The 56895-nt window shown below is 71.8% G+C and carries 52 protein-coding genes and 2 pseudogenes (2 of these 54 only partly in view); 36 read left to right on the top strand and 18 right to left on the bottom strand.

Translation table 11 applies throughout. The features are described from left to right. The 6 genes and pseudogenes from ABZ904_RS01325 to ABZ904_RS01300 all read left to right on the top strand — a co-directional run. On the top strand, positions 1-2715 hold the 3' portion of the coding sequence (locus tag ABZ904_RS01325; protein ID WP_361003089.1) for a DEAD/DEAH box helicase. Its footprint begins 93 nt before the window's first position; 2715 of the gene's 2808 nt are visible here — the last part of the coding sequence; the start codon falls outside the window, past its left edge; its stop codon occupies positions 2713-2715. A gap of 593 nt (positions 2716-3308) precedes the next feature. Further along, positions 3309-4922, top strand: coding sequence for an ATP-binding protein (locus ABZ904_RS01320; protein WP_361003091.1), 1614 nt, complete (start codon positions 3309-3311; stop codon positions 4920-4922). Next, on the top strand, positions 4919-5326 hold the full coding sequence (locus tag ABZ904_RS01315) for a roadblock/LC7 domain-containing protein (protein WP_361003094.1): 408 nt from the start codon (positions 4919-4921) through the stop codon (positions 5324-5326). Before ABZ904_RS01320 ends, ABZ904_RS01315 begins: the two co-directional genes overlap by 4 nt. Then, the gene (locus tag ABZ904_RS01310) at positions 5323-5757 is read left to right on the top strand and encodes a DUF742 domain-containing protein (protein WP_361003096.1); all 435 of its coding nucleotides are present in this window, start codon (positions 5323-5325) and stop codon (positions 5755-5757) included. Before ABZ904_RS01315 ends, ABZ904_RS01310 begins: the two co-directional genes overlap by 4 nt. Beyond that, positions 5738-6357, top strand: a pseudogene (locus ABZ904_RS01305) (ATP/GTP-binding protein). The gene ABZ904_RS01310 and the pseudogene ABZ904_RS01305 overlap by 20 nt, the downstream one beginning before the upstream one ends. A gap of 79 nt (positions 6358-6436) precedes the next feature. Beyond that, the gene (locus ABZ904_RS01300; RefSeq protein WP_359389696.1) at positions 6437-7954 is read left to right on the top strand and encodes a cytochrome P450; all 1518 of its coding nucleotides are present in this window, start codon (positions 6437-6439) and stop codon (positions 7952-7954) included. 4 nt (positions 7955-7958) lie between these two features. Here ABZ904_RS01300 and ABZ904_RS01295 read toward each other — a convergent pair whose 3' ends face one another. Next, positions 7959-8900 carry a pseudouridine synthase gene (locus tag ABZ904_RS01295; protein WP_359389699.1) on the bottom strand — a complete coding sequence of 314 codons (942 nt, stop codon included), beginning with the start codon at positions 8898-8900 and terminating at the stop codon, positions 7959-7961. A gap of 292 nt (positions 8901-9192) precedes the next feature. Between ABZ904_RS01295 and ABZ904_RS01290 the strand changes: the two genes are divergently transcribed. From ABZ904_RS01290 to ABZ904_RS01280, 3 genes are all read left to right on the top strand, one after another. Beyond that, complete coding sequence (locus tag ABZ904_RS01290) at positions 9193-9843, top strand: PadR family transcriptional regulator (protein ID WP_359389702.1); 651 nt, start codon at positions 9193-9195, stop codon at positions 9841-9843. A 221-nt stretch (positions 9844-10064) separates the two neighbouring features. Next, positions 10065-11078, top strand: a complete 1014-nt coding sequence (locus ABZ904_RS01285; RefSeq protein ID WP_361003101.1) for an ATP-binding cassette domain-containing protein — start codon at positions 10065-10067, stop codon at positions 11076-11078. Continuing rightward, the gene (locus tag ABZ904_RS01280; RefSeq protein WP_359389708.1) at positions 11075-11851 is read left to right on the top strand and encodes an ABC transporter permease; all 777 of its coding nucleotides are present in this window, start codon (positions 11075-11077) and stop codon (positions 11849-11851) included. Before ABZ904_RS01285 ends, ABZ904_RS01280 begins: the two co-directional genes overlap by 4 nt. A gap of 59 nt (positions 11852-11910) precedes the next feature. On the opposite strand, the gene ABZ904_RS01275 is transcribed toward ABZ904_RS01280, so the two are convergent. Both ABZ904_RS01275 and ABZ904_RS01270 read right to left on the bottom strand, forming a co-directional pair. Further along, entirely contained in the window at positions 11911-12756 is an 846-nt protein-coding gene (locus tag ABZ904_RS01275; protein WP_359389711.1) for a siderophore-interacting protein, read from the bottom strand. A 101-nt stretch (positions 12757-12857) separates the two neighbouring features. Then, positions 12858-13787, bottom strand: a complete 930-nt coding sequence (locus ABZ904_RS01270) for a 5'-3' exonuclease (protein ID WP_359390228.1) — start codon at positions 13785-13787, stop codon at positions 12858-12860. Positions 13788-13971: 184 nt separating this feature from the next. On the opposite strand from ABZ904_RS01270, the gene ABZ904_RS01265 reads away from it, so the two are divergent. The 4 genes from ABZ904_RS01265 (at position 13972) to ABZ904_RS01250 (ending at position 19660) form a co-directional block, all read left to right on the top strand. After that, positions 13972-15057, top strand: a complete 1086-nt coding sequence (locus tag ABZ904_RS01265; RefSeq protein ID WP_361003106.1) for a betaine/proline/choline family ABC transporter ATP-binding protein — start codon at positions 13972-13974, stop codon at positions 15055-15057. After that, entirely contained in the window at positions 15050-17665 is a 2616-nt protein-coding gene (locus ABZ904_RS01260; RefSeq protein ID WP_359389717.1) for an ABC transporter permease/substrate binding protein, read from the top strand. Before ABZ904_RS01265 ends, ABZ904_RS01260 begins: the two co-directional genes overlap by 8 nt. 515 nt (positions 17666-18180) lie before the next feature. After that, the gene (locus ABZ904_RS01255) at positions 18181-18756 is read left to right on the top strand and encodes an XRE family transcriptional regulator (protein WP_359389720.1); all 576 of its coding nucleotides are present in this window, start codon (positions 18181-18183) and stop codon (positions 18754-18756) included. Positions 18757-18940: 184 nt separating this feature from the next. Next, the gene (locus tag ABZ904_RS01250) at positions 18941-19660 is read left to right on the top strand and encodes a helical backbone metal receptor (protein ID WP_360991784.1); all 720 of its coding nucleotides are present in this window, start codon (positions 18941-18943) and stop codon (positions 19658-19660) included. Here the strand turns inward: ABZ904_RS01250 and ABZ904_RS01245 are convergent. Beyond that, positions 19626-20747, bottom strand: a complete 1122-nt coding sequence (locus ABZ904_RS01245) for a TDT family transporter (RefSeq protein ID WP_359389722.1) — start codon at positions 20745-20747, stop codon at positions 19626-19628. The genes ABZ904_RS01250 and ABZ904_RS01245 overlap by 35 nt on opposite strands. A 71-nt stretch (positions 20748-20818) precedes the next feature. Between ABZ904_RS01245 and ABZ904_RS01240 the strand changes: the two genes are divergently transcribed. Next, positions 20819-21799, top strand: coding sequence for a LysR family transcriptional regulator (locus ABZ904_RS01240; protein WP_359389724.1), 981 nt, complete (start codon positions 20819-20821; stop codon positions 21797-21799). On the opposite strand, the gene ABZ904_RS01235 is transcribed toward ABZ904_RS01240, so the two are convergent. Together ABZ904_RS01235 and ABZ904_RS01230 are read right to left on the bottom strand one after the other, a co-directional pair. After that, the gene (locus ABZ904_RS01235) at positions 21755-22444 is read right to left on the bottom strand and encodes a gamma-glutamyl-gamma-aminobutyrate hydrolase family protein (RefSeq protein WP_359389727.1); all 690 of its coding nucleotides are present in this window, start codon (positions 22442-22444) and stop codon (positions 21755-21757) included. The two genes, ABZ904_RS01240 and ABZ904_RS01235, sit on opposite strands and share 45 nt — an antisense overlap. Positions 22445-22528: 84 nt before the next feature. Continuing rightward, positions 22529-23275: an FCD domain-containing protein gene (locus ABZ904_RS01230; RefSeq protein ID WP_359389729.1), complete on the bottom strand. Its 747-nt coding sequence runs from the start codon at positions 23273-23275 to the stop codon at positions 22529-22531. Between the two features lie 75 nt (positions 23276-23350). On the opposite strand from ABZ904_RS01230, the gene ABZ904_RS01225 reads away from it, so the two are divergent. From ABZ904_RS01225 to ABZ904_RS01205, 5 genes and pseudogenes are all read left to right on the top strand, one after another. Next, complete coding sequence (locus tag ABZ904_RS01225) at positions 23351-24721, top strand: glutamine synthetase family protein (protein WP_359389731.1); 1371 nt, start codon at positions 23351-23353, stop codon at positions 24719-24721. Positions 24722-24732: 11 nt separating this feature from the next. Then, a complete protein-coding gene (locus ABZ904_RS01220; protein WP_360991791.1) occupies positions 24733-26112 on the top strand; it encodes an aldehyde dehydrogenase family protein in 1380 nt (459 codons plus the stop codon). Then, the gene (locus ABZ904_RS01215; RefSeq protein ID WP_359389737.1) at positions 26109-26900 is read left to right on the top strand and encodes a 3-oxoacyl-ACP reductase; all 792 of its coding nucleotides are present in this window, start codon (positions 26109-26111) and stop codon (positions 26898-26900) included. The genes ABZ904_RS01220 and ABZ904_RS01215 overlap by 4 nt, the downstream gene beginning before the upstream one ends. Before the next feature lie 26 nt (positions 26901-26926). Continuing rightward, a pseudogene (locus tag ABZ904_RS01210) lies at positions 26927-28181 on the top strand (haloacid dehalogenase-like hydrolase). A gap of 46 nt (positions 28182-28227) precedes the next feature. After that, positions 28228-29142, top strand: coding sequence for a DUF2510 domain-containing protein (locus tag ABZ904_RS01205; protein ID WP_359389740.1), 915 nt, complete (start codon positions 28228-28230; stop codon positions 29140-29142). 34 nt (positions 29143-29176) lie between these two features. Here ABZ904_RS01205 and ABZ904_RS01200 read toward each other — a convergent pair whose 3' ends face one another. Beyond that, entirely contained in the window at positions 29177-30379 is a 1203-nt protein-coding gene (locus tag ABZ904_RS01200) for an amino acid deaminase/aldolase (protein WP_361820437.1), read from the bottom strand. A 291-nt stretch (positions 30380-30670) separates the two neighbouring features. On the opposite strand from ABZ904_RS01200, the gene ABZ904_RS01195 reads away from it, so the two are divergent. Together ABZ904_RS01195 and mycP are read left to right on the top strand one after the other, a co-directional pair. Then, positions 30671-32272: a hypothetical protein gene (locus ABZ904_RS01195; RefSeq protein ID WP_361820434.1), complete on the top strand. Its 1602-nt coding sequence runs from the start codon at positions 30671-30673 to the stop codon at positions 32270-32272. Then, positions 32269-33447 carry a type VII secretion-associated serine protease mycosin gene (gene mycP / locus ABZ904_RS01190; protein ID WP_361820432.1) on the top strand — a complete coding sequence of 393 codons (1179 nt, stop codon included), beginning with the start codon at positions 32269-32271 and terminating at the stop codon, positions 33445-33447. The genes ABZ904_RS01195 and mycP overlap by 4 nt, the downstream gene beginning before the upstream one ends. A 22-nt stretch (positions 33448-33469) precedes the next feature. Here mycP and ABZ904_RS01185 read toward each other — a convergent pair whose 3' ends face one another. Next, the gene (locus tag ABZ904_RS01185; RefSeq protein ID WP_359389751.1) at positions 33470-34417 is read right to left on the bottom strand and encodes a serine hydrolase; all 948 of its coding nucleotides are present in this window, start codon (positions 34415-34417) and stop codon (positions 33470-33472) included. A gap of 150 nt (positions 34418-34567) precedes the next feature. Between ABZ904_RS01185 and ABZ904_RS01180 the strand changes: the two genes are divergently transcribed. Continuing rightward, the gene (locus tag ABZ904_RS01180; protein WP_359390234.1) at positions 34568-35299 is read left to right on the top strand and encodes an SseB family protein; all 732 of its coding nucleotides are present in this window, start codon (positions 34568-34570) and stop codon (positions 35297-35299) included. Positions 35300-35362: 63 nt separating this feature from the next. On the opposite strand, the gene ABZ904_RS01175 is transcribed toward ABZ904_RS01180, so the two are convergent. Next, positions 35363-35755 (bottom strand): DUF1844 domain-containing protein, encoded by a 393-nt coding sequence (locus ABZ904_RS01175; protein WP_359389753.1) that lies wholly within the window; start codon positions 35753-35755, stop codon positions 35363-35365. 429 nt (positions 35756-36184) lie between these two features. Between ABZ904_RS01175 and infC the strand changes: the two genes are divergently transcribed. The 9 genes from infC (at position 36185) to ABZ904_RS01130 (ending at position 46685) form a co-directional block, all read left to right on the top strand. Further along, a complete protein-coding gene (gene infC / locus ABZ904_RS01170) occupies positions 36185-36832 on the top strand; it encodes a translation initiation factor IF-3 (RefSeq protein WP_359390237.1) in 648 nt (215 codons plus the stop codon). Positions 36833-36940: 108 nt separating this feature from the next. Continuing rightward, positions 36941-37135: a 50S ribosomal protein L35 gene (gene rpmI / locus ABZ904_RS01165; protein WP_003947156.1), complete on the top strand. Its 195-nt coding sequence runs from the start codon at positions 36941-36943 to the stop codon at positions 37133-37135. Positions 37136-37245: 110 nt separating this feature from the next. Further along, complete coding sequence (gene rplT / locus ABZ904_RS01160) at positions 37246-37632, top strand: 50S ribosomal protein L20 (protein ID WP_361820427.1); 387 nt, start codon at positions 37246-37248, stop codon at positions 37630-37632. A gap of 147 nt (positions 37633-37779) precedes the next feature. After that, positions 37780-38640 (top strand): RNA methyltransferase, encoded by an 861-nt coding sequence (locus ABZ904_RS01155; protein ID WP_359389759.1) that lies wholly within the window; start codon positions 37780-37782, stop codon positions 38638-38640. 51 nt (positions 38641-38691) lie between these two features. Then, entirely contained in the window at positions 38692-39843 is a 1152-nt protein-coding gene (locus tag ABZ904_RS01150) for an ATP-binding protein (protein ID WP_361820424.1), read from the top strand. Positions 39844-40063: 220 nt separating this feature from the next. Further along, positions 40064-41188, top strand: a complete 1125-nt coding sequence (pheS, locus tag ABZ904_RS01145; RefSeq protein WP_359389766.1) for a phenylalanine--tRNA ligase subunit alpha — start codon at positions 40064-40066, stop codon at positions 41186-41188. Continuing rightward, positions 41188-43698, top strand: coding sequence for a phenylalanine--tRNA ligase subunit beta (gene pheT / locus ABZ904_RS01140; RefSeq protein ID WP_359389770.1), 2511 nt, complete (start codon positions 41188-41190; stop codon positions 43696-43698). The genes pheS and pheT overlap by 1 nt, the downstream gene beginning before the upstream one ends. Positions 43699-44648: 950 nt before the next feature. Next, positions 44649-45989, top strand: a complete 1341-nt coding sequence (locus tag ABZ904_RS01135; RefSeq protein ID WP_359389773.1) for a transcriptional regulator — start codon at positions 44649-44651, stop codon at positions 45987-45989. Positions 45990-46139: 150 nt separating this feature from the next. After that, a complete protein-coding gene (locus tag ABZ904_RS01130; RefSeq protein ID WP_359389776.1) occupies positions 46140-46685 on the top strand; it encodes an NUDIX hydrolase in 546 nt (181 codons plus the stop codon). A 22-nt stretch (positions 46686-46707) separates the two neighbouring features. Here the strand turns inward: ABZ904_RS01130 and ABZ904_RS01125 are convergent, their stop codons facing one another. Continuing rightward, the gene (locus tag ABZ904_RS01125; RefSeq protein WP_361820419.1) at positions 46708-46965 is read right to left on the bottom strand and encodes a hypothetical protein; all 258 of its coding nucleotides are present in this window, start codon (positions 46963-46965) and stop codon (positions 46708-46710) included. 220 nt (positions 46966-47185) lie between these two features. Continuing rightward, positions 47186-48046 carry a 3-hydroxybutyryl-CoA dehydrogenase gene (locus tag ABZ904_RS01120; RefSeq protein ID WP_359389783.1) on the bottom strand — a complete coding sequence of 287 codons (861 nt, stop codon included), beginning with the start codon at positions 48044-48046 and terminating at the stop codon, positions 47186-47188. Positions 48047-48219: 173 nt separating this feature from the next. Here ABZ904_RS01120 and ABZ904_RS01115 point away from each other — a divergent pair, with 173 nt between their 5' ends. Further along, positions 48220-49437, top strand: a complete 1218-nt coding sequence (locus tag ABZ904_RS01115) for a family 10 glycosylhydrolase (RefSeq protein ID WP_361820416.1) — start codon at positions 48220-48222, stop codon at positions 49435-49437. 11 nt (positions 49438-49448) lie between these two features. On the opposite strand, the gene ABZ904_RS01110 is transcribed toward ABZ904_RS01115, so the two are convergent. Continuing rightward, entirely contained in the window at positions 49449-49655 is a 207-nt protein-coding gene (locus ABZ904_RS01110) for a DUF1918 domain-containing protein (protein WP_359389789.1), read from the bottom strand. A gap of 86 nt (positions 49656-49741) precedes the next feature. After that, the gene (locus ABZ904_RS01105; protein WP_361820413.1) at positions 49742-50716 is read right to left on the bottom strand and encodes a DMT family transporter; all 975 of its coding nucleotides are present in this window, start codon (positions 50714-50716) and stop codon (positions 49742-49744) included. On the opposite strand from ABZ904_RS01105, the gene ABZ904_RS01100 reads away from it, so the two are divergent. Both ABZ904_RS01100 and ABZ904_RS01095 read left to right on the top strand, forming a co-directional pair. Continuing rightward, positions 50715-52202 (top strand): PLP-dependent aminotransferase family protein, encoded by a 1488-nt coding sequence (locus ABZ904_RS01100; RefSeq protein WP_359389795.1) that lies wholly within the window; start codon positions 50715-50717, stop codon positions 52200-52202. The genes ABZ904_RS01105 and ABZ904_RS01100 overlap by 2 nt on opposite strands. A gap of 119 nt (positions 52203-52321) precedes the next feature. After that, positions 52322-52909 carry a histidine phosphatase family protein gene (locus ABZ904_RS01095; RefSeq protein ID WP_359389798.1) on the top strand — a complete coding sequence of 196 codons (588 nt, stop codon included), beginning with the start codon at positions 52322-52324 and terminating at the stop codon, positions 52907-52909. Here ABZ904_RS01095 and ABZ904_RS01090 read toward each other — a convergent pair. The 4 genes from ABZ904_RS01090 to ABZ904_RS01075 form a co-directional block, all read right to left on the bottom strand. Beyond that, complete coding sequence (locus tag ABZ904_RS01090) at positions 52892-53362, bottom strand: DUF6314 family protein (protein WP_360991825.1); 471 nt, start codon at positions 53360-53362, stop codon at positions 52892-52894. The genes ABZ904_RS01095 and ABZ904_RS01090 overlap by 18 nt on opposite strands. 74 nt (positions 53363-53436) lie before the next feature. After that, a complete protein-coding gene (locus ABZ904_RS01085) occupies positions 53437-53874 on the bottom strand; it encodes a carboxymuconolactone decarboxylase family protein (protein WP_361820409.1) in 438 nt (145 codons plus the stop codon). Then, the gene (locus ABZ904_RS01080) at positions 53871-54296 is read right to left on the bottom strand and encodes a MerR family transcriptional regulator (protein ID WP_359389807.1); all 426 of its coding nucleotides are present in this window, start codon (positions 54294-54296) and stop codon (positions 53871-53873) included. The genes ABZ904_RS01085 and ABZ904_RS01080 overlap by 4 nt, the downstream gene beginning before the upstream one ends. 50 nt (positions 54297-54346) lie before the next feature. Beyond that, complete coding sequence (locus ABZ904_RS01075; protein ID WP_361820406.1) at positions 54347-55579, bottom strand: cysteine desulfurase; 1233 nt, start codon at positions 55577-55579, stop codon at positions 54347-54349. An 89-nt stretch (positions 55580-55668) separates the two neighbouring features. On the opposite strand from ABZ904_RS01075, the gene ABZ904_RS01070 reads away from it, so the two are divergent. After that, positions 55669-56256: an ABATE domain-containing protein gene (locus ABZ904_RS01070; RefSeq protein WP_360991835.1), complete on the top strand. Its 588-nt coding sequence runs from the start codon at positions 55669-55671 to the stop codon at positions 56254-56256. A 25-nt stretch (positions 56257-56281) separates the two neighbouring features. On the opposite strand, the gene ABZ904_RS01065 is transcribed toward ABZ904_RS01070, so the two are convergent. Continuing rightward, positions 56282-56533, bottom strand: coding sequence for a hypothetical protein (locus ABZ904_RS01065; RefSeq protein WP_359389816.1), 252 nt, complete (start codon positions 56531-56533; stop codon positions 56282-56284). Between the two features lie 91 nt (positions 56534-56624). Between ABZ904_RS01065 and ABZ904_RS01060 the strand changes: the two genes are divergently transcribed. Continuing rightward, positions 56625-56895, top strand: the 5' portion of a protein-coding gene (locus ABZ904_RS01060; RefSeq protein ID WP_361820401.1) for an alpha/beta fold hydrolase. 623 nt of this gene lie beyond the right edge of the window; only the first 271 of its 894 coding nucleotides appear in the window; its start codon is at positions 56625-56627; its stop codon lies off the right edge, out of view.

The raw sequence follows: 56895 nt of genomic DNA, 5'->3' as shown, positions 1-56895 counted from the left end.
TACGACTTCGGCCTCGACCCCTTCCAGATCGAGGCCTGCGAGGCGCTCGAGGCGGGGAAGGGCGTACTGGTGGCCGCGCCCACCGGCTCCGGCAAGACGATCGTGGGCGAGTTCGCCGTCCACCTCGCCCTGCGGCAGAGCAAGAAATGCTTCTACACGACACCCATCAAGGCGCTGTCGAACCAGAAGTACTCGGACCTGTGCCGCCGCTACGGCGCGGACAAGGTCGGCCTCCTCACCGGCGACAACAGCGTCAACTCGGACGCCCCGATCGTCGTGATGACCACCGAGGTCCTGCGGAACATGCTCTACGCGGGTTCGCAGAGCCTCCTCGGCCTCGGCTACGTGGTCATGGACGAGGTGCACTACCTCTCCGACCGCTTCCGCGGCGCCGTGTGGGAGGAGGTCATCATCCATCTGCCCGAGTCGGTGACGCTGGTGTCACTGTCGGCGACCGTGTCGAACGCCGAGGAGTTCGGCGACTGGCTCGACACCGTCCGCGGCGACACCGAGGTGATCGTCTCCGAGCACCGGCCCGTGCCGCTGTTCCAGCACGTGCTGGCCGGGCGCCGGATGTACGACCTGTTCGAGGAGGGTGAGGGCCACCGGAAGGCCGTCAACCCCGACCTGACCCGTCTGGCCCGGATGGAGGCGAGCCGCCCCTCCTACACGGACCGCCGGCGCGGTCGCGCCATGCGCGAGGCCGACCGCGAGCGGGAGCGCAGACAGCGCGCCCGGGTGTGGACGCCCAGCAGACCGGAGGTCATCGAACGGCTCGACGCCGAAAGCCTGCTGCCCGCCATCACGTTCATCTTCAGCAGAGCCGCCTGCGAGGCCGCCGTCGAGCAGTGCCTGTACGCCGGGCTGCGGCTCAACAGTGAGGAGGAGCGCGAGCAGGTGCGCGCCCTCGTCGAGGAGCGCACCGCCTCGATCCCGCCCGAGGACCTGCACGTCCTCGGCTACTACGAGTGGCTGGAAGGCCTCGAGCGCGGTATCGCCGCCCACCACGCGGGCATGCTGCCGACGTTCAAGGAGGTGGTCGAGGAACTCTTCGTACGCGGCCTGGTCAAGGCCGTGTTCGCCACCGAGACCCTGGCGCTCGGCATCAACATGCCCGCCCGCTCGGTGGTGCTGGAGAAGCTCGTCAAGTGGAACGGCGAGCAGCACGCGGACATCACGCCCGGCGAGTACACCCAGCTGACCGGCCGCGCCGGCCGCCGCGGCATCGATGTCGAGGGCCACGCGGTCGTGTTGTGGCAGCGCGGGATGAGCCCCGAGCACCTCGCGGGCCTCGCGGGCACGCGTACCTATCCGCTGCGCTCCAGCTTCCGGCCGTCGTACAACATGGCCGTCAACCTGGTCGAGCAGTTCGGCCGCCACCGCTCGCGCGAACTCCTCGAGACGTCCTTCGCGCAGTTCCAGGCCGACAAGTCGGTCGTCGGGATCTCGCGCCAGGTCCAGCGCAACGAAGAGGGGCTCGAGGGCTACAAGGAGTCCATGACCTGCCACCTCGGCGACTTCGAGGAATACGCCCGGCTGCGCCGCGAACTGAAGGACCGTGAGACGGAGCTGGCCCGGCAGGGCGTCGTACAGCGCCGCGCAGAGGCGGCGGTCGCCCTGGAGAAGCTCAAGCCCGGCGACGTCATCCACGTCCCCACCGGCAAGTACGCGGGCCTCGCCCTGGTGCTCGACCCGGGGCTGCCGGCCGGCCGTTCCAACGGCCATCGCGGCTTCGAGCACCAGGACGGCCCGCGCCCCCTGGTGCTGACCGCCGAGCGGCAGGTGAAACGGCTCGCGTCCATGGACTTCCCGGTGCCGGTCGAGCCGCTGGAGCGGATGCGCATCCCGAAGTCGTTCAACCCCCGCTCACCGCAGTCCCGTCGGGACCTCGCCTCCGCGCTGCGCACCAAGGCCGGCCACATCCCGGCGGAGCGGCACCGCAAGAAGCGGTCCGCGGCCGCCGACGACCGTGAGATCGCCCGGCTGCGCACGGCCCTGCGCGCCCACCCCTGCCATGGGTGCAACGACCGTGAGGACCACGCCCGTTGGGCCGAGCGCTACCACCGCCTGTCGCGCGACACCTCGCAGCTGGAGCGCCGTATCGAGGGCCGGACGAACACCATCGCCCGCACCTTCGACCGCATCGTCGCCCTGCTCACGGAGCTGGACTACCTGCGCGCCAACGAGGTGACCGCGAACGGAAAGCGCCTCGCGCGGCTGTACGGCGAACTGGACCTGCTGGCCAGTGAATGTCTGCGCGAGGGTGTCTGGGAGGGGCTCGCCCCGCCTGAACTGGCCGCGTGCGTCTCGGCGTTGGTGTACGAGGCCCGGGTGGGTGACGACGCGATGGCGCCGAAGCTGCCGTCGGGCAAGGCCAAGGCCGCGCTCGGCGAGATGGTGCGCATCTGGGGCCGGCTCGACGGCCTCGAGGAGGAGTTCCGGATCAACCAGACCGAGGGCGTCGGCCAGCGCGAGCCGGACCTCGGTTTCGCCTGGGCCGCCTACATGTGGGCGAGCGGCAAGAGCCTCGACGAGGTGCTGCGCGAGGCCGAGATGCCGGCCGGCGACTTCGTGCGCTGGTGCAAGCAGGTCATCGACGTCCTCGGCCAGATCTCGGCCGCCGCGCCCGTGGAGGGCTCGACCGTGGCGAAGAACGCGCGCAAGGCGGTCGACGCGTTGCTGCGCGGTGTGGTGGCGTACTCCTCGGTGGGGTGACGGTCGCCCGCGCCTGAGATTTCGGAGCGGCAGGCGGCTCTGCGGCTTGCGGACCGTGTTCGGTCGATCGCGCCCACGCGGCGGAGCCGCCTGCAGCTCCAGGGCCCCTCAGGGGCGCCGGCCCGCGCGGCGGTTCAGACAGGCCCGCCAGCCCCCGTACCGCGTGATGTTCCTCGGCGTCCGCGAGGGTGCTCGGCTCGCACAGGAAGCCGGCGACGGCGGACGCCGCACTGCGCGTCGCCGGGGCTTGACACTCCCTCACCTCACCCCTGCGAAGCGGGCGTTCGTTCGGCGAGCGCCCTGACTCGCATACCAGTACGCCGTGACGTTGCGTGTTCAAATAATGCCGCAGCGTGCAAATAGGCTGAGATTACTCCCGCCCCTGAGGGCATTTCAGGTGCTTGCTGAATATGACACGGCGATGATCCGGCCGGACTAAGCTCGCCCGCGACGCACCGAGTTGAGGTGAAATCACACGTCTGTTGATAAATACACCGAGAATTCCGTTTCATCCCCCACATCTGACCCGGAATATACCCCCGCTTTCCCGCTGCAATCCTCCCGAACCAGCCGATTCATCTCAGAGGGCATACATGGTGAGTGTCCCATCGCCTCCCGGTGGCCGTGAACTTCCCTACGTGCGCGAGTTGTTGGTGCCGGCCATACTGACGGCGGCGGCGACGGGGGCCGCCGCCGCGGTGGTCGCGGATCAGGCCCGGGCCCCGGTCGGCTGGTGCGGAGCCGTCGCCACGGTCCTGGTGACGGCCGTCGCGGCACTGGCGGCACGCCGCGGTTGCACCGTCCGCGCCCTGCGTGCCGACTTCGCGCAGCGCACCGCCTACCTGGAACAGCGCATCGCCTCCCAGGACGACGACATCGAGTACTTCCGCAGCGAGATCCTGCCCCGGGCCCTCGACGCCCTGCGCGGCGGCGTCTCTCCCGCCGAGGTGATCCGCACGGTCGTCGACCGCAGTCCGCAGTTCCGCGGCCTTCCCCAGCCGCAGCGGCAGCTTCTGCGGACCCTGCTCCAGATCGTCGACCGCGAGATCGCGCTGCGCGACTCCTCGCAGCGCGCCTTCGTCAACATCGCCCGCCGCGTCCAGGCCATCGTCCATCAGCAGGCCAAGGAACTCAGGGAGATGGAGGAGGACCACGGCCGCAGCCCCGAGGTCTTCGACGACCTGCTGCGCATCGACCACGGCACCGCGCTGATCGGCCGCCTCGCCGACTCCATCGCCGTCCTCGGCGGCGGCCGTCCCGGGCGCCAGTGGCCCCAGCCCGTCCCGCTGTACAGCGTGCTGCGCGGCGCGATGTGCCGCATCCTGGAGTACCGCCGCATCGAGCTGCACTCCATCGCCAAGGTCAACATCAAGGGCATCTCGGTCGAGCCGATCATCCACGCCGCCGCCGAACTCCTCGACAACGCGACGCGCTACTCGCCGCCCCAGACCAAGGTGTACGTCACCGCCACCGAGGTGCAGACCGGCATCGCCGTGGAGATCGAGGACGGCGGCATCAGCCTCAGCGAGGAGAGCCGCGCCAGGGTCGAACGCAAGCTCGCCGAGGCACAGGCCGGTGTCGACGTGCAGGAGCTCGGCGAGGCCCCGCGCCTCGGGCTCGCCGTCGTCGGGCGCCTGTCGTCGATGTTCAACATGCATGTCTCGCTGCGGCAGTCCGCCTACGGCGGCGTCCGCGCCATCGTCGTGATCCCCAACGACATGCTCACCACCGACCCCGCGCCGGGGTTCGCCCACGGCATCGGCGCCACCTCGGTGCCGACCCTGGACAACGACGGAGTCGAGGGCCCCGAACGCAAGGCCAAGAAGCGCCGCCCCACCACCGGGCCCCGGATCCCGGAGCAGATCGCCATGGAGGACGACGTCCCGGTGGTCACCGAGTGGACCGCGGGCGGGCTGCCGCAGCGTCGCAGCCGGGTCAAGATCCCGCTGAGCCGGCGGATCGCTGAGGCCGCCGCGGCCGAGGCGGCGGCCAAGGCCGCGGAGGCCGCGACGCACTCCCCGTGGACGCCGGAGCCGGAACCGGAGAAGGAGGAGCCGCCACCCGGGCTGTGGGTCGAGGCGTTCATGAACGGGCTCAAGGCCGACCCGGACCCCAACGCCTTCTCCGCCGGGCCTCCGGCCGACGATCCGCACTTCACCGACGACGAACCGGCAGCCGCCCAGGCCGACGAGGGGGACTTCAAGTGATCCAGCAGCGAGGCAACTTCGACTGGTTGCTGAAGGAACTCGCCGACGGCGTACCGGGTGTGCACCAGGTCGTGGTGCTCTCCGCCGACGGACTGCGCATCGCCCGCTACGGCGGCGACCCCGACGCGGCCGACCGGGTCGCCGCGGCCTGCGCCGGGCTGCAGAGCCTGGCCGGAGCCGTCGCCGCCGAGATCCCGGACAGCGACGGCCGGATGCGCATGGTCATCATCGAGATCGACGGCGGCTACTTCTACATGATGGCGGCCGGCCCCGACGCGTACCTGGCCGTGCTCGCCGACACCGTCGCGGAGGCCGGGCTGATGAGCAACCGGATGCGCGACCTGGTCCTGCGCATCGGCTCCCACCTCACAAGTCCGCCACGCCGCAACGGGCAGGCCGTATGACTCCTCCGCAACGCCGTCGGCGTCACCCCGAACAGCAGCCTCCGCCGGAGCCCGGCACACCTGATACGCCCGACACAGCGGGCACCGGGGAGGAGGGCGAGGCGAAGAACCCCGAGCGGTTGTACATCCTCACCGGCGCGACCGACGGGGGCGAGCGGGCCCCCATCGACCTGGTCACCCTGATCGTGGCGAGCGCCGACCCACCGCCCACGGCCACGCCGGAGCACTCGGCGCTGCTCCGGCTCTGCCGGGCACCCCTGTCCGTGGCCGAGATCTCGGCCTACCTCAGCCTGCCGTTCAGCGTGGTGACCGTGTTGCTCACCGACCTGCTGGCGGCCGAACTGGTCCAGGCACGCGCCCCCGTCGTCCGGCAGGTGACGCCCGACCGTTCCCTCCTCGAAGCGGTGATGCATGGACTGCAAAGGCTCTGACACCATCCCGGGTCCACGGGCCGAGGACCACCTGCCGCACACCACGCAGGCCGCAGTCAAGATCGTGATAGTGGGCGGCTTCGGAGTGGGCAAGACGACCATGGTCGGTTCGGTCAGCGAGATCAGGCCGCTGACGACCGAGGAGACCATGACCCAGGCGGGCGTCGGGGTCGACGACAACTTCGGCTCCGACAGCAAGACGGCCACCACCGTGGCCATGGACTTCGGCCGGATCAGCATCACCGAGCAACTGGTGCGGTACCTGTCGGCACCCCGGGCCAGGAACGCTTCTGGTTCCTGTGGAACGGCCTGTTCGAGGGCGCCCTCGGCGCGGTCGTCCTGCTCGACACCCGCCGCCTGGAGGTGAGCTTCGACGTCATCGGCCGCCTCGAGGAGCGCGGCGTGCCCTTTGTGATCGCCGTCAACTCCTTCCCCGACGCCCCGCGTTACCCCATGGAGGAGCTCCGGGCGGCACTCGACCTGCCCGACGAGATCCCGTTCGTGGAGTGCGATGCCCGGCGCCGGGCCTTCAGCCGCGAGGTACTGATGACGCTGATGCGCTTCCTGCACGCCCTGGCCGTGACCCGCGCACCCGTCTGACCCGCACACGCACGCGCCGTACCCGTCCCCGTCCCCAGCCCCCGACACCGGACCCGACCTCAGACTCGGAGCGATCACCGTGACGCCTGAATCCCACTCCCTGACCGGCCGGGACCTCACCAGTACAGATGACGCCGGACCCGTCCCGCCGCCCGGCTGCCCGGCCCACGGCCGCGGCCCCGGCGGAGCGCACCGGCTGTTCGGCTCCGAGGCGGGGGACCTGGGAGCCCTCTACGAGAAGATGCGCGCCGAACACGGTGCGGTGGCGCCCGCGCTGCTCCACGACGACGTGCCGATCTGGGTGGTGCTCGGACACAGCGAGAACCTGCACATGGTGCGTTCCCCCGTGCACTTCACCCGGGACAGCCGGGTCTGGGCACCGCTGCTGTCCGGCCACATCAAGCCCGACCACCCACTGACACCGCACTTCGCCTGGCAGCCCATCTGCTCGTACGCCGAGGGAGACGAGCACCTGCGGCTGCGCGGCGCCGTCACCGGCGCCATCTCGACCATCGACTACCGGGGGCTGCGCCGCTACATCAACCGCGCCACCCAGGCCCTCGTCAACCGGTTCTGCGAGGAGGGCCGCGCCGACCTGGTCGGCCAGTTCGCCGACCATCTGCCGATGGCGGTGATGTGCGAGGTCCTCGGTATGCCCGACGAGTACGGCGACCACATCGTGCATGCCGCCCGCGACATGCTCAAGGGCACCGAGACCGCGATCGCCAGCAACCAGTACATCGTGGACGCCCTCACCCGGCTCACCGCCGCGCGCCGGGCCCAGTCCGAGGACGATTTCACCAGCCATCTGATCAACCACCCGGCAGGGCTCACCGACGACGAGATCAGGGAGCATCTGCGGCTGGTCCTGATCGCGTCCTACGAGGCCACCGCCAACCTCCTTGCCAATGTGTTGCGGGTGGTGCTCACCGATCCGCGGTTCAGGGCCCAGCTCAACGGCGGGCAGATGACGGTGCCCGAGGCGGTTGAGCAGTCCCTGTGGGACGAGCCGCCGTTCAGCACCATCCTCGGCTACTTCGCCAAGCAGGACACCGAACTGGGCGGCCGGCGCATCCGCAAGGGCGATGGACTGCTGCTGGGCATCGCGCCCGGCAACGTCGACCCCCGGGTACGGCCCGACCTCGCCGCCGGCATGCAGGGCAACCGCTCCCACCTCGCCTTCGGTGGCGGCCCGCACGAGTGCCCGGGTCAGGACGTCGGCCGTGCCATCGCCGACACCGGCGTCGACGCGCTGCTGATGCGGCTGCCGGACATCCGGCTGGACTGCGACGAGGACCAACTGCGCTGGACCGGGTCCATCGCCTCGCGCCACCTGGTGGAGCTCCCGGTGCGGTTCGAGCCGAGGCCGCCCCAGGAGGAGACACAGCGGCCCGCCATGCACGCGGTGCCGCACCAGCGCCCCGGCTGGCTGATCACGACTCCCGGACCCGAGACCACCGGGCCGGCGCTCGAGCCGGCGGCCGCTCCGCCGGTGTCGCCCCACCCCGCCGCCGGGCCGTCCCCGGCGGACCCGGCCGGCGAGCGTAGCCGCCCCGGACTGTGGCAGCGGGTGCTGCGCTGGTGGCGGGGCGACTGAGCCGCTATCGGGCCCACTCGTCGTACGCCGACCAGGCCTGGAGGATCCGCCCGCTGACGAAGCGGTGCTCGCGCCCCGTGACCGGATCGGTGAACTCCAGCGACCGCGCCAGGAGTTGGAGCGGGTGCCGGAAGTCACCGTCCGGTCGCGGGTCGGCGACCAGCGGATAGAGGGGATCGCCGAGGATCGGCAGTCCCAGCGCGTTCATGTGCACCCGCAGCTGGTGGGTCTGGCCGGTGCGGGGGAGCAGCCGGTAGCGCCCGCGCCCGCCGTGGTGCTCCAGCAGTTCGATCCGGCTGACCGCGTTGGGCTCGCCCGTGACCTCCCGGGCCGCCATGACCCCGCGCTCCTTGACGATCCGGCTGCGGACGGTCAGCGGCAGCGCGACCTCGGGCCGGTAGGGGGCGACGGCCTCGTACTCCTTGAGGACCCGCCGGTCGCGGAACAGCGTCTGGTAGCTGCCGCGCTCCTGCGGCCGCACCGTGAACAGAACCAGCCCGGCGGTGAGCCGGTCGAGCCGGTGGGCGGCCGACAGGGCCGGTATGCCGAGATCGCGGCGCAGCCGGGCGAGGGCGGTCTCGGCGACATGGCTGCCGCGCGGGGTGGTGGCGAGGAAGTGCGGCTTGTCGCCGACGACGATGTGCTCGTCGCGGTAGACCACCTCGACCGGCTCGGGCACCCGCACCTCGTCGGGCAGCGCACGGTGGAACCACACGTACATGCCCGGTACGTACACCGCGTCGGGCGGGACGGCACGGCCGTCCGCCCCGACGATCCGGCCCGCGTCGAGCATGCCGTCGATGACCCCGTCCCCGGCCGCGAGCCGGGCCACGAGATGGTCCCGCACGGTGGCCCACTCGCCGTCGAACGGGAGCCGCACCCGTACGGGATCGACCCCGTCGCGCTGGGGGAGGGGAGAGGGCGGGATCCGGGCCTTACGTCGCATCACCGCCAAGCGTACGAGGTACCGCGGTGGCCTGGCCGATCAGGCGGATGGGTCCCGGGCGGCTGGCTCCGCTGCCAGAGCCCGGCGGATGGAAGGCGATCGGCATTCCGGTGCCGGCCGTCTTCGGGGACTCTCGGCGACCAGTCCTGCGGAGCCACCGCAGGGCCGCCACCAGCTCTGCACCGAAGGTCTTGCGTACCGCGAACGCGATACATCGTGTGTATTGACTCCCGGATCCCGGTCGCGATATGTTCGTGCACGGATATTCGCGGACGGATCGAGGTGAACCTCCGTGGCGACGAAACGCCGAAAGCTGGCCAACCCGCTGGCACTCGCGGTCATGGTGCTGCTCACCGAGAAACCCATGCACCCGTACGAGATCGCCCAGACTCTGCGCCGCCGTGGCAAGGACACCAGCCTGAAGATCAACTACGGGTCGCTCTACACCGTCGTCCAGAATCTGGAGAAACACGGTTTCGTCGAGGTCGCCGGTGTGCAGCGCCACGGCAACCGGCCCGAACGCACGCTCTACGGCATCACGGACGCCGGCCGGGAAGAGGCCACCGAGTGGCTCTCGGATCTGCTGGCCGTCCCCGCGCAGGAGTTCCCCATCTTCGAGGCGGCGCTCTCGCTCATGGGAGTGCTCCACCCCGACGAAGTGGCCCGTCTCCTCAGGGAGCGGCTGGACACCCTCGAGGTGCAGGCCGCGAGCGCGCGCGGTGGCCTGGAGAAGCTCTACGAGACGCTTCCCCGGCTCTTCCTCGTCGAGACCGAGTACAAACTCCACATGATCGAGGCGGAGGCCGCGTGGGTGCGCGGCTTCCTCGCGGAGATCAGGTCGGGCACGCTGCCCGGCGTCAAGGAGTGGCGGACCTTCAGTGAGACGGGGGAGGTCCCCGAGGAGTTTGCGCAACTGGACGGCGGCGAACGCGAAAGTCCGTAGCCGCCACAAGGAAAGGACCCCGGCAGGGCTGTTGCAGCAGTCCCGCCAGGGTCTCGAACCCCGAGCTGAATCCGCCGTGAGGCACATCCAGGCGATCGAGGTGCGGCACACCCAGGATAGCCCGGTGCTCTTCACACGGATCAGCCGTCATCCGCTGATCCCGGCGGCGTGCCCTCCGCGCATGCGGACCCGCCGCCCGCTGTCCAAGGAGAGCAGTCGTCATGACCACCCGTGCGCCCGCAGTCGAGGCGCGCCAGCTGATCAAGACCTATTCCGGCGATATCACCGCGCTGAACGGCATGGACATCACCGTCGAGCCGGGCACCGTCTTCGGGCTCCTCGGCCCGAACGGCGCCGGGAAGTCCACCACCGTCAAGATCCTCACCACTCTGGCCCGCCCCGACTCGGGCTCGGCCACCGTCGCAGGCCACGACGTGCTGCGCCACCCCGACCGGGTACGCCGCGCGATCGGCGTGGTCGCGCAGAACTCCGGTGCCGACCCGGTCGCCACCGGCCGCGAGAACCTCCAACTCCAGGGCAGGCTCTACGGCTTGAAGGGCCGGGCGGGCAACGCGCGGGTGGACGAGCTGCTCGAGCGCTTCACGCTCACCGATGCCGCCGGCCGCCAGGTCAAGGGCTACTCCGGTGGTATGCGACGCCGTCTCGACGTCGCGCTCGGACTCGTGCACCGGCCGGAAGTGCTCTTCCTCGACGAGCCCACCACCGGACTGGACCCGGAGGCCCGTACCGCCATGTGGGAGGAGATCGCCCGGCTCGCCGGCGAGGAGGGCCTCACCATCCTGCTCACCACGCACTATCTGGAAGAGGCCGACCGGCTCGCCGAGCGCATCGCGATCGTCGACCGCGGCCGGGTCGTCGTGGAGGGCACCCCCGACTCGCTCAAGGGCGAACTGCGCGGCGACGCCGTCCACCTGGAACTGCGCGAAGCCGTCGGCGATGCCGGACGCACGCTGCTCAGGGGCGCCCTGGTCGGGCTGCCCGGTGTGCACGAGGTGCACCTGGACGGGCGCCGAGCCAGCGTACGCGCCGACGACGGTGCGGCGGCGGTGCCCGCGCTGCTGGCGGCGCTCGAGCGCGCCGGGGTCGGTGTCGCCGCGGCGACCGTGGCCCGCCCCTCGCTCGACGACGTGTACCTGCGTTACGCGGGCCGGCGTTTCTCCGAGGCCGAAGCCGAGGACGCCGGTGTCCTCGCCCTTGCCGGAGGTGCGCGATGAGCACAGCCGTCTCGCAGACCTGGTACATGACCCGGCGTCAGCTCATGGTGTTCGCACGGCAGCCCGCGTACGCCGTCATCACCCTGATCCAGCCGGTGATCTGGCTGTTCCTGTTCGGCAACCTCTTCAAGAAGGTCGTGGAGCTCGGCGGCTTCGGCACCACCTCCTACCTGGACTACCTGGTGCCGGGCGTGGTCGTGATGAGCGCGCTCAGCTCCAACATGTGGGCGGGCATGGGCACGCTGGAGGAGATCCAGCGGGGCACGCTCAACCGCTTCTTGACCACACCGGTCAGCCGTGCGGCGTTGATGAACGGCAACGTCGTCAACAACGGCCTGATCACCGCCCTGCAATCGGTGATCATCGTGCTGCTCGGACTGCTGGGCGGGGCCGACTACCCGGGCGGTGCCGGCGGGGTCGCGATCCTCGTGCTCGCCTCCGTGCTGCTGGGCACGGTCTTCGGGGCGCTGTCCAACGCGCTGGGCATGCTGGTGCAGGAGCGGGAGTCGATCATCGGGATCAACACCTTCCTGCTGCTCCCGCTCACCTTCCTGTCCTCGGCGTTCATGGCGCCGTCCCAGATGCCCTCTTGGATGCGGCACATCGCCGACTTCAACCCGCTCAACTGGGCGATGGTCGCCGGCCGTTCGGCGATGTCCCAGCACCCCGACTGGGGCGCGGTGAGCAGCCGGGGCGGGGCGCTGCTGGCGCTCGCGGTCTTCGCGGTGTGGCTGTCGATCCGGACGTTCCGGTCCTACCAGCGTTCGGTGTAGGGGTCCGGGGCAGGACCAAGGGGGCGGCACCCCGCGGGTGCCGCCCCCTTGCCGATGCCTCACGCGGCCGGTGCCGCGCCCTCCTGCTCCGCCTCGATCCGCGCGTTCCACTCCCGCTTCGACGCCTGCCAGCCGTCCTCGTTGTGGCCGAGCCGCCAGTACCCGGAGATCGACAGGTCCTCGCGTGCGATGTGGTGCTCCACCCGCAGCAGCCGGCGCAGCTCCTTCACGAAACTGGCCTCACCGTGCACGAAGGCGTGCATGCGGCCCTCGGGGAACTCCAGCGCGCGGACCGCTTCCAGAAGCGCCTTGCCCACCGGCCGGTCCCCGCGGTGCAGCCAGACCACCTCCACATCGGAGTCGATCTTCTGCTCCTCCTCGGGGCCAGAGACCTCCACGAAGGCGTACGCCTCCACCCCCTCCGGCATCGCCTCCAGGGCGGCGGCGATCGCGGGCAGCGCGCTCTCGTCCCCGGCGAGCAGATGCCAGTCGGCGCCGGCGTCCGGGGCGTAGGCGCCGCCGGGGCCCATGAAGCGCACGGTCTGCCCCGGCTGGACGCGCAACGCCCAGGGCCCGGCGAGGCCCTCGTCGCCGTGGATGACGAAGTCCAGCGTCAGCTCGCGGTGTTCGGGATCCCAGGCGCGCACGGTGTAGGTGCGGACCACCGGCCACTGGTCGCGCGGGACCTCCTCGCGGATGCGCTGCATGTCGAAGGGTTCCGGGTAGGTGACGCCCTCGGCCGGGAAGAGCAGCTTCACATAGTGGTCGGTGCAGGTGCCCACCGTGAAATCGGCCAGGCCGTCTCCGCCGAGCACCACCCGCTGCATGTGCGGGGTCAGTCGCTCCGTGCGGACGACCTGCGCGGAGTGGGTTCTGCGGCCCCCGCCTGCCGGGCGCTCTGCCATGACGGCCTCCCAGTTCCCTCGCTTAGGTTTACCTAAGCTAGCACCTCGATCCAGTAGACACCTCTCCCAGGAAGGCTTGCTCACACCCCTTGCCGGAACCGTCACATGCCGAGCGTGGTGAGCAGGCGCTGCAGGGAGCCGCCCAGGCCCCAGCGGGCCGCGAGTGCGTCCACTGCGGCCGGGTCGCGCGGGGCACGGGGCAGGGCCGGGTCCACCTCGGGCAGCGGCACGTCGCCGGCGACGTGGACCACCTCGGGCGCCACGGCGACATACGGACGGGCCTCGTCCAGCCGCTTGCGCTGCGCCGGGGTGAGCCGGGACGCCGGGTCGTCGACCGCGGCCATGATCCCGGCCAGGTCCCCGAACTCGGTGAGCAGTTTCGCGGCGGTCTTCTCGCCGATGCCCGGCACCCCCGGAAGCCCGTCGCTCGGGTCGCCGCGCAGCAGTGCCAGATCCGCGTAACCGGGTCCGTCGACACCGTACTTCGCCCGCAGGAACGCCTCGTCGGTGAGCTGGAGCGTCCCGACGCCCTTGAGCGGATACAGCACGCGTACCCCGCGGGCGTCGTCGACCAGCTGGTACAGGTCGCGGTCGCCGGTGACGATGTCCACCGGGCCCTTCGCGCGGGCCGTGTACGTGCCGATCACGTCGTCCGCCTCGTACCCCGCCACACCCACGCGCGCGATGCCCAGCGCGTCCAGGACGTCCTCGATCACCGGCACCTGCGGGGACAGCGTGTCCGGCACCTCCTCCTCGTCCGGGCCCGCCGCGTGTTCCTCGGCCACGCGGTGCGCCTTGTAGGACGGGATCAGCTCGACCCGCCAGTGCGGGCGCCAGTCCGCGTCCATACAGGCGACCAGGTCGTCCGGACGATGGTCGCGGACCAGGCGGTCGATGAATTCGAGCAGCCCGCGCACGGCGTTCACAGGCGTGCCGTCCGGGGCCTTCACGGATTCCGGGACGCCGAAGTAGGCGCGGAAGTAGAGCGAGGCGGTGTCGAGGAGCATCAGGCGTCGGGTCACCTTGCGCATCATGCCGTACGGCACTGACGGCATACTGCCGCGCCGAGCGCTACGTGGCACCCGTTAACGTCCTGTGAAGAGAAACACCTCTGCGTTTGCCCTGGACAGCCGGGGGCAGGCGCGGCTCGGAGCGATGCCGATTGCAGATTCAACGTTTGCAGCGGCTCGCAGGCTTCGAGACGAGAGGTACGCAGTGGCAGCCACGCTTGAGGCCGAGCACCTGTACAAGGTGTTCGGGAGACGACCGGACGAGGCGGTGGAACGGCTCCGGCAGGGAGCCGGCCGCGAGGAACTGCGCGCAGACGGCACCACCGCCGCCGTGATCGACGCTTCCTTCACCGTGGCGCCCGGGCAGATTTTCGTCGTCATGGGCCTGTCCGGATCGGGCAAGTCCACGCTGCTGCGCATGCTCAACGGACTCCTCGAGCCCACCGGCGGACACGTGCGCTTCGACGGCCAGGACCTGACCGCTCTCGGCCCACGCGAGCTGCGCGAGGTCCGCTCACGGAAGATCAGCATGGTCTTCCAGCATTTCGCGCTCTTCCCGCACCGCAGCGTCCGCGAGAACGCCGCCTACGGCCTGGAAGTGCAGGGCGTGCCCCGCGCCGAGCGCGTCAAGCGTGCCGACGAGGCGCTCGCCCTGTGTGGCCTGGCCGGCTGGGAGAAGTCGTGGCCCGACGAGCTGTCCGGCGGTATGCAGCAGCGTGTGGGCCTCGCCCGCGCCCTCGCCACGGACGCCGATCTGCTGCTGATGGACGAGTCCTTCAGCGCGCTCGACCCGCTGATCCGCCGTGACATGCAGGACCAGCTCCTCCAGCTGCAGAAGACCCTGAAGAAGACCATCGTCTTCATCACGCACGACCTCAACGAGGCCATGCGCCTCGGCGACCGCATCGCCGTGATGCGGGACGGCCGGATCGTACAGATCGGCACCGCCGAGGACATCCTGGTGCACCCGGCCGACGACTACGTCGCCTCCTTCACCCAGGACGTCGACCGCTCCAGGGTGCTCACCGCGGGCGCCGTCATGGACACGTCCGTGCGGGGCGACGAGGCGGACTGCGACTGCGCGACCGCGACACCCGCCACGCCGTTCGTGGAGCTGTGCGCGATCAGCGCCGGCGTCAGCCACCCGGTCGCAGTGCTGGACGAGGAGCGCCGGCTTGTGGGCGTCGTGCCCCGGCAGCGCCTCGTCGGTTTCCTCGGCGACCGGGCGGAGGGGCCCGAGCCCTGCGACTGCCCGCAGGACAAGGGCGGGAAGGTGACCGCTCGTGCCTAGGATCCCGTTCGGCGACTGGGTCAACTCCGCCGTCGACTGGCTGCTGCACCACATGGGGTGGCTGTTCGACTTCTGCAAGATCGTGTTCCAGGGCACCTTCGAGGGCATCGACACCGTCCTGCAGGCTCCCGAGCCGCTGCTGCTCGCGGGCATCCTCGCCGTGATCGCGTTCTGGCTGCGCGGCACGTCCGCCGGCCTCCTCACCTTCGTGGGATTCGCCTTCATCGACTCCCTGGAGCTGTGGCAGGACGCGATGGTGACCCTGTCGCTCGTTCTGGTGGCGACCCTCATCGCGCTCGTGATCTCCGTGCCCGTGGGCATCTGGGCGGCTCGCTCCGCACGGATCAGCGGACTTGTGCGGCCGGTGCTCGACTTCATGCAGACGCTGCCGGCGATGATCTACCTCATCCCGGCGATCCTGTTCTTCGGCACCGGCGCGCCCGCCGGCATCGTGGCCACGCTGATCTTCGCTCTCGCACCCGGTGTCCGCATGACCGAGCTCGGCATTCGCCAGGTCGACAAGGAGCTGGTGGAGGCCGCCGACGCCTTCGGCACCACCCCGCGCAACACGCTGCTGCGCGTCCAGCTGCCGCTCGCCCTGCCCACGGTCATGGCCGGCGTCAACCAGGTGATCATGCTGGGCCTGTCCATGGCGGCCATCGCGGGCATGGTCGGCACGGGCGGCCTCGGCGGCGACGTGAACGAGGCGATCGGTCAGCTCAACGTGGGTCTCGGCGCCGAGGCCGGGGTCGCCATCGTCATCCTGGCGATCTACCTGGACCGGATGACCAGTGCTCTCGGCACCCAGGTCTCCCCGCTGGGCCGACGCGCGATCGCCCGGCTGCGCGCCGCGCGGGGTCTGAAGATCTGGTCGTACCGCCCCCGGCCCGCCGTGGCCGTGATCGGTGTGGTCGTGCTCGCGCTGGCCGCCGGTGGCATGGGTGTCTTCGGCGGCGCGGACAAGTCCGCCACCGCCGCCGACGCACAGAACGTCGGACAGGGCAAGAAGATCACCATCGGCTACATACCGTGGGACGAAGGCGTCGCCTCCACCTTCCTGTGGAAGGAGATCCTGGAGCAGCGCGGGTACCAGGTCGACGTCAAGCAGTTCGACGCCGGACCGCTGTACACCTCGCTGGCCCAGGGCGACGTCGACTTCGAGACCGACTCCTGGCTGCCGACGACGCACGCGCAGTACTGGAAGAAGTACGGCAGCCGGATCGACGACGTGGGCTCCTGGTACGGGCCGACGTCGCTGGAGCTGACCGTGCCCTCGTACATGAAGGGCATCGACTCGCTGGCGGACCTCAAGGGGAAGGCCGCCACGTTCGGCGGGCAGATCACCGGCATCGAGTCCAGCGCGGGCGAGATGGGCCTGCTCAAGAGCACGGTCCTGAAGAAGTACGGCCTCGACAAGGAGTACAAGGTCGTGGACGGCTCCACGCCCGCGATGCTCGCGCAGCTCAAGCGCGCGTACGCCAAGAAGGAGCCCATCGTCGTCACGCTCTGGTCGCCGCACTGGGCGTACAACGACTACGACCTGAAGAAGCTGAAGGACCCGATGGGCGCCTGGGGCAGCGGCGATTCGGTGCACACGCTCTCCCGCAAGGGATTCGCGCAGGACAACCCCGTCGTCGGGACCTGGCTGAAGAACTTCAAGATGGACGAGAAGCAGCTCACCGGCCTTGAGGCGGAGATCAACAAGGTCGGCCAGGGCAGGCAGCAGGACGCCGTGCGCAGCTGGCTGAAGAAGTACCCCGGGCTCGTGGACAAGCTCGCCCCCGTCCAGAACTCCGCCGCCGGCAGCCCGGCCGAGGCGAAGCGCGCTCTGAACGTCGCCTGGTTCCCCTGGGACGAGGACGTGGCCGTGACCTACCTGTGGAAGAACGTCCTGGAGCGGCGCGGCTACAAGCTGAACCTCAAGCAGATGGACGTCGGCCCGGTCTACACCGGTCTGGCGGGCGGCGACCTCGACCTCAACTTCGACGCGTGGCTCCCGTACGCGCAGCAGAACTACTGGGACAAGAGCAAGGACAGACTCACCGATCTCGGCACCTGGTACCAGCCGACGTCGCTGGAGATCGCCGTGCCCTCGTACGTCAAGGACGTCAGGTCCCTTGAGGACCTCAAGGGCAAGGGGAAGACCTTCGGCGGCCGGATCGTCGGCATCGAGCCGGGCACGGGCGAGATGAACCTCCTGAAGACGAAGGTGCTGCCCGGCTACGGCCTCGACAAGGAGTACAAGGTCGTGGACGGCTCCACGCCCGCGATGCTCGCCGAGCTGAAGCGCGCCTACGCCAAGAAGGAGCCTGTAGCCGTCGTCCTGTGGTCGCCGCACTGGGCCTACAGCGAGTACCAGCTCACCAAGCTGAAGGACGACAAGAAGCTGTTCGGCGAGGGCAACACGATCCGCACCATCTCCGCCCGGGCGTTCCCGGACCGGTATCCGCAACTCACGAAGTGGATCAAGAACTTCCGGATGAGCGAGGCCGAACTGGGCAGCCTGGAGAGCGAGATCAAGAACCGCGGTCAGGGCCACGAGGAGGCCGCCGTGGCCGCATGGCTGGATCAGCACCCGGACATGGTGGAGCGGATGGCTCCGCAGTAGTCCGTGCGGGGGCCGCGGGTACCGCGTACCGGAAGGATCCGGACAACCCCGTCGGATCCGCGGTCCCGCCCAGCGTCACACCCGGCCGGCCGGGGGCGCCGAACCCTGTTTCGGCGCCCCCGGCCTCGTCGTGCTGCTCCAGGGCCCGCGGGCCTGAGTGCCGCCCCGCCACCGCCCGCCCGCTCGGGCGGCCACGGCCGGTCCCACCGCCCCCGGCCGTCACTGGACCGGGGGCAGCCCCACAAGGCGGTTCCGTGCCCCTGGACAGCCCTTTCGCGCATGTCCCGGAGGAGGCGCGCGCCCGGAGGCGGATCGGCTCACCCGGTGGCGCGAACCGAGACACTCACCACTCTTGTATGTGACACCGATGTGACGGGCGCATGAAACGGTTTGCCGAACATGCGTAGGGTGCAGACAACTCGACAGAAGCAGTACACCGATGGACCATCGGACGGCGGCGACCCGCCCCGCCGGGCAGCCCAACGGACCGACGAGCGAGGGAGGCAGCCGGAGCGATGGGCGACCACAAAGAACAGCCCCTTCGAGTGGGCACGGCCGTGCGGCGACGGCGCCGGGCGCTGGAGCTCACCCTTGCCGTGGTGGCCGAGCGCAGCGGGCTGTCGGTTCCCTTCCTGAGCCAGGTGGAGAACGAGCGGGCACGCCCCAGCCGGCCCTCCTTGGAGCGGATCGCCGACGCCCTCGGCACCACCGCCGTGGAACTGCTCGCCGCGGCCGACCCGGCGTGCAGCGTGGACGTTCTGCGCGCCGATGACGAGGAGCTGGCGCCGGAACGGCCGCGCATGCGCCCCCTGGTCCGCGGCCACCACCAGTTGCATGCGATGGAGTTCATCGGCGATCACGACGAGGGCCGCGAATTCCAGCACCGCAACGACGAGTTGATGTACGTGGTCGACGGCGCCGTCGAGATCGAGGCGGAGGGCCGGGCGCACCGGCTCGGGCGCGGCGACGCCCTGTATCTGAGCGGGGGAGTGCGCCACCGCTGGCGGGCGACCGTGCCGGAGACCCGCGTGATAGTGGTCGCGGTCGCGGACCATATCGAGGCGGTCGAGAACCCCCCGGGCCGGCGGTGATCCCCCCGGGGCGGTTTGCACGCGGCCTGCCCGCCGACCCGGCGGCGCTATCGGCCGACCCGTCCGGAGGACGGCCGTCCGGGTGCCGCGGAATACTGGCCGGTATGTCCGACGTCGGCCCCGGCACGCCCGGAGAAGAAGTCACCTCCCGTCCGCCGGCCGGCAGCGGGAGGCGGCGGCCGTGATGCGTGTCGTCTCGCTCGTGCCCTCACTGACCGAGGCCCTCGCGGCCTCTGTGCCGGGCGCTCTGGCCGGTGCGACCGACTGGTGCACCCACCCCGCCGGCCTCGACGTCGTCCGGGTCGGCGGCACCAAGAACCCGAAGGTCGAGCGGATCGTCGGGCTCGCCCCCGACCTCGTACTCGCCAACGAGGAGGAGAACCGCGAACCCGACCTCGCCGCGCTGCGCGAGGCCGGCCTCGAGGTCCTGGTCACCGAGGTGCGGACGGTCCCGCAGGCCTTCGACGAGCTGGAGCGGGCGATGACCGCGTGCGGAGCCCCCGGCCGGCCGCGGTGGCTCGACGAGGCCGAGGCCGCGTGGTCCCGGCTGCCGGTGCCGCGGACCCGTACGACCGCCGTCGTCCCCGTCTGGCGGCGCCCCTGGATGGTGCTGGGCCGGGACACCTTCGCCGGGGACGTCCTGGCCAGGCTGGACGTCGACAACGTCTACGCGACGCATTCTGAGCGGTATCCGCGGATCGCCCTTGAGGAGCTGCGGGAGGCGGCACCCGGGCTCGTGGTGCTGCCCGACGAGCCGTACCGCTTCACCGCCGCCGACGGCCCCGAGGCCTTCGAGGGGACACCGTGCGCGCTGGTCAGCGGGCGTCACCTCACCTGGTACGGGCCCTCGCTGACCGACGCGCCCCAGGTCATCGCCGAGGCGCTGCGAGTAGCTCGCCGTTGACGACACCCCGGCCCGTACCGACGGCGGCGAAGCACCACGCGGCGAGAAGCACGGCGTACAGGCCGATCGCGAGCCCGTCGAAGGCGGCGAGTCCGGTGCGCAGGGCGAGCGCCTCGGCCCCCGTGACACAGGTGCCGAGCGGGAAGGTGAACGCCCACCAGGTCATCGCGAAGCCCATGCCCCGCCGCCGGGCGCGCACCACCAGCGCGGTGGCGAGCCCCAGCCACAACAGGGCGAAGCCCAGCACCGGTACCCCGTAGAGCACGGCGAGGACGCCGAGTCCCCGGGCATAGGGGCCCGGCACGACTCCCGTCGCCGCGTGCGCGGCCGCGGCGACCGCGGTGGTGGACTGGCCCAGCGGGCCGAGGACCAGGAACAGGGCCGGGGTCAGCGGCAGCGGCAGCGGGCCCGCGGTGAAGAGCCGGGCGACCACCAGCGGCAGCATCGTGAGCGTGGCGAGCAGACTGGCCCCGAACAGCGCGAACGACGCCAGCAGCAGCGTCTCCCGGGGCTGACCCGCGGGCAGGTGCGGGACGAGCAGTGGCCCCTGGGCCGCGGAGACCATGGGCGCGACCAGGGGCAGCAGCCAGACCGGAGTCGCCTGGCCCGGCTCGATCCGGTGCCGGACGATCATCAGGTACGGCACGGTGACGGCGACGACCAGGCCGGAGACGGTGCCGGCGGTGAACAGGACGGTGTCCAGGGCGAGGGCCGGGCCCGACCCGATCCAGTCCCGGCCGACCACAACGGCGCCCCCGCCGACGGCGAGCAGCGCCATGGCGAGGCAGCCGTAGAAGGGGGCCGTGCCGGGGTCGTCGAGATGGGCGCGCGCCTGGTCGCGGTGGTGGATCCAGTGCACGGCCCGGGCGCACAAGAGGGCCACGAGCAGGACGAGCGAAAGGGCCCAGATGCCCGCGCAGACGGTCCGCAGCGCGGGTACCCGTGCGGCACCGGGCAGACCGGCCCCGGCCGTCGCAAGGATCGCGGTGCCCATCACGGCGGCGTACCAGTTCGGGCCGAGGTGCCGGACGGCGGGGGCGCGCCGTCGGGGGACGGCGAGAGCAAGGGGCTGGACTGCGGTGACCATGGAGTCCACGATTGCGCCGCGACGGCCGCCTCACCAGGGAGCGTGTCCCTATGACGACATAAGCTGGGTTTATGGGTGAGGACCTCGGGCATGCGGTGGCCGGTCTGGCGCACCGGGTGCCGGACCTGGGCGCGCTGGAGCTGCTGCTCGCCGTCGCCCGGCTCGGCAGTCTGGGCCGCGCCGCCCGGGAGCTGGGGATCACCCAGCCCGCGGCCAGCAGCCGGATCCGGTCGATGGAGCGGCAGCTGGGTGTGGCACTGGTGGACCGTTCGCCGCGGGGCTCGCAGCTCACCGACGCGGGGGCGCTGGTCACCGACTGGGCCCGGCGGATCGTGGAGGCGGCGGAGGCCTTCGACGCGGGGGCGCAGGCCCTGCGGGGCCGGCGGGACTCCCGGCTGCGCGTGGCCGCGAGCATGACCATCGCGGAGTACCTGCTGCCCGGCTGGCTGATCGCGCTGCGCGCCCAGCGGCCGGACACGGCGGTGTCCCTGCTGGCCGGGAACTCGGCGGCGGTCGCGGAACGCCTGCTCGCGGACGAGGCCGACCTCGGCTTCGTGGAGGGACTGGACGTGCCGGCGGGACTGGACGCGGCGGTCGTCGCCCATGACCGCCTGATCGTGGTGACCGCGCCCGGGCACCCGTGGGCGCGCCGCCGCAGGCCGCTGTCGGCCGCGGAACTGGCGTCGGCACCGCTCGTGCTGCGGGAGGAGGGCTCCGGCACCCGTCAGGTCCTGGCCACCGCCCTGGGCGGGCTGGCCCGCCCTCTTCTCGAGCTGTCCTCCACGACGGCGGTGAAGGCATCCGCGGTGAGCGGCGCGGGCCCGGCCGTCCTGAGCGAACTGGCCGTCGGAGAGGAGCTCGCGGCCCGGCGGCTGGTCAGCGTCCCGGTCGAGGGCGTGCGGCTCGACCGCGAGCTGCGAGCCGTCTGGCGTACCGGCCACCGGCCGGCGGGGCCGGGCCGGGACCTGCTGAGCCTGACGCGGAGCCAGGACTTCCGGGCGGCTCCGTCAGCCGGTGGACGCGGCGCGGACCAGCGCCTTCACCACCCGTAGGTCCTCTCCCATCTCGGGGTGCCACTGGACGCCCAGCACCCAGCGGGCGGAGGGGAGTTCGATCGCCTCCACCGTGCCGTCCGCCGCGTGGGCCGAGGCGACGAGTCCCTCGCCGAGGCGGTCCACGGCCTGGTGATGGTAGGTCGGTACGAGGGTCTCCTCCGGTACGGCCCCGGCGTACAGCGTGCCGGGCACCGGTCGGACCGCGTGCCGGCCGAAGACTCCGACGACCTCCGCATGCCCGTCGATGTGCTGGACGAGCGTGCCGCCGGCGGCGACGTTGAGCAACTGCATCCCGCGGCAGATGCAGAGCAACGGGGTGCGCGAGGCCAGCGCCGCCTCGATGAGGGCGAGCTCCCAGGAGTCCCGCTCGGGCGCGGGTGGTCCGGTCCGCGGGGAACGTGGCGCGCCGTAGCGGGACGGATCGACGTCCGGGCCGCCCGCGATGACCAGGCCGTCCAGCCGGGACACCGTCGCCGCCGCGTGTGCCGGATCGTCGGGCGGCAGCATCGCGGCCAGTCCTCCGCCCCGCTGCACGAGCCGCGGATAGCCCGCCGGCAGCAGCGCCGCGTCCAGCTCCCAGACGCCCCAGCGCGTACCGGCCTCCAGATACGTACTCACACCGATCAGCGGTCGTCCGGTCACTCGGGCCTCCCGGGATTCCAATGGCGCACAGCCATACCTTTACGCGGCGGGGGGTACCGCATCAAGGCCGTGCGGCAGGCCTGTTCAGGCAAGGAAGCCCCGCAGCAGCGCCGCCGTCCCCGCGCAGTGCTCCCGCATGATCTCCCGCGCACCGTCCGCGTCCCCCTCGAGCACCGCGTCCACCAGCGCCTCGTGCTGGCGCTGCGAGTGCTCCAGGTTCCGCACCAGCAGGGGGATGCAGTCCAGCAGGTCGTTCACCGTCGCCCGGACGGCCGCGTACTGCGCCGTCAGCGACGGCGACCCGCCCAGCTCGGCCAGCGTGAGGTGCAACAGGGTGTCCAGCCGCCGGTACTCCGCGAGGGGTGCGTCCTGCGTGCGGGCCAGCGCCTGGCGGAGCCGCCCGGCCTGCTCCCCCGTGAGGCCGTGCGCCGCGCACAGGCCCGCCGCCCCCACTTCGAGCACCTCACGGAACCGCAACACGTCCTCGATGTCGACCTTCTCGATGCGCCGGCGCAGCTCGTCCTCGCCGCCCGCGTCGATGCGGGGCCGCACGAAGGTGCCGCCGTACCGTCCGCGACGCGACTCCACCAGACCCTCGTCCTGGAGGACCTTCAGCACCTCGCGCAGCGTCACCCGGCTGATGCCCAGCCGCTCCGCCAACTCCCGCTCCGCGGGCAGCCGCTCGCCGCCGGGCACCAGACCGAGGCGCACGACCTGGAGGATCTGCTCCAGGGCCTCCTCGAAGCCGTTTCCGGCCCGCACGGGCCGCCACACCGGCGTCAGCCGGTCCTGCGGACGGCCGGGGCCGCCATCGGATTCCGCCTGCGGCATCTGGCCGCGCCCCCTTCCCAGGCAATGGTTCGCGGAAATACCTTATGGCTCTCGGCGGACCGAAGGAGACCTCCCGTGGCACACCGCACACCCCCGCTCGGCGTCGAGGAGCTGCACGCCCTCGTCTCGGGCGGCGAGATCGACACCGTCGTCCTGGCCTTCCCCGACATGCAGGGGCGGCTCCAGGGCAAGCGGTTCGCCGCGCGCTTCTTCCTCGACGAGGTCCTGGAACACGGCACCGAGGGCTGCAACTACCTTCTGGCCGTCGACACCGAGATGAACACGGTGGACGGCTACGACATGTCCTCCTGGGACCGCGGCTACGGCGACTTCGCCCTGCACCCCGACCTGAGCACACTGCGCCGGGTGCCGTGGAACGAGGGCACGGCCATGGTCATCGCCGACCTCGCGTGGAACGACGGCTCGCCCGTGGCCGCCGCCCCCCGCCAGATCCTGCGCCGCCAGCTCGACCGCCTCGCCGCCCTCGGCCACAGCGCCCAGGTCGGCACGGAGCTCGAGTTCATCGTCTTCAAGGACACCTACGAGCAGGCCTGGGACGCCGGCTACCAGGGCCTGACACCGGCCAACCAGTACAACATCGACTACTCCGTGCTCGGCACCGGCCGCATCGAGCCCCTGCTGCGCCGTATCCGCAACGAGATGGCCGGCGCCGGCCTGACCGTCGAGTCCGCCAAGGGCGAGTGCAACCCCGGCCAGCACGAGATCGCGTTCCGCTACGACGAGGCCCTGGTCACCTGCGACCAGCACGCCGTCTACAAGACCGGTGCCAAGGAGATCGCCGCCCAGGAGGGGGTCTCCCTCACCTTCATGGCCAAGTACAACGAGCGTGAGGGCAACTCCTGCCACATCCATCTCTCGCTCGCCGACGAGCACGGACGCAACGTCATGGCCGGCCCGGACGGCGATCCGGGCGGGATGTCGCAGACCATGCGGCACTTCCTCGCCGGGCAGCTCGCCGCTCTGCGGGACTTCTCGCTGCTGTACGCGCCCAACATCAACTCCTACAAGCGGTTCCAGCCCGGCTCCTTCGCCCCGACCGCGGTCGCCTGGGGGCACGACAACCGGACCTGCGCCCTCCGGGTCGTCGGCCACGGCCGCTCGCTGCGGTTCGAGAACCGGGTGCCCGGCGGCGACGTCAACCCGCACCTCGCGGTCGCCGGCATGGTGGCGGCCGGACTGTACGGAATAGAGCAGAAGCTGGAGCTTCCCGAGCCGTGCCCGGGCAACGCCTACACGGCCGCGTACGAGCACGTGCCGACGACCCTGCGTGAGGCCGCCGAACTCTGGGAGAACAGCCCCGTCGCGAAGGCCGCATTCGGCGACGAAGTGGTCGCGCACTACCACAACATGGCCCGTGTCGAGCTGGCCGCCTTCGACGCCGCGGTGACCGACTGGGAGCTGCGCCGCTCCTTCGAACGCATGTGAAAGGTTCTTTCGTGCCGAACGAGCTCGAGCTTCAGGTACTCAACCCGGCCACCGAGGCGGTCGTCGCCACCGTTCCCGCCGCCGGTGCGGCCGACGTGGACGCCGCCGTGCTGCGCGCCGCGCGGGCGCAGTCCCGGTGGGCCGCACTCCCGCCCGGCGACCGGGCCCGGCTGCTGCGCCGGTTCGCCGCGGCGGTCGACGAACATCTGGAGGAGCTGGCCCGGCTGGAGGTCCTCGAGGCGGGACACACGGTCGGCAACGCCCGCTGGGAGGCGGGCAACGTCCGGGACCTGCTCGACTACGCGGCCGGGGGAGTGGAACGCCTGACCGGGCGCCAGATCCCGGTCCCGGGCGGCCTGGACGTCACCATCCTCGAACCGCTGGGCGTCGTGGGGGTCATCGCCCCCTGGAACTTCCCGATGCCGATCGCCGCCTGGGGGACCGCCCCCGCGCTCGCGGCCGGCAACGCCGTCGTCCTCAAGCCCGCCGAGACGACCCCGCTGACCGCTCTCCGCCTCGCCGAACTCGCCCTGGAGGCCGGGCTGCCGGAGGGACTGCTCCAGGTCCTGCCCGGCCACGGGCCTGTCGCGGGCGCCGCGCTCGTCGAGCATCCGGGCGTGGCGAAGATCGTCTTCACCGGGTCGACGGCCGTGGGCAAGCAGGTGCTGGCGAAGGGCTCCGCGCTGCTCAAGCGCGTCACCCTCGAACTCGGCGGCAAGAGCCCCAACATCGTGTTCGCGGACGCCGACCTCGACGCGGCCGCGGCCGCCGCGCCCATGTCGTTCCTCGACAACTCCGGCCAGGACTGCTGCGCCCGCACCCGCATCCTCGTCCAGCGCTCCGTCTACGACCGCTTCCTCGAACTGCTCGCGCCCGCGATCGAGTCGGTCCTGGTCGGCGACCCTGCCGACGAGAGCACCCAGATGGGCCCGCTGATCTCCAGGGCACAGCTGGAGCGGGCGCGTTCCTACGTCGCCGACGACGCCCCCGGTCTCCGCGGCAAGGCCCCCGAGGGCCCCGGGTTCTGGTTCCCGCCCACCGTCCTCACCGGCGTCGACCCGCGGGCGCGTGTGGCCGTCGAGGAGGTCTTCGGCCCGGTCGCCGTCGTGCTGCCCTTCGAGGACGAGGCCGACGCGATCCGCCTCGCCAACGACACCCCCTACGGCCTCTCCGGCTCCATCTGGACTCGCGACGTCGGCCGCGCGCTGCGCGTCTCCCAGGCCGTCCGCGCGGGCAACCTGTCCGTCAACTCCCACTCCAGCGTCCGCTACTGGACCCCCTTCGGCGGCTACAAGCAGTCGGGGATCGGCCGCGAACTCGGCCCGGACGCCTTGACCGCCTTCACCGAAACCAAGAACGTCTTCATCAGCACGGAGGGCCCCGCACAGTGACCGCTCAGACACCGGACACCATCTGCCGCCGCCTGGCCGGCCGAACCGCCGTCATCACCGGTGCCGGCAGCGGCATCGGTCTCGCCACCGTGCGCCGGCTCGCCTCCGAGGGCGCCCATGTCGTCTGTGGCGACGTGGACGAGACCCGCGGCAAGGCGGCCGCGGAGGAGGTCGGCGGACTGTTCGTCAAGGTCGACGTCACCGACCCCGAGCAGGTCGAGGCGCTGTTCAAGGCCGCGTTCGACACCTACGGCTCCGTCGACGTCGCGTTCAACAACGCGGGCATCTCGCCGCCCGACGACGACTCGATCCTGGAGACCGGCCTCGAGGCCTGGAAGCGGGTCCAAGAGGTCAACCTGACCTCCGTCTACCTGTGCTGCAAGGCCGCCATCCCCTACATGCGGCGCCAGGGCAAGGGCTCCATCATCAACACGGCGTCGTTCGTCGCCCGCATGGGCGCGGCCACCTCGCAGATCTCGTACACGGCCTCCAAGGGCGGTGTGCTCGCCATGTCCCGTGAACTGGGCGTGCAGTTCGCCCGCGAGGGCATCCGGGTCAACGCCCTGTGCCCCGGCCCGGTCAACACCCCGCTGCTGCAGGAGCTGTTCGCCAAGGACCCCGAGCGGGCCGCGCGCCGTCTGGTCCACATCCCGGTCGGCCGGTTCGCGGAGGCCGAGGAGATCGCCGCGGCGGTCGCCTTCCTGGCCAGCGACGACTCCTCCTTCGTGAACGCCACCGACTTTCTGGTGGACGGCGGAATCTCGGGCGCGTACGTCACACCCCTGTAGGGACAAAAAGGTACGGTCCATGTCATATGAGACATTTCCTAGCGTGGACCCTGGCCGCGGCCGCCGGACTGGCGGCCGCGCCGCCCTCGCCGGCCGCCACGGACCGCTCCTCGAAGTGCCCCCGGCTGAGCGGGGATTGGTACGGCGACAACCGTGACCGCCTGCAACGGGTGATCGACGAACGGGGCAGCTGCTCCGCGTCCGCCCGCCGCCCGGTCGCCGTCTTCGACCGGGACAACACGGTCACCAAGAACGATGTCACGGACGCCACCCTCTACTGGGCACTGGCACACGACAGGATCCTGCGCCCGGCCCGCTGGAAGCACACCAGCGAGTGGCTGACCGACGCGGCCGACCGGGCCCTCACCGAAGCCTGCGGCACCGCCACCCCCGTGGGCGCACCCCTGCCGACCTCCACCGAACCCCGCTGCGGACGAGGTCCTCGAGATCTACGAGGACGGCACGACCATGAGCGGTGAGGCCGCCTTCGCAGGCCGCTGGAACCACCGGCGCACCATCCCGCAGTACGTCTGGGTGCCCCAACTCCTCGCGGGCCACACGGTCGCCGATGTCTCCTCGTACGCCCGCAGGGCGCGCGCGGAGGTCCTCGCGGCACCCGTCGGCGCGACCCGGGTCCTCGGCACCCACACGGTGCCGGCGTACGCGCGCTACTACGACCAGCAGCGCGATATGATCCGCACGCTCCAACAGGCCCGGTTCGACGTCTACATCGTCTCCGCCGGCTTCGAACCCGTCACCGAGGTGTGGTCGCGCGGTGCCGGCGTGGACGCCGCGCACACCATCGCGATCCGCTCGGTCCTCGACCGCCGGGGCCGTATCACCACCCGCACCGAGGGCTGCGGAGACGTCCCCGCGAGCCGGGGCGAGGTCATCCCGTACATCGACGGCAAGCGCTGCTGGATCAACCAGGAGATCTACGGCGTCCGGGGCGCCGCCGCCTGGCGGAAGCAGGACGCGGCGCACCGGCCCGTACTCGCGGCGGGCGACGCCGACACCGATGTCACGTTCCTCGGCGATGCCACCGGCGCCCACCTGGCGATCAACCGCAACAAGAACGAACTGATGTGCAGGGCGTACGACGGCGCCGACGGGCGCTGGCTGGTCAACCCCATGTTCATCGAACCGCTCCCGCGCAGGCCGGAACCGTACCCGTGCTCCACGACCGCCTACAACGAGCCGGACGGGAGCCGAGGACCGGTCCTGAGAAGGGACGGCTCGGTGGTGCCTGACCAGAAGGACACGGTGTACGGGGCGAGTTGAGACGGGACCGGCGCGGTGCCACCGGGCACGGCCTAGAGTGGCCGGGATGAGCAGTACGCCTCCGCCCGGGTGGTACCGCGACCCGTCGTACCCGCTCACCGAACGCTGGTGGGACGGAACCGGATGGACGGACCACCGGCGCCAACCCGAGGTGCACGGGCCGCCGCCGCTCCCGCCGCAACCGGTGGACGGCGGGGGCTCCCGGCGCGCCAAGGCGGTCGCGCTCGGTACGGCCGGGGCCGTACTGGTCGCGGCGATCGTCACCGGGGCGGTGGTCCTCGGACACGACGGCCGGAGCGCCGCACAGGCAGGACCTGCGCCCACGGCGGTGACGTACGCGCCGAGCAGCGCCGCCGGCTCGCCGGCCGCGTCCGCCTCCGCCACCGGGGACGCGGATGTCGTCGTGGACGACCTGAACGGCATCACCTTCCCCGTCCTCAAGGGTTGGGCAAAGCCCGAGAACGTCGCCGAGGACGACGTCGTGCTGACCACACCGGGCACCTACGACTGCCCGGGCGACCCCGGTCTGTGCCGCCACGGCCGGGTGCTCTCGCGGACCGCCAATGCGGGACCGGGCGCAACCGCCCGGTCCCTGGCCGAAGGTGACATAGCGGAGGCCGCGGACGCGGAGTACGACCGCGACTCGGTCGGCAGTCGGCCCTTCGGCGGCATCACGTCCCACCGGCTGGTGAAATCCGGTCAGATCGCGGTCGCGGGCCGCGCCGGGTACTTCGTCCGCTGGCACGTCAGCACCGCGAAAGGGCCCGGAGGTTACGTCGAGTCGCTGGCCTTCCCCTCGAGCGTCGGCTCGGGGGCGCCCGTCATCGTCCGCTTCGCCTTCGACGCGGGCGCCGACGGACCGCCGCTCGCCGACATGGAGAGGATCACCAGGGGCATCCGACCGGTCGGCGACGCGGCGACGGGCGGGGGAGTGGGCAGCAGCATCGGGCCCACCCGCTGAGCGACCGGCCCGGCAGCCCGGAGGGCCTCGAAGGTCAGAGGAACGTGCGCCCCTCGCCGCGGTACGTCGGTACGGTCGCCGTGACCTCGGCGCCCTCGACCAGGTGCAGCACGTCGAAACGCTCGCACAACTCGCCTGCCTTGGCGTGCCGGAACCACACCTTGTCGCCGATGAGGAGGTCGTCGGCGGGTGCGCCCAGCAGCGGCGTCTGCACCTCGCCCGCCCCTTCCTGGGGGTCGTACCGCAGCCCCTCGGGCAGGTGGGGGACGGGCAGCCGGTCAGGGCCCGCGGCGCCCGACGCGGGGTAGCCGCCGCCCAGCACCGTCACCACCCCGACACCCGGCCGGCGCACGACCGGCAGGGCGAACAACGCGGCCGGACGGCCGTGGAACGAGGTGTAGTTGTCGAACAGCCGCGGCACATACAGCCCCGAGCCCGCCGCGATCTCGGTCACCGCGTCCTCGGCGGCCGTGTGCTGGACGCTGCCCGTACCGCCGCCGTTGACGAACTCCAGGTCCGGTGCCACCGCCCGGACCGCGCGCACCACTTCGGCACGGCGCTGGGCGAGTTCCCTGCGCGCCGCGGCCTGCATCAGCCGGATGGCCCGCGACCGCACCGGGCGCCCGGCCACCGCGTCGCCGACACCGGCTATGTGGCCCTCGTACGCCATGATCCCGACCAGCCGGAAGCCCGGCGTGCGCGCCACCACCCGGGCCAGCTCCGCGACCTGGGCCGGCGAGTGCAGCGGAGAGCGCCGCGCGCCGACCCGGACCCGCCCGCCGAGCAGCTTGAGAGAGGTGTCCAACTCCAGGCAGACGCGCACCTCTTCGGTGCCGCCCTGGCGGGCGTCGTCGATGAGGCGCAGGTGGGCCGGGTCGTCGATCATCACCGTGACGGCGGAGGCCAGCTTGGGGTCGGCGGCCAGTTCGGCGTAGGCCTGCCGGTCGGCCGACGGATAGGCGAGCAGGATGTCGTCGAACCCCGAGCGGGCCAGCCACAGGGACTCGGCGAGCGTGAAGGACATGATGCCCGCGAAACCGTCCCGGGCCAGGACCCGTTCGAGCAGGGCGCGGCAGCGAACCGACTTGCTGGCGACCCGGATCGGCTTGCCTCCGGCCCTGCGGAGGAGGTCGCCGGCGTTGGCGTCGAACGCCTCCAGGTCCACGATCGCGACGGGAGCGTCGAGATGAACGGTGGCCCGGTCGTAGCGGGCCCTGTCTGCGGCGCGGGCAGTCATGAACGAAGCCTGCCAGATGCGATTACCGCAGGGTAGGGGGACGATCCGGGCAGATGCCGCGGTGCTGCGGACTGGTTCCCGTTCGAGGCGCTCCAACCCGTAGAGTGACGCGCACGCGGGGAAGCGGTGGCCCCGCCCGGGCGGGCACGCCCGGGATGGGTGGCCGCGCGCGCGGGTATGCCTGCCCGGACGGGGCGGCGTCCCCGCTCCACGCAGACCGGCCGCTCCCCATGGGCGGTCGATCGCCCGGCACGGTCCGGGGCGGCCCGGCCACCACGAAACGGGGGGTGCATGAGCACGGAAGCGCGCCGCGCCTCCATCCCTCCGCGCCCCACGACCCCGCCGCGCCCGTCCACCCCGCCGGATGAGCCGGCCGAGACGGCACCGAACCGCATGTCGTCCGCCCCGCACGACCCGTCCCGCGCTCGCGACCGCGCCCCCGGAAGCATCCCGGCGCGCCCCGAACGACCGCCGACGGCCGGGAGCGCACCCGGGCCCGAGGCCCCCGCGCCCCAGCCGCCGTCCACCGGCGCGTCCTCGTTCCCGGCGCAAGCCGAGCAGCCCCCGAGGCCCGGCACCCCGTCGCAGCCGGCGGCGCCGCTCCGGCCCGGCAGGACGTCCGTCCGCATGGGGCCGTCCCGGCCCGAACAGCCGCCCACCGGTCGGGGCACGCCGCCCCCGCCCCCGGCCGCCGCGGACGGTGCGCCGGACCGGCCAGGACCCGGCGCTTCCCCGGCCCGCCCCGGCGCGAGCGGGCCCGCACACCGGCCGGGCGCGAACAGCGAGCGCCCTTCCGGCGGTTCCGGCGACACGGCGCCGGCGTCCGGGAGCGACCCCGACGGTGGCGCGACGCGCACACCCGGATCCGCCCGCTTCCCCAACCTCCGCCTGGACCGGAACACCCGGCCGGCGGGCCCGCCACCGCCCGCCGCGTCCGCGCGCTTCCCGGACGCGCCGCCGACGGCCGGCGTGCCGCCGCAGCGCACCCGCCGGCCCACCGAGGGCATCGTGGAGACCACCGCGCGACTGCAGCACCCGCGGGAGGAGACCGAGCCCGCCTCGCCCACCCGCCCCTTCGTGAGCTTCGCCGAGCCCGACACACGCGACCTCGACACCCGACGCCGGCTGCTGTTCGGCGGCCGGGTCCACCCCCACACCGCCGCGGCCGCCGCCTGCCTGGTGCTCGGGCTCGGGCTCATCGGCGGTGCGGTGACCGGCAGCTGGCTCACCTCGGACGGTTCGGGCGAGGGAGTGCAGGGCGCATTCGCCGTCGCCGGGAGCCTGTGGCACAGCGTCCCCGTCGACCAGCTCTTCCCGCCCACCGTCCACGGACCGGGTGCCGGCCCCGGCGGCGCCGACCGCACCTGGACGCGTATCGGCGTCGCCCAGGACGGCACCTGCAAGGACGCCTTCGACCCCCTGCTGCGCAAGGCCCTCGCCCCCGTCGGGTGCCTGCGGCTGCTGCGCGCCACCTACACGGACGCCACCCAAAGCCATGTCACCACCGTCGGCCTGCTGTTCACCCGGGCCGACGCCGCCGCGATGTCCGCCGCGCGCAGCCGCTTCAAGAAAGAGGGCCTCGCCCGGCGCACCGATCTGATGCCCCGCCCGTACGCGGCCAAGGGCACCGTCGCCGAGAGGTTCGGCGACGCGCAGCGGGCCTCCTGGACGGTCTCGGTCCTCGCCGACATCCCCGTCGTCGTCTACGCCGTCTCGGGCTTCGCCGACAGCCGCACCGTCAGCGAACCTCAGCCCGCCGTACAGGCCATGCAGACCGGCGCCACCACGGCCCCCGCCCAGGCCGGCCTCGGCAACGAGGCGACCGGACTCGCCGAACAGGTCGAGGCCCTCCTCCGCAAGACCGTCACCTCGGCCACGGGAAAACCGTCATGACCCCCCACCGAACCGGCGCACGGCTCCTCACCGTCCTGCTCGCCGGCTCCCTCGCCGTGCTGCCCGCGACGGCGGCGCACGCCGACGGCATACGCGCCCAGGAGTGGGCTCTGGACGCCCTGCACACCCAGCAGATCTGGCAGACGACCAAGGGGAAGGGGATCACCGTCGCCGTCCTCGACACGGGCGTCGACGGGACCCACCCCGACCTGGCAGGCAACGTCCTCACAGGCAAGGACATGGTCGGCTTCGGCGCGGGGCGCGGCGACCGGTCATGGGCCCGGCACGGCACCGCCATGGCCGGCATCATCGCCGGTCACGGTCATGGCTACGGCGACACCGACGGGGTCGTGGGTGTCGCTCCGGAGGCGAAGATCCTGCCCGTCCGCGTCATCCTCGAGGATGGCGACGCGGCCCGCACCCGGGCACGCAACACCCGGGGCAACGCCCTCGCCGAGGGCATCCGCTGGGCCGCCGACCACGGTGCCGACGTCATCAACCTCTCCCTCGGCGACGACTCGGACTCCGCGCACCCCGAAGCGGCCGAGGACGACGCGGTGCAGTACGCGCTGAAGAAGGGCGCCGTCGTCGTCGCCTCGGCAGGCAACGGCGGCGAGAAGGGCGACCACATCTCGTACCCGGCGGCCTATCCGGGCGTGATCGCCGCGACCGCCGTCGACCGCTACGGTGTCCGCGCCTCCTTCTCCACCCGCCGCTGGTACGCCACCATCAGCGCGCCGGGCGTCGACGTCGTCATCGCCGATCCCGACCGCAAGTACTACGAGGGCTGGGGCACCAGCGCGGCGTCCGCGTTCGTCTCGGGCGCCGTCGCGCTGATCAAGGCCGCCCATCCGGGCCTCGCCCCGGCCGAGATCAAGCAGCTCCTGGAGCGCACGGCCCGCAACGCCCCCACCGGCGGTCGGGACGACTCCCGCGGCTTCGGGGTCATCGACCCCGCGGCGGCCATCAAGGCGGCGGCCGGGCTGAAACCGGAGTCCCTTCACCCGGCGGCGTACGGCCAGAAGTACTTCGGCCGGGGCCCCGACAAGGCCGACGGCGCCGGGGGCTCCCCGAGCTGGGCGGGCGCGCTGGCGGGCGGTCTGGGCGTGGCGCTGCTGGTGACCTCGGTGGTGCTGTGGCGGGGCCGCACCAGGACGCGCACCCGGGGCCGGTGAGCACCCGCTCGGGGCCGAGCCGTCAGGCGAACACCGCGACCGCCGCCCGCGCGACCGCCTCCACCAGCGAAATCCCCTTCGCCTGCGTGGAGTTGCCCTTCGACAGGGTCGCCACCAGATAGTCGTGGCCGTCGGCCGTGATCCGCCCGATGCTGTTGACGTCCCACAGACCGGTCGTGCTGCGCGCCAGCCAGCCGTTCTTCAGCGCCCACCGGGACCCGTCGGCGGCCGCTGACACCCCCCAGTGCTGGCCCGCCGCGATGTTCCCCATGAGCTCCCGGACATACGACCGCGAGGCGTCGCTGAGCTTCGAGCCGTCGTCGAACACCTGCTGGAGCAGGGTGAGCTGATCGGCCGCCGTGGTCTGCGTCAGGCCCCACAGAGGACCGTCGCCGCCCGTGGTGTCCGTGAGGCCGAAGCGTTTGTTCGCGCTGTCGAGCCCGCCCGCCTCCCCGATCGCGGTCCACAGCGCCGTCGCCGAGGCGTTGTCGCTGTCCTCGATCATCGCGGTGGCGTACGTCTTCTCCTGCTCGGTCAGCTTGCGGTCCGCGTCCTGCGCCTGGAGCAGCAGCGTCGCCAGGATGTCCACCTTCACGATGCTGGCCGTGTCGAAGGCGCCGTCGCCGTACACGGCGCTGTCACCGGAGTCCATGTCGAGAACGGCCACGGCCACGTCCGTCCCGTCCTCGGCGGGCACCGACTTCATGGCCTTCGCCAGCAACGCGCCCCGGTCCACCGAGGGCTCCGCCGCAGGTTCCACCGATGCCTCCTGGCTCGCCGTGGCCGACGCCGAGGGCGTCACCGACGACTGCGACGATACGGCGCCCGTGTCGGCGTGCGCCTGCGCCCTCACATACGCCGTCCCGGCCGCCGTACCGCCGACGACGACGATCGTGGCGAGCATCGTGTACAGCAGCGGGCGGCCCCGCGGGGAACGGGCGCGGCGGCGACGGGCTCTGTGGGACTCCATGGCCGCGATGCTCGGGGGCGGTGCTGTGCGGGGCGTTGGACGGACGTGAGATGCGGCTCAGCAATGTCTGAGAAACCCGTGAACCGCATGGCCGCCGTGCCGCAGGGTCGGCACAAGCGCGGCAAAGGCCCCCCGATAGGGTCGGTGACCGTGGCGAACAAGAACATTCCCGACTCCGGCTTCTCCGACGACGACGGCAGCGCCGATCCGCGGCTGAGCGCGGCGCTCACCGCGTGGGCCGAGGACCGCACCGCCGTCGGGCCCGTTCTGGAGGCGCTCAAGGGCGCACGGCTGCTGGTTCCCGTCGTCGCGATCCTCGGAGAGACGGAGGAGGACGAGAACGGGCTGCGCCGCGAGAAGACCAGCGAGATGGCCGTGCCGACGCTGAAGGCCGGCAGCCGTACCGCCCTGCCCGCCTTCACCTCCACCGAGTCGCTGGCCCGCTGGGACCCGGCGGCCCGCCCCGTCGCCGTTCCGCTGCACCAGGCCCTGCAGGCCGCCGTGCACGAGAAGGCCGACACCATCGTGCTGGACCTGTCGGGACCGGTGCCGTTCGAGCTCACGGGCCCCGCGCTGCTCGCCCTCGCGGAGGGGCGCACGACGACCGATCCGCTCGCCGACCCGGCCGTGACCGCGGCGGTGCGGGCCGCCGTCGCCGCCGAGCCCGCCGTGCTGCGCGCCTACCTCGGCGCGGGGCAGGCCGACGGCACCCTGGCGCTCGTCCTGGATCCGTCCGTGCCCCCGGCCGAGGCCGCCCGCGCGGTGGCACAGCGCATGGCCGCCGACGACACGCTGAGGGCCCGCCTGGTGCGCGGCCTCGACCTGGCAGTACTGCCGGCCGGGGCGACGCCTCCGGGCGAGCCCTTGTTCGTGCGTTCCTGACGGTTCCGCTCCCGGGGCGGGGCGGGGTGCGAAGACCCTGCCGGGCCCGTGCGGTCCGGCCGTCTAGCCGTATACCGCCCCCGTGTACTTCTCGCCCGGGCCCTGGCCCGGCTCGTCCGGGACGACCGACGCCTCGCGGAAGGCGAGCTGGAGCGACTTGAGTCCGTCGCGCAGGGGAGCCGCGTGGAAGGAGCTGATCTCCGTCGCGCTCGCGTCGAGCAGCCCGGCGAGGGCGTGCACCAGCTTGCGGGCCTCGTCCAGGTCCTTGTACTTGTCGCCTTCCTCGGTCAGCCCGAGCTTCACGGCGGCGGCGCTCATCAGGTTGACGGCGACCGTGACGATCACCTCGACCGCGGGGACGTCCGCGATGTCACGGGCCATGGCGTCGAAGTCGCGGTTCTCGTCGGCGGCCGGGGACTCAGCGGCGGCCGGGGATTCCTCGGGGGAGTCACTCATGTCCCTCACGATAGGCCCCGGCAGATGCCTCTCCGCTCCCGGGAGGGCAGGGGAGGCGGCCTCGGGGGCGGGGCGGCAGATGCCCGGTGCACGCCGGTTCGCACCACTCCCGGGGAGCTGCTAACCTTGTGTGACGACCGGCCGGACATGGCAGTGCCCGGCCCACAAGTGGAGGCTCCGATCTCCCACCTGACCGTCCTCCGGGACGGCGGGTCACCGGTCAGGCGGCCACCACCGTTCCGTACGGACGGTGGAGTCGCCCGAATGTGCGCCCCGCGGTCCACCCGCGGCGGTGCTCCGGAATCTTTGGAGCCCCGCCTGTGTACCGTCCGGGGCATTTTTCATGCGCCGCGATGGTTTGGTCCCATGTCAACCAGACATACGCGGCTGTCCGCCAGACGGTCGTGATGGTGCTACCGAGGAGGATCCATCAGCACCGAGCCCCGCATCAACGACCGGATTCGCGTTCCCGAGGTGCGACTTGTCGGTCCCAGTGGCGAGCAGGTGGGCATTGTGCCGCTTGCCAAGGCCCTGGAGCTTGCGCAGGAGTACGACCTGGACCTGGTCGAGGTCGCGGCGAACGCCCGTCCGCCTGTCTGCAAGCTCATGGACTACGGGAAGTTCAAGTACGAGTCGGCCATGAAGGCCCGTGAGGCGCGCAAGAACCAGGCGCACACGGTCATCAAGGAGATGAAGCTCCGGCCGAAGATCGACCCGCACGACTATGACACCAAAAAGGGTCACGTCGTCCGGTTCCTCAAGCAGGGCGACAAGGTCAAGATCACGATCATGTTCCGCGGTCGCGAGCAGTCCCGGCCCGAACTGGGCTACCGGCTGCTGCAGCGTCTCGCGGAGGACGTCCAGGACCTCGGCTTCGTCGAGTCGAACCCGAAGCAGGACGGCCGGAACATGATCATGGTTCTCGGTCCGCACAAGAAGAAGACCGAGGCCATGGCCGAGGCTCGTCAGGCGCAGGAGGCTCGCAAGGCCGAGGCGAAGGCCCACCCGGGCCGCTCGCAGAACGCCGCCGAGCCCGAGACCACCGAGGCCCCGGCCGAGGCTTCCGCCGAGGCGTGACCCCCGGGACGTCAGTCCCAGGACCAACCGATACAAGAGCGACGTTCCAACGTGCCCGGTTTCAGTGACCGGGCACCGGAGCGCCACCGACGAGGAGAGAACGGCGCTATGCCGAAGAACAAGTCGCACAGCGGTGCCAGCAAGCGCTTCAAGATCACCGGCTCCGGCAAGGTGCTCCGCGAGCGCGCCGGCAAGCGCCACCTGCTCGAGCACAAGTCGTCCCGTCTGACGCGTCGCCTCACCGGCAACGCCGAGATGGCCCCGGGCGACGCCAAGAAGATCAAGAAGCTTCTCGGCAAGTGACGCGGCGGCGCCGGATCCTTCGATCCCTTCGCGCCGCACGTCTGGACCGGGACCCAATCGATTCCGGGCCGCGTGAGTTCAACCGCGGCCCCGCTACAAGGAGTTAAAAAGTGGCACGCGTCAAGCGGGCAGTCAACGCCCACAAGAAGCGTCGGGCGATCCTCGAGCAGGCCTCCGGCTACCGCGGTCAGCGTTCGCGCCTGTACCGCAAGGCCAAGGAGCAGGTCACCCACTCGCTGGTCTACAACTACAACGACCGCAAGAAGCGCAAGGGCGACTTCCGTCAGCTGTGGATCCAGCGCATCAACGCCGCTGCCCGCGCCAACGGCATCACCTACAACCGCTTCATCCAGGGTCTGAAGGCCGCGAACGTCGAGGTCGACCGCAAGATCCTGGCCGAGCTGGCCGTCAACGACGCCGACGCGTTCGCCGCGCTCGTCGAGGTCGCGCAGAAGGCGCTGCCGGCGGATGTGAACGCCCCGAAGGCGGCCGCCTGACCGCTGCGCCGGCCTTGGCCGACGTGACCACGGACCCGCAGGCTTCCCGGCCTGCGGGTCCGACTGCGTTCCGAAGACGACACATCCGCCGCTCCGCGGATCGCCGCCGCGCGCCGACGGACTCCTGAACCCCCGGAAGTGAACACCATGGCCCCCGCCACCCCCGAGCTGATCTCCCCCCGTTCCCCCCGCGTCAGCGCCGCGCGGCGGCTCGCCAGGCGGAGCTTCCGAGGGAAGGAGCAGCTGTTTCTCGCGGAGGGGCCGCAGGCCGTACGGGAGGCCGCCGCGCACCGTGCCGAGGGCCGGCCCACCCTCGTCGAGCTGTTCGCCACCGTCGAAGCCGCGGAGCGGTACGCCGACATCGTGGGGGAGTCCCGTGACGCCGGGGCCCGGGTGCACCTCGCGGCCGAGGACGTGATCGCCGACATCTCCACCACCGTCACTCCGCAGGGCCTCGTCGGGATCTGCCGGTTCCTCGACACGCCCTTCGACGAGATCCTCGAGGCACGCCCCAAGCTGGTCGCCGTCCTCGCCCACGTCCGCGACCCCGGGAACGCCGGGACCGTTCTGCGCTGCGCGGACGCCGCCGGTGCCGAGGCCGTCGTCCTCACCGACGCCTCCGTCGACCTGTACAACCCCAAGGCGGTCCGCGCCTCCGTCGGCTCCCTCTTCCATCTGCCGGTGGCCGTCGGCGTCCCCGTCGAGCACGCCGTCGCCGGGCTGAAGGGCGCCGGGGTGCGGATCCTGGCCGCAGACGGCGCGGGGCAGCACGACCTCGACGACGAGCTCGACAAGGGCACCATGGGCGGCCCCACCGCCTGGGTCTTCGGTAACGAGGCCTGGGGGCTGCCGGAGGAGACCCGGACGCTCGCCGACGCCGTGGTGCGGGTGCCGATCCACGGAAGGGCCGAGAGCCTGAACCTCGCGACCGCCGCCGCCGTATGTCTCTATGCGTCCGCGCGTGCACAGCGCGCGGCCGGAGGGTGCCGTTCCGTCACATCCGGCTAGTAGGGTGGCGGGCTCGGGGGTGCGCCCCCCGACGAGAGGTGGGGTACGGGCATGATCGGCACGAGCAGGGCACCGGGAGCACGTGACGCGGGCCGCACGCCCGCCTCCGAGCCCGGTGATCTCGCCGGGCTCGGCATCGACTCGGACGAACTGCCCGACGGACTCGTCGTCGCCGACGAGCGCGGCCTGGTGATCTGCTTCAACGCCGCAGCCGGCCGCATCATCGCCCTGCCCGCCGTGGAGGCCCTCGGCCGGCGGCTCGACCAGGTGCTGCCGCTGGAGGACCTGGAGGGGCGGCGCTGGTGGCAGCTGACCGATCCGTACGGCGGCCTCACCATCCGCGTCCGGCAGCCGGAGCGCAACCTGCTGCTGCCCGGCGGGCGGGAAGTGCTCGTGTCGGCGCACTACGTACGGACCCACCCCACCGGGCCCATCCGCCGCGTCGTCGTCTGCCTCCGGGACACCGAGGCGCGACGCCGCACCGAGCGCAGCCACGCCGAGCTGATCGCCACGGTGGCCCATGAACTGCGCTCGCCCCTCACGTCCGTCAAGGGCTTCACGGCCACCCTGCTCGCCAAGTGGGACCGCTTCACCGACGACCAGAAGCGGCTGATGCTGGAGACCGTCGACGCTGACGCCGACCGCGTCACCCGGCTCATCGCCGAACTGCTGGACATCTCCCGGATCGACTCCGGGCGGCTGGAGCTGCGCCGCCAGCCCGTCGACATGGGGGCGGCGGTCGGACGGCACATCCAGGCGTATGTCGCCGCCGGCCAGCCGGCCGACCGCTTCCTGCTGCGCATGGAGCACCCGCTGCCCGCCCTCTGGGCCGACCCCGACAAGATCGACCAGGTGCTGAGCAACCTGATCGAAAACGCCGTGCGCCACGGCGAGGGAACCGTCACCATTGACATCACCCCCTCGGCGTCCCGGCGCGAAGCGGGGGACGGGGGGAACGACGAGAACACCGCCACGTCGGTCACGGTGAGCGACGAGGGCCCCGGCATCCCGGAGGAATCCATGAACCGCGTCTTCACCCGCTTCTGGCGGGGCAGCAAGCGTGGCGGTACGGGTCTCGGGCTCTACATCGTCAAGGGCATCGTCGAGGCCCACGGCGGAACCATCACGGTCGGCCGCGCCCGCGGTGGCGGGGCCGAGTTCCGATTCAGCCTGCCCGTGGGCACACCGGCGTATCTCCTGTAACGCCGCCGAGGCCCACGGGCTCCTCCGCATTTTCAGGGAGCCGCCGTCCGGCCGCCTCGTGGACACTCGGCCCGGTTGCCGCTCCCACCCCGTTAGACTCGGCCTTTGGCACCTTTGCGTCCCGAAGTCGGCGACGATTCGTCATCGGAAAGTGTCATCGGACCAGTGTCAGGACCAGTGACGGGGACCTTCAGCCAGCCAATCGGAAGCACGGGAAGAGATGTCGGCACCCAATAAGTCGTACGACCCTGTCGAGGTCGAGGCCTTGAAACCGGAAGAGATCGAGCGCATGCGGGACGAGGCGCTCGCCGCCTTCGGCACCGCGGACTCCCTCGACGCGCTCCACGAGGCCAAGGTCGCCCACACCGGCCCCGCCTCGCCGCTGGCCCTCGCCAACCGCGAGATCGGCGCCCTGCCCCCGCACGCCAAGGCCGACGCCGGCAAGCGTGTCGGTATGGCCCGCGGCGCCGTGAACAAGGCGCTCGCCGCCCGCCAGGCCGAGCTGGAGGCGGAGCGGGACGCCCGCGTGCTGGTCGAGGAGTCGGTGGACGTCACCCTGCCCTACGACCGCGTACCGGCCGGCGCACGGCACCCGCTGACCACGTTCATGGAGCGGGTCGCGGACGTCTTCGTGTCCATGGGGTACGAGGTCGCCGAGGGCCCCGAGGTAGAGGCGGAGTGGTTCAACTTCGACGCCCTGAACTTCGGCCCCGACCACCCGGCCCGGCAGATGCAGGACACCTTCTTCGTCGAGGGCCCCAAGGGCGACCACGGCGAGTCCGGTGTGGTGCTGCGCACGCACACCTCGCCGGTCCAGGCCCGCTCCCTGCTCGACCGCGAGCCCCCCGTCTACATCGTCTGCCCCGGCCGCGTGTACCGCACGGACGAGCTGGACGCCACGCACACCCCGGTCTTCCACCAGATCGAGCTGCTGGCCGTCGACGAGGGCCTGACCATGGCCGACCTCAAGGGCACAATGGACCACATGGTCCAGTCGCTCTTCGGGCCGGACATGAAGACCCGGCTGCGGCCGAACTACTTCCCCTTCACCGAGCCGTCCGCCGAGATGGACATGCTCTGCTACGTCTGCAAGGGCGAGTCCGTCGGCAACCCGGACCGGCCCTGCCGCACCTGCTCCAGCGAGGGCTGGATCGAGCTCGGCGGCTGCGGCATGGTCAACCCGCGGGTGCTCGTCGCCTGCGGCGTGGACCCCGAGAAGTACAGCGGATTCGCCTTCGGGTTCGGTATCGAGCGGATGCTGATGTTCCGCCACAACGTCGAAGACATGCGAGACATGGTCGAGGGTGACGTCCGGTTCACCCGGCCCTTCGGGATGGAGATCTGATGCGGGTCCCGCTTTCTTGGCTGCGGGAGTACGTCGACCTGCCGGCGACTCAGACCGGGCGCGACGTCCAGGCCAAGCTCATTTCGGTCGGTCTCGAGGTCGAGACCGTCGAGCAGCTCGGCGCCGACCTCAAGGGCCCGCTGGCCGTCGGCCAGGTGCTGTCCATCGAGGAACTGGAGGGCTTCAAGAAGCCGATCCGGTTCTGCACGGTCGACGTCGGCCAGGCCAACGGCACGGGTGAGCCGCAGGAGATCGTCTGCGGCGCCCGCAACTTCTCCGTCGGCGACAAGGTCGTCGTGGTCCTGCCGGGCGCCGTGCTGCCCGGCGGCTTCTCGATCGCCGCGCGCAAGACGTACGGCAGGACCTCGCACGGCATGATCTGCTCCAGCGACGAGCTGGGCATGGGCGACGACGGCAGCAAGGGCATCATCGTGCTGCCGCCCGAGACCGAGGTCGGCATCGACGCGATCGAACTGCTCGAGCTGGTCGACGAGGTGCTCGACATCGCCGTCACCCCGGACCGCGGCTACGCGCTCTCGCTGCGCGGCATCGCCCGGGAGGCCGCCATCGCCTACGGTCTGCCGCTGCGCGACCCGGCGCTGATCGACGTCCCGGCGCCGAACGCCTCCGGCTACCCGGTGCAGGTCTCCGAGCCGCTCGGCTGCGACCGTTTCACGGCGCGTACGGTGACCGGGATCGAGCCCGAGGCGCGCTCCCCGATCTGGCTGCAGCGCCGGCTGCAGAAGGCGGGCATGCGCCCGGTCTCCCTGGCCGTCGACATCACCAACTACGTGATGATCGAGCTGGGCCAGCCCCTGCACGCGTACGACCGTTCCCTCATCCAGGGCACGATCGGCGTGCGCCGGGCCGAGCCGGGCGAGCAGCTCACCACCCTCGACGGCGTCACGCGCACGCTGGACTCCGAGGACCTGGTGATCACGGACGACCGCGGCCCGATCGGCCTCGCCGGTGTCATGGGCGGCGCCAACACGGAGATCGCCGACCACCAGCACGAGAACGGCGGCACCACCGACGTCGTCATCGAGGCGGCCCACTTCGACGCGATCTCGATCGCGCGTACGGCCCGCCGCCACAAGCTGGCCTCCGAGGCGTCCCGCCGCTTCGAGCGCGGTGTCGACCCGCTGGCCGCGCCCGCCGCCGCCCAGCGCACGGTCGACCTGCTGGTCCTGCTCGGGAGCGGTACCGCCGGGGCCGGTGTCACCGAGGTCATCGCGCCGTCCGCGCCGCGCACCATCACCATTCCGGCGAACCACCCGGACAAGGTGGCGGGCGTCGACTACGGCCGCGAGACCGTCGTACGGCGGCTCCAGGAGGTCGGCTGCGACGTCTACGGGCAGGACGAGCTGATCGTCACCGTCCCGTCCTGGCGGCCCGACCTGACCGACCCGAACGACCTGGCCGAGGAGGTCATCCGGCTGGAGGGCTACGAGAACCTGCCCTCCACGCTGCCCAAGCCCCCGGCGGGCCGTGGCCTGACCGAGCGGCAGCGGCTGCACCGCCGTGTCGGCCGCGCGCTGTCCGGTGCCGGCTATGTCGAGGCGCCGAACTACCCGTTCATCGGCGAGCAGATCTTCGACCAGTTCGGCCTGGCCGCCGACGACCCGAACCGCCGGGTCGTCAAGCTGGTCAACCCGCTCTCGGACGAGGAGCCCGCCCTCCGTACGACGCTGCTGCCGGGCCTGCTCGGCGCGCTGCGCCGCAACGACGGCCGCGGCTCGCACGACCTGGCGCTCTTCGAGACCGGGCTGGTCTTCCACCCGCGCGCGGAGCAGCGCGTCGCCTCGCGCCTGCCCGTCGACCGCCGCCCGACCGACGAGGAGATCGCCTCGCTCACGGCAGCGCTGCCCGAGCAGCCCCGGCACATCGCCGTGGTCCTCGCCGGCGCCCGCGAGCAAGTCGGCTGGTGGGGCAAGGGCCGCCCGGCCGACTGGGCCGACGCCATCGAGGCCGCGCGTGCCGTCGCCCGTGAGGTGGGGGCCGACCTCGTCGTCCGCAAGGGCCAGTACGGTCCCTGGCACCCCGGTCGCTGCGCCGAACTGGCCGTGGTGACCGAGGGGACCGAGCAGGTCGTCGGGTACGCCGGTGAGCTGCACCCCGGCGTCCTGAAGACCCTGGGTCTGCCCGAGCGCACCTGCGCGATGGAACTGAACCTGGACGTCCTGGAGCAGTCGGGCACGGGGCCGGTGAAGGGCCCCCGGATCTCGACCTTCCCGGTCGCCACCCAGGACGTCGCGCTGGTCGTCGACGGGAACGTCCCGCACGCGGACGTCGAGGCCGCGCTGCGCGAGGGCGCCGGCGAGCTGCTGGAGTCCCTGCGGCTGTTCGACGTCTACGAGAGCGAGCAGCTCGGCGAGGGCAAGAAGTCGCTGGCGTACGCGCTGCGCTTCCGCGCCCCCGACCGGACGCTGACCGTCGACGAGGCCTCCGCGGCCCGCGACGCCGCGGTCGCCCTGGCGGCCGAGCGGACGGGAGCCACACTGCGGAGCTAGGCGGGATCCGACCCGTCGCGGTCGGATCGTCGCACGACATTTGATGCGGTGCGCCCCACGAGCGATCTTCCCTCGTGGGGCGCACTTGGTTCGTGTGGGCTGCGGCGCGGTCGCGCCGACCGCTGAACGGGCGGGGCCGTGCTGCGGAGTTGGGCGGGGTCCCGCCCTTCGCGGTGGGGTCGGTGCGCGATGTCCGTTGCGGTGCGCCCTCGGGGTTCTTCCCTCGTGGCACGCACTCGGATGGCGCGGCGACGCGGTGATGTGCCGTGTCGGGCGTCGTGTGCCGCGGTCGCGCCGGCCGTCGAGCAGGCAGGCCATGCTGGGGAGTCGGGCGCGGTCCTGCCCCTCACGGTCGGGTCCGCGGGGGTTCCTCTCGTAGGGCGCACTTGGTTGTACCGGCAATGCGGCCAGGTGCCCTGCGCTCCGGTCGTCACCGCCGCCGAGCGGGCAGGGGCCACGCTGCGGAGCTAAGACGGGTCCGACCCCTCGTGGTCGGATCGTTGTGCGTTGTCCGGTGCGGTGCGCCCCACGGGGGGATCTTTCCCGTGGGGCGCACCCGGATGACCCGGCCATGTCGTGAAGCCGCGCCAGGTGTCGCGCGCCCCGGCTCATTTGGGCGGCGCCGGCGCCGGCGGAACGCGTGGCTGTCCGGCCGCGGACCGCTCGCGGCCGGACCCGCGCCTCCCCGCGCGTTCCTGTGCACCACGGCCGCGCCGTCCGCCCCGCCACGGAGTGTCGGGCAGGCAGCGGGACGGACGGCGCGGAATCGGACCGCCGCACTGTACGAGGGGGAGCCGGCGGCCCGGCCGGCCTCTTACGAGGGATTCAAGTCAAGCGGCCGGAAACCCTCTGCGGCAGCGCGCGCACAGCCCGGCTTCGCGCACTTCGTTCACACCCCGTGTGAATCCGAACGCACTACGCTGTCGAGACGAAGTCACCGGGGGGCACCCATGCAGCCCAACACTCTGCTCGACGCGATCCTCGACGAGGCCGGGATATCCCACGCGGGACTGGCCGCGCACGTCAACCAGGCAGGGCGGGCCCGCGGCCTTGCGCTCAGATACGAACACACCGCCGTGGCACGCTGGTTGAAGGGCCAGCGTCCGCGCGGTCAGGTGCCGGACCTGATCTGCGAGGTCCTCGCCGCCCGGCTGCACCGCCCGGTGACGCTCGACGACATCGGCCTCGGCGTGCCCGGCGAACCGGCCGCCCCGCACGGCTCCGGCCTGTCCGGTTTCGTCGAACGGGCCACCGCCCTGTGGCGCTCCGACGAGCAGCAGCGCCCCCACATCCTGGGCGCGCCCGCCGTCACCGGTACGCCCGCCGTGATGCCCGTGTGGGAATGGGAGAACCCGCCCGAGGACGTGGACGTCTCACGGGGCGGCCGTCACCGGGTCACCCCGGCCGACATCGAGACACTGCGGTCCGCCCGCGCCCACTACGAGCAGATGTACCGCAAGGCGGGCGGCGTCGCGACCCGCAGTCGCATCGTCGGCTTCCTCAACTCCGAGACGGCGCCCCTGCTGCGCGGCAGTTACACCGACGCGATGGGCCGCCAGTTGCACCGCGCCACCGGCGGCCTGGTGGCGATCGCCGGCATCTGCGCCTACGACTCGGACGCCCACGGCCTGGCCCAGCGCTACTTCCACCAGGCCCTGCGTCTGGCGAAGGCCAGCGGCGACCGGGGGCTCGGCGCCTATGTGATAGCGCTGCTGGTCAACCAGTCGCTGTTCATGAAGGAGTACCGGCAGGCCGTCGCGTTCGCCGAGGCCGCGCTGCGCGCCGCGGGCAAGCAGATCACTCCGGCTCTGGCCTCGGACCTGTACGCGATGCAGGCGAAGGCGTACGCACACCTCGGCGACGCCACGGGAGCGCTGTCGTGCATCCGGCGGGCCGAGTCGGCCGCGGAACGGATCAGGCGCGGATACGAGCCGGACGAGACGGGCTATGTCCAGCCCGGCCTCGTCAACGTCCAGGTCGCGGAGGCTCTGCTCAGCCTCGGCGATCTGACGGCGGCAGGGGAGCACGCGGCGGCCGCCGTCGGCACTCCCGCGCACGACCGCGGCCGGGTGCACCGGCTCGCCATGCTCAGTCAGATCGAGCTGCGCCAGGGCAACGCCGACAAGGCGGTGGCCACGGCGGTCGAGATGGCGGAGCGGGCCCGGGGAATGGAGTCCATGCGTCTGCGCGAGAGACTGCGGGCGGTACGCGAGCACCTGGTACGCAGCGGCGGTGCGGGAACGGCGGACGCGGCCGAACTCATCGACGGCGCACTGCGCGTACCGCTGTAGACCCGCTCCCACCACACCGGATGCGGGTGCCGGCCCCCTCGGCGCGGACGGTCGCGCCCGCCGCCGCGCCGGGGATGCATCGCTGTGAGCCTGCTGCGTGGACGCTCCTGCTGCGATATTGCCACTTACTGAGTGGAAGGTGGCAGAACCGTGCAGTGGACGAAGCAGAACGAACAAACCGTTTATGCGAACCGCTGGTTCAGCGTCAATCTCGCTGATGTCGAGCTGCCGGACGGTCGGCACCTCGACCATTTCCTGATACGGCTGCGGCCCGTCGCCGTGGCGACCGTCGTCAACGAGGCCAACGAGGTGCTGTTGTTGTGGCGGCACCGCTTCATCACCGACAGCTGGGGATGGGAACTCGCCGCGGGGGTCGTCGAGGACGGCGAGGACATCGCCACCGCGGCGGCCCGCGAACTCGAGGAGGAGACCGGCTGGCGACCGGGACCCCTGCGCCATCTCATGAGCGTCGAGCCCTCCAACGGACTGACCGACGCCCGGCACCACATCTACTGGGCCGACGAGGGCGAGTACGTCGGGCACCCCGTGGACGACTTCGAGTCGGACCGCCGGGAATGGGTGTCCCTCAAACTGGTCCCCGACATGGTCGCCCGCGGAGAGGTCCCGGCCGCGAACATGGCAGCCGCGCTGCTCCTCCTGCATCACCTCAGGCTCGGGCAGGACGCTGTGCCCTGAATCCCGTACGGCGTCCCGGCGGCTAGCGGGCGAGAGCCTGCCAGACCGCCACGACGAGTGCGCCCACGGCCGTGAGGGCGGCTACCGCGGGCAGCGGCCAGCGCGTGTGCTCCAGTGCCACGACCCGCTCGCTCAGGTCGTCGAGATCCTTGGCGGTCTGCTCGGCGCGCTGACTGAGCAGGGCCAGTCCTCCCTCCACCCGTGCCTGCGCAACGTCGAGGCGACGGCGTAACTCTGCGACATCTCCATGGACCACGGGATGCTCGGGGTCGGGGGTCACAAGTCCGCTCCTTTCCGTAGTCGTCACATCCCTTGCATGCGCATGAGAAGTCAACTCGCCTGGCGGACGGGTGGGGAGAGTGTGCGCGTGGCATATGCGGGTCCGATGCGCACACGGTGTGTGAATGGAGCGGGCCCGGCACCGCGAACGGTGCCGGGCCCGTACCGGCCGAAGGCCCACGGTCCGTGATCAGGCGTCAGGGCAGAAGCCTGCGATGGGATCAGGAGTAGGTGTAGAAGCCTGAACCCGTCTTCCGGCCCAGCCGGCCCGCCTCCACCATGCGCTGCAGCAGCGGGGGAGCGGCGTACAGGGGCTCCTTGTACTCCTCGTACATCGAGTTGGCGATGGAGACGATCGTGTCCAGGCCGATCAGGTCGGAGAGCTTGAGCGGGCCCATCGGGTGGGCGCAGCCCATCTCCATGCCGTTGTCGATGTCCTCGCGGCCGGCGATACCCGACTCGAACATCCGGATGGCGGAGAGCAGATAGGGCACGAGCAGCGCGTTGACCACGAAGCCCGAGCGGTCCTGGGCCCGGATCGCATGCTTGCCAAGGGCCTTCTCCGCGAACAGCTGGGCCCGGCCGAGGGTGCCCTCGGAGGTGGTGAGGGCCGGGATCAGCTCGACGAGCTGCTGCACCGGGGCCGGGTTGAAGAAGTGGATGCCGACCACGTGGTCCGGACGCGAGGTGGCGACCGCGAGCTTCACCAGGGGGATCGAGGAGGTGTTGGAGGCGAGGATGGCGTCGGGGCGGGTCACCACCTGGTCGAGCACCTGGAAGATCTCGGTCTTCACCTGCTCGTTCTCCACGACGGCCTCGATCACCAGGTCGCGGTCGGCGAACTCGCCGAGGTCGGTGGTGAAGGTGAGGCGCGCCTGCGTCGCCTCCCGCTCCTCCTCGGAGATCTTGCCTCGCTCGGCTGCCTTGGACAGGGAGTTGAACAGGCGGGTCCGCCCGATCTCCAGGGCCTCGCCGGTGGTCTCGGCGACCTTCACGTCCAGTCCGGCACGGGCGCACACCTCTGCGATGCCCGCTCCCATCTGGCCGCAGCCCACCACTCCGACGCGTTCGATGTCGGTCACATCGTCCCTTTCGCTGATCTACGGCTGTGGCAGGTCCGTTCGGGTACCGGTCGCCTGCTCCATTCGTGCACGTTACTCCGAAGTATCGATGATCGATCGTGAGGGTGCGTGCATGCTGGGGCGCGGTAACGATCCGTGACGGTGTGGATCCACAGTGTACGAGGGCGGGGCAGATGAGCCAGTTGTCACGACGGGCGTTCGCGGTGGCCGCGTTGTCGGCCTTCACCACGGGCGCGGCGGCCGCACCGAGGCGACGGCAGGCGACCACCGAGCTGCGGGGGATGTGGCTCGCGACCGTGTTCAACCGTGACTGGCCCTCCCGCTCCAGCCTGTCGCCCGCCGTCCAGCAGGCCCAGCTGCGCGCCCACCTCGACACGGCGGTCCGGCGCGGGCTGAACGCGGTCTTCTTCCAGGTCCGCCCCACAGCCGACGCGATGTGGCCCTCGACGTACGAGCCCTGGTCCCAGTACCTCACCGGCACTCAAGGCAAGGACCCGGGCTGGGACCCGCTGGGTACGGCCATCGAGGAGGCGCACGCGCGGGGGCTTCAGCTGCACGCCTGGTTCAACCCCTACCGGGTCGCCATCCACACCGACCTCTCGCGGCTCGTGCCCTCGCACCCGGCGCGCAGAAATCCCGAGTGGGTCGTGCCCTACGGCGGCATGCTCTTCTACAACCCCGGTCTGCCCCAGGTCCGCACCTTCGTGGAGGACGCGATCCTCGACGCCGTGCAGCGCTATCCGGTCGACGGCGTCCACTTCGACGACTACTTCTACCCGTACCCCGTCGCGGGCCAGGCCTTCGACGACGACGCGGCATACGCCGCACACGGCGGCGGCTTCGAGAGCCGGGCGGCCTGGCGCCGGAACAACATCGACCTGCTGGTGGAGGAGGTCGCGGCCCGCGTCCGGCGCGTCCGGCCCACCGCCGGCTTCGGGATCAGCCCCTTCGGGGTGTGGCGCAACGCCGCCACCGACTCCCGGGGCTCGGCCACACGGGCCGGCGTCCAGACGTACGACGACCTGTACGCGGACACGAGGGCCTGGGTGCGCTCCGGCTTGCTGGACTACATCTGCCCGCAGATCTACTGGAACATCGGCTTCGCCGCGGCCGACTACGCGGAACTCGTGCGCTGGTGGGTGAAGACCGTCCAGGGCACGGCCGTACGCCTGTACGTGGGGGAGGCGCTGTACAAGGCCGGTGACCCCCAGCAGCCCGCCGCCTGGCAGGACCCGGCGGAGCTCTCCCGGCACCTGACTCTGGCCGGCCGCTACCCGCAGGTGCGCGGCCATGTCTTCTTCGCCGCCAAGGACATCGCGCTCGATCCGATCGGCGCGATGGCGCGGGTGGTCGCCGACCACTACAAGCAGCCGGCGAAGCCCCCGCGCTGACTCTGCCGGGCCTAGTGCCCGATCTGCCCGCTGATTTCCTTGTGGCGGATCTCCGTGTCGGGGCCCGGTGAGCACACGCCTTCGTGCCCGTCCTGGAAGCGGACGCGGTAGGGCGGGTTGCCATTCGTGCCCATGACTTCGACGATCTCACCGATCTTGTCGTGCTGCCCGACGATCCTGCCGTGCTGCACCAGCTTGTCGCCCACAGTTGCGCGCATCCGATGGGCCTCCTCGTCGCGTAAGCGTCGTCGGTCCTTGGCCGCGAGTCCGCGGCCCGGGAGCGCCGGTTCGTGCCCCGCCCCGGTCATGCTCTCGCCCGCTGCGTGACCGCGATGCAGACCAGGACCGCGACGGCCGTGAGCGGTGCGGCCGGAGTGAGGTGCTCGCCGAGGAGCAGTACCGACCACACCAGTGTGAGCAGCGGCTGAGCCAACTGCAACTGGCTCGCCCGAGGTATCCCCACGGCGGCCATGCCCCGGTACCAGACCACCAGGCCCAGGAACTGCGACCCGGCCGCCACCCACAGCACCCCGGTCACGGAGTGCACCGTAAGACGTACCGGTTCCCACGACAGGGCGACGAGCGCACCGGGCACGGTGAGCGGCAGGCACAGCACCAGTGCCCAGCCTATGACCTGCCAGCCGGGCATCACTCGGGCCAGCCGGCCGCCCTCGGTGTAGCCCGCCGCGCAGATCAGCAGTGCGCCGAAGAGGTAGGCGTCCGCACCCGTCAGTGCGCCGCCGCTCTGCTGCACGGTGAAGGCGATCACGGCGGCGGCGCCGGCCAGGGCCGCGAGCCAGAAGGTCCGGGAAGGGCGGGTGCCGACGCGCAGCGCGGAGAAGAGGGCGGTGGTCAGGGGGAGAAGCCCGACCACCACGGCGGCGTGCGCGGTGGTCGAGGTCTCCAGGGCGAGGGTGGTCAGCAACGGGAAGCCGACCACGACCCCGGCCGCGACGACGGCGAGACCCGGCCAGTGCGGTCGCGCGGGCAGGGGTACGCGCAGCGCGAGCAGACACCCGCCGGCGATCACCGCCGCCAGCACACTGCGCACCGCCACGAGCGACCAGGGCCCGAACCCGTCCAGTCCCCAGGCGGTGGCGGGAAACGTGAGCGAGAAGGCGACGACCCCGAGGGCCGCCTGCAGCGTGCCGGCTTGGCGCTGGGAGGCCGAGGTGGCGTCCTGAGGATTCCCGTCGGCTCCGCTGCCCGGAGAGGTGCTCCCGGTAGCCGGGCGCACCGCTATCGCGTTCTGGGGAGTAGCGCTATTCTCTGCTCTCATGCATGAGCGTAGCAGCGTGGGACAGCTGGCGGATCTGCTGCGACCGGAATTGAAGCGCTACTCTCCTGGAGAGAAGCTGCCGTCCAGCCGTGTCCTCGTCGAGCGGTTTCGGGTGAGCCCCGTGACCGTGTCCCGGGCGCTGGCGCAACTGGCCGCCGAGGGGCTTGTGGTGACGCGTCCCGGAGCGGGGGCGTTCCGCGCCGAGCCGCGCGCCGAGTCCCAGGCGGTGGGCGACACCGCATGGCAGGAGGTCGCGCTGAGCGCGGACACCACCGTGGAACTCGTGCCGCGCAGCGTCGATGCCTCCGGGGTACTGGCCTCGCTGGCCGCCCCGCCCGCCGGTGTCATCGAGTTCAACGGCGGCTATCTGCATCCCGCTCTGCAGCCCGAGCGCGCGATGGGCGCCGCCCTGTCCCGGGCCGGGCGCAGGCCCGGAGTGTGGGCGCGGCCGCCCGTCGAAGGCATCGCCGAACTGCGCGAGTGGTTCGCGCGGGGCATCGGCGGCGCGATCACCGCGGCCGACGTACTGATCACGGCGGGCGGCCAGTCCGCCCTCACCACCGCGCTGCGGGCCCTGGCATCCCCGGGTGCACCGGTCCTGGTGGAGTCGCCCACCTACCCCGGCATGCTGGCGATCGCCCGCGCCTCCGGCCTGAGACCCGTGCCCGTCCCGGTCGACGCGGACGGGGTGAAGCCGGAGCTGCTCGCCGACGCGTTCCGGGCGAGCGGCGCCCGCGTCCTCGTCTGCCAGCCGCTGTTCCAGAACCCGACCGGAGCCGCGCTCGCGCCCGGGCGCCGTCGTGAGGTCCTGCGGATCGTGCGGGACGCCGGCGCCTTCGTGATCGAGGACGACTTCGTACGGCGGCTGGTGCACGAGGACTCAGGACCGGTGCCGCCCCCGCTGGCCGCCGAGGATCCCGACGGTGTCGTGGTGCACGTCTGCTCGCTCACCAAGGCGACCTCGCCCAGCTTCAGGGTCGCCGCCCTGGCGGCCCGCGGTCCGGTCCTCGAGCGGCTGCGGGCCATCCAGATCGTCGACACCTTCTTCGTGCCGCGCCCTTTGCAGGAGGCCGCGCTCGAACTCGTCGGCTCGCCTGCCTGGCCGCGTCATCTGCGTGCCGTCTCCGCCGAGTTGAGGCGCCGCCGCGACACGCTGACCGCCGCTCTGCGTCTGGCTCTGCCCAGGCTCGCCCTGCCGCACGTCCCGGCCGGCGGCTATCACCTCTGGTTGCGGCTGCCAGAGGGCACCGACGAGTCCGCCCTCGTCGCGGGCGCCCTGCGCGAGGGCGTCGCGGTCGCCCCCGGACGCCCCTACTTCAGTGCCGAACCCCCCGCCGCCCATCTGCGGCTGAGCTTCGCGGCGGTCGCGGGGACGGGGGAGATCACGGAGGGCGTGCGCCGTCTGCGCACGGCCTGCGAGAAGGTGCTCCGGCCGACCGGGCGCGCCACGGGAACTGCACTCGACGCGGACGTTTCCGGCCGGTGACCATCGCGGACGCCGCCGACCGGTGCAGGGGCCGGGCGCGCGTCAAGACGGCGGTACCGTTGGTAACTCCTGAGTAACGCCCCCTTGACCTGCCCACATGGTGGGCACACGATCGCCGCATGCATCTTCGGGTCACGTTCGTCGCCGCAGCGCGTAGCTCGTCGCTGCTGGCGGAGCGGTTCCAGGACGACCGGCCGCTGGACCAGGCCGGTTGGGACGAGGTGCAGCGTGTCGCCCACGACCTGGTGCCGTTGGCGGCGGCCGAGCTGCGCTACTGCTCGCCGACCCCGCGGAGCCGGGCGACCGGCGACGCGCTCGGGTATGCGCCACTGGTGCAGCCCGCGCTGCGGGACTGCGACATGGGCCGCTGGCGCGGCCTCACCCTGGGCGAGGCGATGGCCCGGGAGCCCTCCGCTGTGGACGCCTGGCTGGCCGACCCCCGTTCCGCGCCGCACGGCGGGGAGCCGCTGATGTCCTTCATCTCCCGTGTGGGCGGCTGGCTGGACACACGTCCCGTGGACGACGGCAGCCGGATCGTCGCCGTGACGGAGCCGGCGGTGGTGCGGGCCGCGCTGGTGTACGCGCTGAAGGCGGGGCCGTCGTCGTACTGGAACATCGACGTCCGCCCCCTGTCCACGATCACGCTCGCCGGTCACAACGGGCGCTGGAACCTTCGGCTGGAGGCCGGGTCACAGGTCCGCGTCTGACCGGTCCCGCTCGCGCGTGTAGTCGGTGGTCAGGAGGAGGTCCTTCGCGGGTCCGCCGACCCTCCACACCGTGCGCCAGTGGTCCTGGTCGTGGACCGTGAACTCGCCTCGGTAGAGGTCCGCGACGCACGGATGCTCGGCGACGTGGTGGCCGCCGGTGAGATCGAGGTCGTGGAACGGACGGCCGTCGGCGAACCGCACGTCCGAGGTGCCGGCCGACGTCCCGGGCAGGAACCGGAGTGTCCGCTCGGCGGGACGGGGCGTGCCCCGCCAGACAAACGTGCCCGACTCCTGGTGCAGCAGCCCGTCGCCGCCGTCCTCCAGCGGCGAGAACACGGTCGTCCCCTCGAAACGCCCCTCCTCACCGCTCGCGAGATCCCGCACGGTGCGCTCCACCCGCCAGCGCCCGGCGAGATGGGCCAGCACGTCGTTCACCGGCCAGAACTCACTCATCGTCTCCCTTTCCGCCCTCCGGGCACGACACGCCTCGTCGAGGCGCTCGTGCCCCTCCTCCATCCTGCCGTGGATCAGGCGGAGGCAGCCGCGGCGGGGGCGGACGGCTCGCCGAGCGGCAGCAGCCCGCGCTCCGCGAACACCTTCTTCGCGGCGAAGGTCGCGTTGAGCGCCTTCGGTATGCCGCAGTAGACGGCCGAGTGCAGCAGCGCCTCGACGATCTGCTCGGGCGTGAGGCCCACATTCAACGCCGCGCCCACATGCACGTCCAGCTGGGCCTCGCAGCCACCGAGGGCGGTGAGCATGCCCAGGGTCACCAGCTGGCGGTCGCGCGGGGCGAGCCCCGGCCGGTCGTAGACCTCGCCGAAGGCCCACGAGACGATCTGGTGACCGAGTTCGGGGCTGACGTCGGCGAGCGCGTCGAGGACCCGCTGTCCGGCCTCGCCGTCGACGTTGTTCAGGACCTCCAGGCCGTGGCCGAAGCGCTCTTCACGGGTGGTGCTATCGCTCATTCCCGTTCTTCCGTCCCCGGCTGCCGCTGCTCGAGCAGCCGTTCGTAGTGGTCGATCTTGTCGTCCAGCGCGGCCGCGTTGCGGCGCAGGGCACGGATGTGGTCCGCGAGCTCGGCGCGGTGCTCCCGGAGCATCGCCAGCCGGTCGCCGACCGTGGTGTCTCCGCGCGCCCGCAGCCGCGCGAATCGCTGCATGTCGGCGATCGACATGCCCGTCTCGCGCAGCCTGAGCAGGAACTCCAGCCAGGCCAGGTCCGCCGCGGCGTAGCGCCGCTGGTTGCCGGCGGTCCGGCCGACCCGTTCGATCAGCCCGGCCTTCTCGTAGTAGCGCAACGTGTCGTGCGTGAGGCCGGTGCGCTCGGCGACCTGGGCGATGGTCAGGGTCGGCTCCCGTTCGGGCGCCAGGGGCTCTCCGCTGGTCATGGAAAGACCGTAGGACCTGGAGCGCGCTCCAGGTCAAGCGCCGGCGTCGATCACCCGCCGAAGTAGGCCTGAGCTGCGCGAACGCCCTCCGCCAAGGCATCCACCTCGTCCAGCGTGTTGTACACGTAGAAGCTCGCCCGGGTGGTCGCCGCAATCCCGTAGCGCCGTACGACGGGGCGGGCGCAGTGATGGCCCACCCGAACGGCCACGCCTCGCTCGTCCAGCACCTGGCCGACGTCGTGCGGATGGATGCCGTCGACCGTGAAGGAGACGGCGGAACCGCGGTCGGTGAGGTCGCGCGGGCCGACGATGTGCACGCCGGGGAGGTCGCCGAGGAGCTCGAGCGCGCGGGCGGTGAGGCGGTCCTCGTGCGCCGCCACCTCGTCCATGCCCAGCGCCTCCAGGTAGTCCACCGCCGCCGCCAGCCCGACCGCCTGGGCCGTCATCGGCACACCCGCCTCGAAGCGCTGCGGCGGGGGCAGGAAGGTGGTGCGGTCCATCTCGACGATCTCGATCATCGAGCCGCCGGTGAGGAACGGCGGTAGTCCCGCGAGCAGTTCGCGTCGGCCCCACAGCACGCCGACCCCGCTCGGGCCGAGCATCTTGTGCCCGGAGAAGGCGAGGAAGTCGGCGTCCAGATCGGATACGCGGACCGGTCGGTGGGGGACCGACTGGGCGCCGTCGACCACGACGAGGGCGCCGAACGCATGGGCGCGGTCGGCCAGTTCGCGTACGGGGTTGATCGTGCCGAGGACGTTGGACTGGTGGGTGACGGCGAGGATCTTGGTGCGCTCGTCGATGAGCTCGTCGACACGGGTGAGGTCGAGGCGCCCCTCGTCGGTGAGCCCGAACCAGTCCAGCGTCGCGCCGGTGCGTTCGGCGAGCTGCTGCCAGGGCACCAGGTTGGCGTGGTGCTCCATCTCCGTCACCACGATCCGGTCGCCGGGGCCGAGACGGCCGGCGTTGCCCAGGGCGTAGGCGACGAGGTTGATGCTCTCCGTGGTGTTCCTGGTGAAGACGACCTCGTCGTCGGCGCCCCCGATGAACCGGGCGACAGTGTGCCGGGCGTTCTCGTACGCCTCCGTCGCCTCCCCGGCCAGCTGGTGCGCTCCGCGGTGCACGGCGGCGTTGCGCGTCAGGTAGAAGTCCCGCTCGGCGTCGAGCACCTGGAGCGGCTTCTGGGTGGTGGCCCCGGAGTCCAGGTAGACGAGAGGGGCGCCGCTGTCCACCGTCCGTTCCAGGATCGGGAAGTCCTTGCGCACTACGTCGACGTCGAAGGCCACGGCGGCTCACCTCTCACGGTTTCTGTTTCGATTCTCCGTGAGTCACGGTAGGCCTTCTCACGGAGAATGACAAGGATTAGCATGAGGCCGTGGATCACGACGCCCCTGTCTACCTGCACCAGCTCCCGGTCCCCGGCGAGGAGCGCTATGTCTCCCTGGCGCTGGTGAACACGCGGTTCACCCTCAGCCACGGCCCCGTCGACCTGCTCGACGACGCCGAGGCGGCGCACCTGTGGCTCGTCCGGCACCGGTTGCTGCCGGACCCGGTGGCGCTCAACGGCAGGCAGTTCGGGCGGCTGCTGGGTCTGCGCGAGGCGTTGCGCGCGCTGTTCGCGTCGTACGGGGTCCATGAGGTCCCCGCGGCCGAGGACCTCGCGACCCTCAACGCCGCCCTGGCGGCGGCCCCCGCGACCCCCCGCCTCGCCTGGACGGCCGAAGGCCCGCACCGCGCCGCCGAGCCGGACACCGGCAACCCGGCCGCGGCGGCGCTCTCCCTGCTGGCCGAGGACGCGGCCGACCTGCTCACCGGCTCCGAGGCCGAACAGCTCACGGAATGCGCCGCCCAGGGCTGTGACCGCTGGTTCCTGCGCTCGCACGGGGCACGGCGCTGGTGCACGACGAAGTGCGGCAACCGGGTGCGGGCGGCGCGGGCGTACGCGGCGCGCAAGGCGCGCTGAGGGGGCGGCGCGCGGTGGTCCCCTGTCAGCCGTCCTTGCGGCGGCGCAGCCAGCCGCGGCCGGTCGCGGGCGGCTGAGCCGCGGGGGGCGTGGGCGTGCCGAACGGCGGCAGGACCTTGAACCGCTCGTCCAGGGTGACGGACGGCGTGATCCGGTTCAGGGCCGCGCGGACGAGCGTGAGCGGGTGGTAGTCCGGGCAGAGTGCTACTGCGGCCGGACGAGGGTGTGGCCGTTCAGCCGAGTCGGAGATCTGCCAAGAACCGATGTCATGGGGCACGGCGCCCTGGCAGCGGTCAACTCAACGAGGTGAGTCGCTCCTGGCTGCTGTGTCCCGCGAGCTGTCACTCGAGTTGAGAGTGAGGCGCTCGATGTCCGTCGACCCCGTCGAGGACTGGTGGTCCGAAGGCGAGTACGTGCCTTTGCGTCTGCGTGGTGCGGAGCGCGCGATCTTCGTGCGCCGGATGGGCAGCGGCCCCCCGCTCACGCTCCTGCACGGATACCCGGCGTCCTCCCACCAGTGGGCCAAGATCGCGCCCGAGCTGGCCCGCAGGCACACTCTGGTGATGCCGGACTTCCTCGGCTTCGGCGCGTCCGCCAAGCCGCGCGAGCACGACTACTCGCTGATCGAGCAGGCCGACC

Source organism: Streptomyces sp. NPDC046900 (assembly GCF_040644975.1).
Classification (GTDB): domain Bacteria; phylum Actinomycetota; class Actinomycetes; order Streptomycetales; family Streptomycetaceae; genus Streptomyces.
This window is presented reverse-complemented; position numbering and strand designations above follow the sequence as displayed.

Coding starts and splice junctions, on each gene's coding strand:
- ABZ904_RS01320 (WP_361003091.1), top strand. CDS start 3,309: ATGGTGAGTGTCCCATCGCCTCCCGGTGGCCGTGAACTTCCCTACGTG.
- ABZ904_RS01310 (WP_361003096.1), top strand. CDS start 5,323: ATGACTCCTCCGCAACGCCGTCGGCGTCACCCCGAACAGCAGCCTCCG.
- ABZ904_RS01295 (WP_359389699.1), bottom strand. CDS start 8,900: ATGCGACGTAAGGCCCGGATCCCGCCCTCTCCCCTCCCCCAGCGCGAC.
- ABZ904_RS01285 (WP_361003101.1), top strand. CDS start 10,065: ATGACCACCCGTGCGCCCGCAGTCGAGGCGCGCCAGCTGATCAAGACC.
- ABZ904_RS01280 (WP_359389708.1), top strand. CDS start 11,075: ATGAGCACAGCCGTCTCGCAGACCTGGTACATGACCCGGCGTCAGCTC.
- ABZ904_RS01275 (WP_359389711.1), bottom strand. CDS start 12,756: ATGGCAGAGCGCCCGGCAGGCGGGGGCCGCAGAACCCACTCCGCGCAG.
- ABZ904_RS01270 (WP_359390228.1), bottom strand. CDS start 13,787: ATGCGCAAGGTGACCCGACGCCTGATGCTCCTCGACACCGCCTCGCTC.
- ABZ904_RS01255 (WP_359389720.1), top strand. CDS start 18,181: ATGGGCGACCACAAAGAACAGCCCCTTCGAGTGGGCACGGCCGTGCGG.
- ABZ904_RS01250 (WP_360991784.1), top strand. CDS start 18,941: ATGCGTGTCGTCTCGCTCGTGCCCTCACTGACCGAGGCCCTCGCGGCC.
- ABZ904_RS01245 (WP_359389722.1), bottom strand. CDS start 20,747: ATGGTCACCGCAGTCCAGCCCCTTGCTCTCGCCGTCCCCCGACGGCGC.
- ABZ904_RS01240 (WP_359389724.1), top strand. CDS start 20,819: ATGGGTGAGGACCTCGGGCATGCGGTGGCCGGTCTGGCGCACCGGGTG.
- ABZ904_RS01230 (WP_359389729.1), bottom strand. CDS start 23,275: ATGCCGCAGGCGGAATCCGATGGCGGCCCCGGCCGTCCGCAGGACCGG.
- ABZ904_RS01205 (WP_359389740.1), top strand. CDS start 28,228: ATGAGCAGTACGCCTCCGCCCGGGTGGTACCGCGACCCGTCGTACCCG.
- ABZ904_RS01200 (WP_361820437.1), bottom strand. CDS start 30,379: ATGACTGCCCGCGCCGCAGACAGGGCCCGCTACGACCGGGCCACCGTT.
- ABZ904_RS01195 (WP_361820434.1), top strand. CDS start 30,671: ATGAGCACGGAAGCGCGCCGCGCCTCCATCCCTCCGCGCCCCACGACC.
- mycP (WP_361820432.1), top strand. CDS start 32,269: ATGACCCCCCACCGAACCGGCGCACGGCTCCTCACCGTCCTGCTCGCC.
- ABZ904_RS01185 (WP_359389751.1), bottom strand. CDS start 34,417: ATGGAGTCCCACAGAGCCCGTCGCCGCCGCGCCCGTTCCCCGCGGGGC.
- ABZ904_RS01175 (WP_359389753.1), bottom strand. CDS start 35,755: ATGAGTGACTCCCCCGAGGAATCCCCGGCCGCCGCTGAGTCCCCGGCC.
- rpmI (WP_003947156.1), top strand. CDS start 36,941: ATGCCGAAGAACAAGTCGCACAGCGGTGCCAGCAAGCGCTTCAAGATC.
- ABZ904_RS01155 (WP_359389759.1), top strand. CDS start 37,780: ATGGCCCCCGCCACCCCCGAGCTGATCTCCCCCCGTTCCCCCCGCGTC.
- ABZ904_RS01150 (WP_361820424.1), top strand. CDS start 38,692: ATGATCGGCACGAGCAGGGCACCGGGAGCACGTGACGCGGGCCGCACG.
- pheS (WP_359389766.1), top strand. CDS start 40,064: ATGTCGGCACCCAATAAGTCGTACGACCCTGTCGAGGTCGAGGCCTTG.
- pheT (WP_359389770.1), top strand. CDS start 41,188: ATGCGGGTCCCGCTTTCTTGGCTGCGGGAGTACGTCGACCTGCCGGCG.
- ABZ904_RS01135 (WP_359389773.1), top strand. CDS start 44,649: ATGCAGCCCAACACTCTGCTCGACGCGATCCTCGACGAGGCCGGGATA.
- ABZ904_RS01115 (WP_361820416.1), top strand. CDS start 48,220: ATGAGCCAGTTGTCACGACGGGCGTTCGCGGTGGCCGCGTTGTCGGCC.
- ABZ904_RS01110 (WP_359389789.1), bottom strand. CDS start 49,655: ATGCGCGCAACTGTGGGCGACAAGCTGGTGCAGCACGGCAGGATCGTC.
- ABZ904_RS01100 (WP_359389795.1), top strand. CDS start 50,715: ATGCATGAGCGTAGCAGCGTGGGACAGCTGGCGGATCTGCTGCGACCG.
- ABZ904_RS01105 (WP_361820413.1), bottom strand. CDS start 50,716: ATGAGAGCAGAGAATAGCGCTACTCCCCAGAACGCGATAGCGGTGCGC.
- ABZ904_RS01095 (WP_359389798.1), top strand. CDS start 52,322: ATGCATCTTCGGGTCACGTTCGTCGCCGCAGCGCGTAGCTCGTCGCTG.
- ABZ904_RS01090 (WP_360991825.1), bottom strand. CDS start 53,362: ATGAGTGAGTTCTGGCCGGTGAACGACGTGCTGGCCCATCTCGCCGGG.
- ABZ904_RS01085 (WP_361820409.1), bottom strand. CDS start 53,874: ATGAGCGATAGCACCACCCGTGAAGAGCGCTTCGGCCACGGCCTGGAG.
- ABZ904_RS01080 (WP_359389807.1), bottom strand. CDS start 54,296: ATGACCAGCGGAGAGCCCCTGGCGCCCGAACGGGAGCCGACCCTGACC.